The 57,671-nt window shown below is 45.0% G+C and carries 49 protein-coding genes (2 of these 49 running past the window's edge); 32 read left to right on the top strand and 17 right to left on the bottom strand.

The genetic code is table 11. From position 1 onward, the window contains the following. The 10 genes from ASL11_RS17190 to ASL11_RS17145 form a co-directional block, all read left to right on the top strand. Window positions 1-641: the 3' portion of a LamG domain-containing protein gene (locus ASL11_RS17190; protein WP_056616868.1), read on the top strand. Its footprint begins 109 nt before the window's first position; only the last 641 of its 750 coding nucleotides appear in the window; the start codon falls outside the window, past its left edge; its stop codon occupies window positions 639-641. A 219-nt stretch (window positions 642-860) separates the two neighbouring features. Further along, on the top strand, window positions 861-1,193 hold the full coding sequence (locus ASL11_RS17185) for a helix-turn-helix domain-containing protein (RefSeq protein ID WP_056616864.1): 333 nt from the start codon (window positions 861-863) through the stop codon (window positions 1,191-1,193). A gap of 160 nt (window positions 1,194-1,353) precedes the next feature. Beyond that, window positions 1,354-2,709: a 4-aminobutyrate--2-oxoglutarate transaminase gene (gene gabT, locus ASL11_RS17180; protein ID WP_056616860.1), complete on the top strand. Its 1,356-nt coding sequence runs from the start codon at window positions 1,354-1,356 to the stop codon at window positions 2,707-2,709. Between the two features lie 9 nt (window positions 2,710-2,718). Beyond that, window positions 2,719-4,143, top strand: a complete 1,425-nt coding sequence (locus ASL11_RS17175) for an aldehyde dehydrogenase family protein (protein WP_056616856.1) — start codon at window positions 2,719-2,721, stop codon at window positions 4,141-4,143. Between the two features lie 250 nt (window positions 4,144-4,393). Continuing rightward, on the top strand, window positions 4,394-6,826 hold the full coding sequence (gene helD, locus ASL11_RS17170) for an RNA polymerase recycling motor HelD (RefSeq protein ID WP_056616854.1): 2,433 nt from the start codon (window positions 4,394-4,396) through the stop codon (window positions 6,824-6,826). A gap of 195 nt (window positions 6,827-7,021) precedes the next feature. Beyond that, window positions 7,022-7,660, top strand: a complete 639-nt coding sequence (locus tag ASL11_RS17165; protein ID WP_235550484.1) for an FHA domain-containing protein — start codon at window positions 7,022-7,024, stop codon at window positions 7,658-7,660. 19 nt (window positions 7,661-7,679) lie between these two features. Continuing rightward, window positions 7,680-8,972, top strand: a complete 1,293-nt coding sequence (gene murA / locus ASL11_RS17160; RefSeq protein ID WP_056616845.1) for a UDP-N-acetylglucosamine 1-carboxyvinyltransferase — start codon at window positions 7,680-7,682, stop codon at window positions 8,970-8,972. Between the two features lie 56 nt (window positions 8,973-9,028). Continuing rightward, a complete protein-coding gene (locus tag ASL11_RS17155; protein ID WP_056616843.1) occupies window positions 9,029-9,799 on the top strand; it encodes an arylamine N-acetyltransferase family protein in 771 nt (256 codons plus the stop codon). A 156-nt stretch (window positions 9,800-9,955) separates the two neighbouring features. Beyond that, window positions 9,956-10,258, top strand: a complete 303-nt coding sequence (locus ASL11_RS17150) for a hypothetical protein (protein WP_056616840.1) — start codon at window positions 9,956-9,958, stop codon at window positions 10,256-10,258. A gap of 13 nt (window positions 10,259-10,271) precedes the next feature. Beyond that, on the top strand, window positions 10,272-10,742 hold the full coding sequence (locus ASL11_RS17145; protein WP_056616837.1) for a hypothetical protein: 471 nt from the start codon (window positions 10,272-10,274) through the stop codon (window positions 10,740-10,742). Here ASL11_RS17145 and ASL11_RS17140 read toward each other — a convergent pair. Together ASL11_RS17140 and arfA are read right to left on the bottom strand one after the other, a co-directional pair. Further along, window positions 10,739-12,355, bottom strand: coding sequence for a glycoside hydrolase family 26 protein (locus ASL11_RS17140; RefSeq protein WP_056616834.1), 1,617 nt, complete (start codon window positions 12,353-12,355; stop codon window positions 10,739-10,741). The genes ASL11_RS17145 and ASL11_RS17140 overlap by 4 nt on opposite strands. A 147-nt stretch (window positions 12,356-12,502) precedes the next feature. Further along, a complete protein-coding gene (gene arfA, locus ASL11_RS17135; protein WP_082595517.1) occupies window positions 12,503-14,014 on the bottom strand; it encodes an arabinosylfuranosidase ArfA in 1,512 nt (503 codons plus the stop codon). Window positions 14,015-14,160: 146 nt separating this feature from the next. Here arfA and ASL11_RS17130 point away from each other — a divergent pair, with 146 nt between their 5' ends. The 6 genes from ASL11_RS17130 to ASL11_RS17105 all read left to right on the top strand — a co-directional run bounded on the left by ASL11_RS17130 (window position 14,161) and on the right by ASL11_RS17105 (window position 20,531). Then, the gene (locus tag ASL11_RS17130) at window positions 14,161-15,063 is read left to right on the top strand and encodes an ArsR/SmtB family transcription factor (protein ID WP_056616829.1); all 903 of its coding nucleotides are present in this window, start codon (window positions 14,161-14,163) and stop codon (window positions 15,061-15,063) included. A 143-nt stretch (window positions 15,064-15,206) separates the two neighbouring features. Next, window positions 15,207-15,968, top strand: coding sequence for a DUF975 family protein (locus ASL11_RS17125; protein WP_056616826.1), 762 nt, complete (start codon window positions 15,207-15,209; stop codon window positions 15,966-15,968). 13 nt (window positions 15,969-15,981) lie between these two features. Further along, entirely contained in the window at window positions 15,982-17,001 is a 1,020-nt protein-coding gene (locus ASL11_RS17120; RefSeq protein WP_056616823.1) for a hypothetical protein, read from the top strand. 11 nt (window positions 17,002-17,012) lie between these two features. Beyond that, a complete protein-coding gene (locus ASL11_RS17115) occupies window positions 17,013-17,840 on the top strand; it encodes a hypothetical protein (protein ID WP_056616820.1) in 828 nt (275 codons plus the stop codon). 167 nt (window positions 17,841-18,007) lie between these two features. After that, entirely contained in the window at window positions 18,008-18,286 is a 279-nt protein-coding gene (locus ASL11_RS17110) for a hypothetical protein (RefSeq protein ID WP_056616817.1), read from the top strand. 481 nt (window positions 18,287-18,767) lie between these two features. Then, window positions 18,768-20,531: a glycoside hydrolase family 2 protein gene (locus tag ASL11_RS17105; protein ID WP_056616810.1), complete on the top strand. Its 1,764-nt coding sequence runs from the start codon at window positions 18,768-18,770 to the stop codon at window positions 20,529-20,531. A gap of 51 nt (window positions 20,532-20,582) precedes the next feature. On the opposite strand, the gene ASL11_RS17100 is transcribed toward ASL11_RS17105, so the two are convergent. The 5 genes from ASL11_RS17100 to ASL11_RS17080 form a co-directional block, all read right to left on the bottom strand. After that, window positions 20,583-21,458 carry a carbohydrate ABC transporter permease gene (locus ASL11_RS17100; protein WP_056616807.1) on the bottom strand — a complete coding sequence of 292 codons (876 nt, stop codon included), beginning with the start codon at window positions 21,456-21,458 and terminating at the stop codon, window positions 20,583-20,585. A gap of 16 nt (window positions 21,459-21,474) precedes the next feature. Further along, window positions 21,475-22,407, bottom strand: coding sequence for an ABC transporter permease (locus tag ASL11_RS17095; protein ID WP_235550483.1), 933 nt, complete (start codon window positions 22,405-22,407; stop codon window positions 21,475-21,477). Window positions 22,408-22,479: 72 nt separating this feature from the next. Beyond that, a complete protein-coding gene (locus ASL11_RS17090) occupies window positions 22,480-24,144 on the bottom strand; it encodes an extracellular solute-binding protein (RefSeq protein ID WP_056616799.1) in 1,665 nt (554 codons plus the stop codon). A gap of 364 nt (window positions 24,145-24,508) precedes the next feature. Beyond that, window positions 24,509-26,878 carry a helix-turn-helix domain-containing protein gene (locus ASL11_RS17085; RefSeq protein ID WP_056616797.1) on the bottom strand — a complete coding sequence of 790 codons (2,370 nt, stop codon included), beginning with the start codon at window positions 26,876-26,878 and terminating at the stop codon, window positions 24,509-24,511. Between the two features lie 129 nt (window positions 26,879-27,007). Continuing rightward, window positions 27,008-28,273: an MFS transporter gene (locus ASL11_RS17080; protein ID WP_056616794.1), complete on the bottom strand. Its 1,266-nt coding sequence runs from the start codon at window positions 28,271-28,273 to the stop codon at window positions 27,008-27,010. A gap of 157 nt (window positions 28,274-28,430) precedes the next feature. On the opposite strand from ASL11_RS17080, the gene ASL11_RS17075 reads away from it, so the two are divergent. The 3 genes from ASL11_RS17075 to ASL11_RS17065 all read left to right on the top strand — a co-directional run bounded on the left by ASL11_RS17075 (window position 28,431) and on the right by ASL11_RS17065 (window position 29,889). Beyond that, the gene (locus ASL11_RS17075; protein WP_056616791.1) at window positions 28,431-28,664 is read left to right on the top strand and encodes a cold-inducible protein YdjO-related protein; all 234 of its coding nucleotides are present in this window, start codon (window positions 28,431-28,433) and stop codon (window positions 28,662-28,664) included. 148 nt (window positions 28,665-28,812) lie between these two features. Beyond that, window positions 28,813-29,256, top strand: a complete 444-nt coding sequence (locus ASL11_RS17070; protein WP_056616787.1) for a DUF2663 family protein — start codon at window positions 28,813-28,815, stop codon at window positions 29,254-29,256. A 30-nt stretch (window positions 29,257-29,286) separates the two neighbouring features. Then, complete coding sequence (locus tag ASL11_RS17065; protein ID WP_056616783.1) at window positions 29,287-29,889, top strand: carbohydrate-binding family 9-like protein; 603 nt, start codon at window positions 29,287-29,289, stop codon at window positions 29,887-29,889. A 379-nt stretch (window positions 29,890-30,268) separates the two neighbouring features. Here the strand turns inward: ASL11_RS17065 and ASL11_RS17060 are convergent, their stop codons facing one another. Next, on the bottom strand, window positions 30,269-31,468 hold the full coding sequence (locus tag ASL11_RS17060; RefSeq protein WP_056616780.1) for an ornithine--oxo-acid transaminase: 1,200 nt from the start codon (window positions 31,466-31,468) through the stop codon (window positions 30,269-30,271). 235 nt (window positions 31,469-31,703) lie between these two features. On the opposite strand from ASL11_RS17060, the gene ASL11_RS17055 reads away from it, so the two are divergent. Further along, window positions 31,704-33,122 (top strand): aspartate ammonia-lyase, encoded by a 1,419-nt coding sequence (locus ASL11_RS17055; protein ID WP_082595515.1) that lies wholly within the window; start codon window positions 31,704-31,706, stop codon window positions 33,120-33,122. 64 nt (window positions 33,123-33,186) lie between these two features. On the opposite strand, the gene ASL11_RS17050 is transcribed toward ASL11_RS17055, so the two are convergent. From ASL11_RS17050 to ASL11_RS17035, 4 genes are all read right to left on the bottom strand, one after another. Beyond that, a complete protein-coding gene (locus ASL11_RS17050; RefSeq protein WP_056616775.1) occupies window positions 33,187-33,582 on the bottom strand; it encodes a glyoxalase superfamily protein in 396 nt (131 codons plus the stop codon). After that, window positions 33,579-34,490: an arginase gene (gene rocF, locus ASL11_RS17045; RefSeq protein WP_442953070.1), complete on the bottom strand. Its 912-nt coding sequence runs from the start codon at window positions 34,488-34,490 to the stop codon at window positions 33,579-33,581. The genes ASL11_RS17050 and rocF overlap by 4 nt, the downstream gene beginning before the upstream one ends. A gap of 228 nt (window positions 34,491-34,718) precedes the next feature. Beyond that, window positions 34,719-36,464 carry a SulP family inorganic anion transporter gene (locus ASL11_RS17040; protein WP_056616769.1) on the bottom strand — a complete coding sequence of 582 codons (1,746 nt, stop codon included), beginning with the start codon at window positions 36,462-36,464 and terminating at the stop codon, window positions 34,719-34,721. A 168-nt stretch (window positions 36,465-36,632) separates the two neighbouring features. After that, entirely contained in the window at window positions 36,633-36,959 is a 327-nt protein-coding gene (locus ASL11_RS17035; RefSeq protein ID WP_056616766.1) for an ArsR/SmtB family transcription factor, read from the bottom strand. A gap of 182 nt (window positions 36,960-37,141) precedes the next feature. On the opposite strand from ASL11_RS17035, the gene ASL11_RS17030 reads away from it, so the two are divergent. Both ASL11_RS17030 and ASL11_RS17025 read left to right on the top strand, forming a co-directional pair. Continuing rightward, complete coding sequence (locus ASL11_RS17030; protein ID WP_056616762.1) at window positions 37,142-37,714, top strand: hypothetical protein; 573 nt, start codon at window positions 37,142-37,144, stop codon at window positions 37,712-37,714. A 260-nt stretch (window positions 37,715-37,974) separates the two neighbouring features. Further along, entirely contained in the window at window positions 37,975-39,270 is a 1,296-nt protein-coding gene (locus ASL11_RS17025) for a hemolysin family protein (RefSeq protein WP_056616759.1), read from the top strand. 54 nt (window positions 39,271-39,324) lie between these two features. Here ASL11_RS17025 and ASL11_RS17020 read toward each other — a convergent pair whose 3' ends face one another. Next, window positions 39,325-40,557 carry an aminopeptidase gene (locus ASL11_RS17020; protein WP_056616755.1) on the bottom strand — a complete coding sequence of 411 codons (1,233 nt, stop codon included), beginning with the start codon at window positions 40,555-40,557 and terminating at the stop codon, window positions 39,325-39,327. 169 nt (window positions 40,558-40,726) lie between these two features. On the opposite strand from ASL11_RS17020, the gene ASL11_RS17015 reads away from it, so the two are divergent. Next, window positions 40,727-41,659 carry a VanW family protein gene (locus ASL11_RS17015; RefSeq protein WP_056616752.1) on the top strand — a complete coding sequence of 311 codons (933 nt, stop codon included), beginning with the start codon at window positions 40,727-40,729 and terminating at the stop codon, window positions 41,657-41,659. 135 nt (window positions 41,660-41,794) lie between these two features. Beyond that, window positions 41,795-43,195 carry a glucuronate isomerase gene (gene uxaC, locus ASL11_RS17010; protein ID WP_056616749.1) on the top strand — a complete coding sequence of 467 codons (1,401 nt, stop codon included), beginning with the start codon at window positions 41,795-41,797 and terminating at the stop codon, window positions 43,193-43,195. A 279-nt stretch (window positions 43,196-43,474) separates the two neighbouring features. Here the strand turns inward: uxaC and yicI are convergent, their stop codons facing one another. Continuing rightward, on the bottom strand, window positions 43,475-45,796 hold the full coding sequence (gene yicI / locus ASL11_RS17005; RefSeq protein WP_056616746.1) for an alpha-xylosidase: 2,322 nt from the start codon (window positions 45,794-45,796) through the stop codon (window positions 43,475-43,477). Window positions 45,797-45,941: 145 nt separating this feature from the next. On the opposite strand from yicI, the gene ASL11_RS17000 reads away from it, so the two are divergent. Next, complete coding sequence (locus ASL11_RS17000; RefSeq protein WP_056616743.1) at window positions 45,942-46,862, top strand: helix-turn-helix domain-containing protein; 921 nt, start codon at window positions 45,942-45,944, stop codon at window positions 46,860-46,862. Here ASL11_RS17000 and ASL11_RS16995 read toward each other — a convergent pair. Further along, window positions 46,810-47,634, bottom strand: a complete 825-nt coding sequence (locus ASL11_RS16995) for a helix-turn-helix transcriptional regulator (RefSeq protein WP_056616740.1) — start codon at window positions 47,632-47,634, stop codon at window positions 46,810-46,812. The two genes, ASL11_RS17000 and ASL11_RS16995, sit on opposite strands and share 53 nt — an antisense overlap. 157 nt (window positions 47,635-47,791) lie before the next feature. Between ASL11_RS16995 and ASL11_RS16990 the strand changes: the two genes are divergently transcribed. Together ASL11_RS16990 and ASL11_RS16985 are read left to right on the top strand one after the other, a co-directional pair. Next, window positions 47,792-49,075 carry a Gfo/Idh/MocA family oxidoreductase gene (locus tag ASL11_RS16990; RefSeq protein WP_056616737.1) on the top strand — a complete coding sequence of 428 codons (1,284 nt, stop codon included), beginning with the start codon at window positions 47,792-47,794 and terminating at the stop codon, window positions 49,073-49,075. Between the two features lie 22 nt (window positions 49,076-49,097). Further along, on the top strand, window positions 49,098-50,114 hold the full coding sequence (locus ASL11_RS16985; RefSeq protein ID WP_056616734.1) for a dienelactone hydrolase family protein: 1,017 nt from the start codon (window positions 49,098-49,100) through the stop codon (window positions 50,112-50,114). A 51-nt stretch (window positions 50,115-50,165) separates the two neighbouring features. Here ASL11_RS16985 and ASL11_RS16980 read toward each other — a convergent pair whose 3' ends face one another. Together ASL11_RS16980 and ASL11_RS16975 are read right to left on the bottom strand one after the other, a co-directional pair. Next, window positions 50,166-50,543, bottom strand: a complete 378-nt coding sequence (locus ASL11_RS16980; RefSeq protein ID WP_056616732.1) for a YmaF family protein — start codon at window positions 50,541-50,543, stop codon at window positions 50,166-50,168. A gap of 102 nt (window positions 50,544-50,645) precedes the next feature. After that, window positions 50,646-51,080: a methylglyoxal synthase gene (locus ASL11_RS16975; protein ID WP_056616729.1), complete on the bottom strand. Its 435-nt coding sequence runs from the start codon at window positions 51,078-51,080 to the stop codon at window positions 50,646-50,648. Window positions 51,081-51,328: 248 nt separating this feature from the next. Here ASL11_RS16975 and ASL11_RS16970 point away from each other — a divergent pair, with 248 nt between their 5' ends. From ASL11_RS16970 to ASL11_RS16950, 5 genes are all read left to right on the top strand, one after another. Next, a complete protein-coding gene (locus ASL11_RS16970) occupies window positions 51,329-51,955 on the top strand; it encodes a DUF1273 domain-containing protein (RefSeq protein WP_063795587.1) in 627 nt (208 codons plus the stop codon). A 635-nt stretch (window positions 51,956-52,590) separates the two neighbouring features. Then, the gene (locus ASL11_RS16965; RefSeq protein ID WP_056616726.1) at window positions 52,591-54,660 is read left to right on the top strand and encodes a bifunctional rhamnulose-1-phosphate aldolase/short-chain dehydrogenase; all 2,070 of its coding nucleotides are present in this window, start codon (window positions 52,591-52,593) and stop codon (window positions 54,658-54,660) included. 27 nt (window positions 54,661-54,687) lie between these two features. Next, the gene (gene rhaI / locus ASL11_RS16960; protein ID WP_056616722.1) at window positions 54,688-55,908 is read left to right on the top strand and encodes an L-rhamnose isomerase; all 1,221 of its coding nucleotides are present in this window, start codon (window positions 54,688-54,690) and stop codon (window positions 55,906-55,908) included. Beyond that, window positions 55,902-57,404, top strand: a complete 1,503-nt coding sequence (rhaB, locus tag ASL11_RS16955) for a rhamnulokinase (protein WP_056616719.1) — start codon at window positions 55,902-55,904, stop codon at window positions 57,402-57,404. Before rhaI ends, rhaB begins: the two co-directional genes overlap by 7 nt. A gap of 9 nt (window positions 57,405-57,413) precedes the next feature. Further along, on the top strand, window positions 57,414-57,671 hold the start of the coding sequence (locus ASL11_RS16950) for a DeoR/GlpR family DNA-binding transcription regulator (RefSeq protein ID WP_056616717.1). Its footprint extends 504 nt past the window's final position; 258 of the gene's 762 nt are visible here — the first part of the coding sequence; its start codon is at window positions 57,414-57,416; the stop codon falls past the right edge of the window.

Below are 57,671 nucleotides of genomic sequence, written 5' to 3'. Positions count from 1 at the left end.
CCCTGAAGGAAGGTGGAGGGCCGGTAGAACGAGACGATGAAGGCGTATTCGGTCCATACAGCGCACTGCTGGAGGAAGGGAAATGGTTTCGAATCCCCCGTGAACACCTCCAAGATCTGAACATGCATGGTGAGAACGCTAAGGTGACGGTAGCAGCTTGGGTTAAACGCAGAAAGAAATCCAATAATGAATGCGAATTTGTTGCAGGCATTTGGAACGAAACGAATAAGAGACGCCAATATGGACTTTTCCTGAATTTATCGATTTGGGAGAGCAGCCAACAGGTGTGCGGCCATGTATCTTCCGTAGGCGGCCCGACACCTGGCTATCGCTGGTGCATGGATTCATCTATCGGTAAAACGGAGATTCCTCTTGAGGAGTGGCATTTTGTTGCTTTTACTTACGACAGCCAGTATGTGCGGTCCTATGTAAACGGGATACTGGATGAACGCCCGATCCGTAATCCTTATCATTACCCGGGCGGCCTTTTCGATGGCGGGCAGGATGGTGCTGATTTTACCGTTGGCGCAGTGGATCGTTCTCAGGAGATCGGTAATTTCTTTGTCGGCAGCATCGGTGGATTAGCAATTTATAACAAAGCGTTAACCAATGAAGAGATGTACCAACTGGCTTGTTTGTAAAAGAGGAAGGGTCCCACTAGCCATGGTTGTGGCGGGGGACCCTTTTTTGCGTTCATGCAGGGAATATGGTTGTGTAGCATGTGCGAATTGATGCGAAAGTGCAACCATTTCTGCCTTCAATGATAGTTTTGGCACTTTGTGGGTCCTGAAAGATGCTCATTCGCATTTATTTATAGAGGAATGGCCGTTTCCCTCTGAAATGGATGCCTTATTGCATCTTTGACTATTTACGCTCGCACTTTTGGTGGTTCCCTACAAGTCGCTGTCATTGCCTTCCATCTATTCGAAGAAATTAAGTTGCAACAGCTTTCGGTTGTGTCGGGGCTTAACACGAGCTATTTGTCCCAATTGTTCAAAAAGGAAACTGGATTAACGCTGACAAATTACATCCAATGGGAACGTGTTGAGGAGGCAAAGAAGCTGCTCGACCATTCCAATGACACGATTTCCATGATCGCTGCGAGACTCACCTTCTATGATCAAGCCCATTTCGTTAAGGTTTTCAAGAAACACGCGGAGGTAACGCCAAAGCAATATAGAAATCGTCGTTAGAGGACGAGTGAATCGCATTCGTAAGGAGGTTGTGGCCCTCTATAGGGCTTTTTTGCGTTATAATCTGAATTTGTAATCTGTTGCCGTCATAAAATGAAGGAGAAAGTAGTGGTAATTATTCTACAAAAATGAAAAATAAAAATTAAAGGGGAAGATGAACATGCAAATCGCACGTAAATTTGCTTCAGTACCCTCCAAGTTACAGGGCGGCCGCACCCAAGAACTCATGGATAAAAGACAAGCATTCGTACCCAGAGGTGTTGGCAACAATACACCCATTTTTGTTGAAAAGGCAGAAGGGGCATTGATTTATGATGTGGATGGTAATGTGTTCATTGACTTTGCCGGTGCCATCGGAACGCTGAATGTGGGCCATTGCCCGCCTGAAGTTGTCAAAGCTGTGCAAGAACAGCTTGAAAAATATATTCATCCTTGCTTTCATGTCGCTATGTATGAACCCTATCTACAGCTAGCTGAGAAATTGGCACAAATTACGCCTGGCAGCTTTCCAAAGAAAACGATCTTTCTGAATAGCGGTGCAGAAGCGGTTGAAAATGCAGTGAAAATTGCTAGGAAATTTACAGGGAAATCAGGTATCGTCTCCTTTTCTCGAGGATTTCATGGTCGGACACTCTTGGGCATGTCGCTTACAAGCAAGGTCAGACCCTATAAGTTCCAGATGGGTCCGTTTGCTCCGGCCACCTACAAAGCACAATTCCCGTATCCGTTGAATCGTCCGCCAAGCATGTCGGAGACAGATTATGCGCTTTATTGTGTTCAGCAATTTCAGGATTTCCTCCTTACCGAGGTTGCACCGGAGGAGTTAGCAGCGGTCATCATGGAGCCGATCCAAGGTGAAGGTGGCTTCATCGTTCCTCCAAAGGAATTTGTTCAAGGTATATATGAGATTTGCAAAAGTAAACAAATTCTGTTTATTGCCGATGAAATTCAAACAGGTTTCGGACGTACGGGAGAAATGTTCGCTTCGACACATTTTGGGATTGAGCCCGATTTGATGACGATGTCCAAATCTATTGCGGCAGGCTTGCCGATATCGGCGGTTACGGGACGCTCGGAGATTATGGATGCACCTGCACCTGGCGAAATTGGTGGGACCTATGGTGGAAGTCCACTGGGATGTGTGGCGGCATTGGCGGTTATCGAGAAGTTGGAACGCGAGAATCTCGTAGAACGATCACGTGTTATCGGTGAGACGATCCGTGGATTCTTTACGGACTTACAGAAGACAATCCCGCATATTGCCGAGGTACGTGGATTAGGTGCGATGTGTGCAATCGAATTCGTACATCCCGATACGAAAGAACCTGATAAAGCGAATACAGCTGCGATTCAAAAAGGCTGCTATGAAGCAGGGGTCATCCTATTAAGCGCTGGGGTGCACAGTAATGTGATTCGTTTTCTGACCCCGCTTGTCATCACAGATGATGAGCTTGCTGAAGGCCTTGATATTATCCAGCATGTTATAATTGAGCAATATGCCGAAGAGGGAAAGTAGGGAGTACAGATGAAAAGGCATTTGTTTATTAACGGACAATGGAAAGAAGCAGCTCGGTACGAAGCACTTTACTCACCTTTTTCAGGTGAATGGATTGCAGACGTGGGGTATGCGAATGAAGTAGAAACGGATGAAGCGATCCAAGCTGCGCAAGCAGCTGCACCGGTCATGGCCCAGATGCCTGCGCACGAACGTACGACTATTTTGAATAAAGTCGCTGAAATAATAGAAAAGCGGAAAGAGGAGCTCTCTCATCTCGTGGCTATGGAAGCAGCTAAGCCGCTCAAGACCGCACGAGGCGAACTCGCTCGGACAATTCAAACGTATAAATTCGCTGCGATGGAAGCAAGTCGAATCCATGGAGAAACAGTACCTCTGGATGCAGCTCCTGGCGGAGAGGGACGCATAGCCTTTACGCTGCGCAAACCGCTGGGTGTGATCGCGGCGATAACGCCATTTAACTTCCCCTTTAATTTGGTAGCGCATAAAGTCGGCCCTGCAATCGCAGCGGGGAACACGATAGTACTCAAACCCGCGGGGCAAACACCACTCTCCTCCTTGATACTTGCTGAGATTTTCCAAGAAGCGGGACTTCCGAAAGGGGCACTGAATGTTATACCTGGACCCGGTGCGGTTGTGGGAGAGAAGCTCGTGAGCGATCCTCGGGTGAAGGCTGTTACCTTCACAGGTAGTCCTGCCGTCGGGATTGCTATGAAAAACAAAGCTGGTTTAAAGCGAGTTACCTTAGAGTTAGGTTCGAATTCAGCTTTACTGATAGACAAAGCCTACGAGATTACAGATGAGTTAATCAGCCGTTGTGTGCTCGGTGCATTTTCATATAGTGGTCAAGTATGTATTTCCATTCAGCGGATATTCGTCCATGAGTCACATCATGATGATTTTATGAATAGATTCAAAGCGCAAGTGGAGAAATTGGTTATCGGTGACCCGCTGGAAGAGACAACGGATGTATCGGCGCTGATTAGTGAGAAAGAAGTCCGTCGGATGCAGAATTGGGTAGACAGTGCGGTCTCCAAAGGAGCCGTTGTGATCACCGGCGGCAAAGAGTTGAATTCTCGGCTATATCCACCGACCATTTTGACGCATGTAGCTGCTGATGAACCTATTTCCTGTGAAGAGGTGTTCGGACCAATTGTTACGGTTTCTTCTTTCACCTCGCTGGATCAAGCGATAAAGGATGTGAATCAATCTCGCTATGGACTACAAGCAGGCATCTATACGAACGATATCCGTACCGCGATGCGTGCTGCAGAGCAGTTGGAAGTAGGCGGCGTCATGATTAATGATTTCCCTACATTCCGTGTGGATAACATGCCTTATGGCGGTGTGAAGGAAAGTGGATTCGGACGGGAAGGTGTTCGATATGCGGTTGAGGAGTTGACGGAGCTGAAGTTCATTTCAATCAAGTTATAGGCGTGGATGAACAAAGGAGTTAGGTGGAAAAAAAGAAGAACCGGCAGAAATGCCGGTTCTTCTTACTAAATATGTATTTACACACAAGGAAGCTTTATGTTAGAGTACAAAGACTATTGTCTGTTAAGTTAAACATAAGACATAGATATTATATTTTATCTTTAATTAAATTTTAGCATGAAGAACGACTGGTTGTCAAACATTATTTTGTTTTTTTCACACAAGACCCAAAAGGAGCGTGTTCGTGAAGATGATCAAGGTGAACGAATGGCAGCAAGAACAAGAGCGTTTAGATATGGTTACGGAAAAATTACGATCTGCAATTGTCGAAATTGAACCAGAGGTAGTCGGGTTGCGGGATCAGGTAACGGACTTCCGCAAGCGGTTTTGGGAAGAAGTGTCGATCAACACGAGCACGCATGAAGATTTCGAAGAGGCATTCTATAGTATTAGACAGCAAGAAGCGTTGTTATCGGAACGGGAGCGCAGTCACCAGCAGCGGATGCAACGGTTGAAGAGTATGAAGCGGTTGCTGCCGTCGCCTTATTTTGGGCGGATTGATTTTCAAGAAGATGGTATTAGCTTCAGCGAGCACATTTATATTGGCGTTTCGTCTTTCGTTGATGTGGACGGTTTAAGCTTCCTAGTGTATGACTGGCGAACACCGATTGCAAGTATGTACTACGACTATTCCCCAGGAGCTTCGGCCTATGAAACGCCAGGGGGACGCGTTGAGGGAGAAATGACAATGAAACGGCAATATCACATCGGCGATGGTCAATTAAAGCGTGTGTTCGACACAAGTGTTACCATTGGCGATGAATTGCTCCAGGAAGTGCTTGCCCAAGGTGCAAATTCACAAATGAAGAGCATTGTAGCGACCATTCAAAAGGAGCAAAATGCCATCATTCGCAACGATAAGACTCGAATGCTCATTGTGCAAGGAGCGGCAGGGAGTGGCAAGACGTCAGCCGCTTTGCAACGTGCAGCCTACTTATTATATAAGCACCGCGATAAACTTAAAGCGGACCAAATTGTACTTTTTTCCCCGAATCCAATGTTCAACAGTTATGTATCAACGGTTCTTCCCGAGCTCGGTGAGGAGAATATGCAGCAGACGACTATTCAAGAATATCTCGTGTATTGGCTTGGATCCACGTTACAGCTGGAGAGCCCATTCGATCAGATTGAATATATACTGACATCATCATCTTCTCCCGAGTGTGAAGCACGACGAATTGGGATTCACTATAAAGCATCTGAGGTTTTTCTCCATGCCCTGCAGCAATACGCGGTATGGCTGGGGAAAGAAGGCATGCTATTCCGCGGCATCCATTTCCAGGATCGTGAATTAATTACCGCGGAGGAAATCCAGTTGCAATTTTATAGCTATGACCATACAATCCGTCTGGCTAATCGAGTCGCTCTTTTACAGGAATGGATCCTGAAAAGGCTGACAACGCTCGAGCGTAAAGAACAAAAAGCGCATTGGGTTCAAGATGAACTTGATTACCTCGACAACGAGCAATATGCCGAAGCTTACAGAGAGTTGCTCAAGAAGTATCAGCAGGAAGCAGAGGTAGTCCTTCATATGAATGAGCAGCTTCTGGATGATTATGGACAGTTTCTTGGCAAGGAGCAAGACGACGAGCATAATGTTGATTTTGCCATGCAGGAAATAGAAGATCTGCTTCGGAAGATGATTGTGAGTGGACATTATAAGCAATTGAGAAATGACGTAAAACGATTTAAGTTTATAGATATCATCGGTTTGTACGATCAGTTGTTCAGCGATGAGGCAGCTTATCGGAACATGACGAACGAGACTGTGGTGCCCGAACAGTGGACGGAAATTTGTAAGCAAACGAAGGAAAAGCTGAGTAGGCTCGAACTGTTTTATGAGGACGCGGCGCCGTTCTTGTGCTTGAAAGAATGCGTAGAGGGAACTCGGAGGAACACGAATGTGCGGCATCTCTTTGTCGATGAAGGACAGGATTATTCACCCTTCCAATTCTATTTCCTTAAGCAGCTATTTCCCCGCGCCAGCATGACCGTGCTCGGAGATTTCAGTCAAGCGATCTTCCCGCAAGCAACCAATCTGTCCGAGGTGAATTCGCCACTGATTAAGCTATATGGCCAAGATGAAACGAATCTGATTCGACTTGTTCGAAGCTACCGCTCCACCCGTGAGATTGTGGAGTTTACGAAGGCGTTGTTGCCTAGCGAAGAAATCGTACCTTTTGAGCGGAGTGACCAGAAGCCCGACCTCATTAAGGTTAGTGGCAGTGCAGAGAGAGCTGAACGAATGATAGAGCATCTCGCTGAACTGAGGGCAGAGGGGTTTGAATCAATTGCCATTATTACGAAGACTGCAGAGGAGAGCCGAGAGGCTTATGAAGTGTTGATGTCTCAGGGCTCTGAGACGCTGAGACTCATTACGAAGGATACGTTGACTTTTGAGAAAGGGACGATGGTCATTCCTGCCTATCTAGCCAAAGGGGTCGAGTTCGACGCGGTATTGATTTATGATGCCTCATCACAAGTGTATAATCGAGAGAGCGAACGTAAGCTATTTTATACCGGATGCACGCGCGCGATGCACCGGCTCCTGCTCTATACAACAGGGGAATGGACACCATTTATCCAGTCACTGGATCCGAATTTATATGAGGTAGAGGGTTAACGGAAATGTTACTAAAAAATGAGCGATCCGTCAGTGAGTAGGGGTTTTATTCACCTACAGTTTGAGGTACGATAAGTGATGGGGTTATTTCCCAAGATGTGAGGTAAGCCGCATGAGCAAACGGAGGGGACACAACTGGAAAACTTTGCATGCTTATATGTCGTGCGCGGTGAGCCCTATCGAGCGGGCACTTGCGTGAATTTGAGTGAGGATGAAACAATGGTTGGCCGGGTATCCAATGAAATAACGCCGGATTTGGCTTTCACGAACGCTTTTATTTCCCGAAAGCATATCATCATTCGCAAGGAGCAAAGCAAGGCGGTGCTCTATGATTTGGGAAGTCTTCATGGTACTGAAATTAATGGCGAACGACTAACGCCGCACACACCTTATCCACTTAACAATTTTGATATTATTAGGCTTGCCAAAGGGATGACCGTCATCCATTTCTCATATATGTTTGCCGATCAAACCCTTGAAATCGAACCGCTCAGCATCACAAGACAGCTAGAAATCCCCAAACTCCCTTTAGAAATAAGTTGGGAGAAAAGGGAGTGCGTGGTGGAGGGCAGGCGAATCCCTATGTCGGAGAAAGAATATCTATTGATCCGTGTGCTGTATGAGCATACAAACCGACTCGTTCTTTTTGAGGAAATTAAATCCAAGGTATGGCCAGAGAGGTCACCGGGAGCAGAAGGTTTCTCGGATGTGACGCTCGATGAACTGAACGCTCTGGTCTATCGGGTGCGCAAAAAATACGGAAAAGATACCTTTCTCATTAGTGCCGTGCGCGGCGGCGGTTATATGCTCGAATCCGAATTGAAATCGTCATAACGAAAGTTGGGATACCTTCATGAAGTATATACAAGCGGAGTACTCAGGACCACTGAACGGAACCGTACACATACCAGGAGCAAAAAATAGCTCTCTTGCCATACTCGCAGCTGCATGTCTGGCGGATAATATCGTAACGTTAGAGGGTATTCCACACATCGATGATGTCCGTCTTATTACGGAAATTGGCCGAGAAATCGGCCTTAAACTCACACAGAATGCCGGACAAGTCATCATTGATCCACGCTGGATTCACAGCTCCGTCATTGATCCGGGCAAAGCATCGAGCTACCGAGCTTCTTATTATTTTGTAGGTGCTTTACTGTCCAAATTCGGCAAAGTCACAATCGGATTGCCTGGCGGTGACGATTTTGTTTCAAGACCGATGGATCAGCATATCAAGGTGTTCCAGGCGCTTGGAGCTCAGGTGCGGCTCTACAAGGATTATTATGAGGTCGAAGCGGCAGAGTTGAAGGGCACAGACATTTATTTCGATACCATTACCTCGGGGGCGACGATGAATGCGATGATGATGGCTGTGTTGGCAAAAGGGCGGACTCAGTTGCACAACGCGGCCGTGGATCCAGAGGTGTGCGATACCGCAAGATTCCTGAATCAACTAGGGGCACGAATTTATGGAGCCGGCACGGATCGCATTCGGATTGAAGGTGTTCCATACTTGAATGGGGGATTCCACACAGTAATCCCAGACAGGCTGATTGCTGGAGCTTTCCTGATGGCGGCTGGGCTCAATGGGGGACAAGTTACCGTTAAGGATGTCATTCCAGAGCATCTTGGCTCCTGTCTAGCTAAGCTAGAGGAAATCGGTATGCATGTGGAATGCGGAGAAAACAGTATTACTGCTTATGGGACTGGTGCTCTCAAAGCAACGCGAATTCGCGCAGGCATGTATCCAAGCTTTGCCACCGATTTACAGCAACCTATGACTGCACTCCTTTTGCAGGCCGAGGGCAAGAGTATCGTAACTGACCGTGTCTATCCGAAAAGGTTCGCTCATGTTCCACAGTTAAGACGACTAGGTGCGGAAATAGAGCTTCGCCAAGAATCTGCGTTTATTCGCGGCGGACTCCCCTTGCGAGGTGGTTGGGTGCATGCGACAGATGTTCGTGCAGGCATTTGTCTGCTGATGGCCGGTTTCACGGCTGAGGGCAGCACGTGTATAACAGGCGTCGAGCACATTGAGCGCGGCTATGAGGACGTGATCGGCAGCTTCCGATCCATCGGAGCTAAGCTCGCGATGCGTGAATTGGACGCGCAAGAGATTTCCAGCCGAATTCACATGCAAGGGTAATAGTAATCCTTTACATAGTAACGATTAACTCACCTATAAGGAAGGTGTCTTCCCTGATGAATACAAACAGTCAAATTGAGAAGTATCTGGATCGCATCGGTTTTAGTGGTTCGCTCGATGGCAGTGCAAAGACATTAGCTGACCTGCAGGAACGACATTTGCACACGGTTCCCTATGAGAATTTGGATATTCTCGAAGGGAGAGCGTTATCTCTTGATCCGCAGGAACTGTTTCAGAAGATTGTTATACGCCAGCGTGGGGGGTATTGTTTTGAAACGAATGCACTATTCGGTTGGCTCCTTCGTGAACTTGGCTATACGGTGACGGATTTGGTCGCCAGATTCTGGCGAGATGAGCCGAATTTGCCGCCCAAAAGGCGCCATCACGTCTTGAAGGTAGAAGCCGAAGGTGTTAACTACCTGTGCGATGTTGGTGTAGGCGGGATCGTCCCCCGCAGACCCCTTTCTTTCATCGAAGGTTTTGCTCAGGAGCAAGGTGAGGAGACTTACCGCCTAGAGAAAGATCCCTATGATGGTTGGGTGCTTTGTGAACAGAAGAATAAGGCATGGCAACGTATCTACTCTTTCACAGAGGAGCCTCAGCTGCCGAAAGACTACCTATTCGCCAGTTTCTGGTGTGAAAAAGCCCCAGATTCGATTTTCAACAAGTATCCGATCGTTGCGATACGCACGTCAGAGGGAAGACATACGCTTGCTGACAAGGAGTTCCGTATTTTCAGTGCTACTGACGTAAAAACCTATACCCCACAGACCGATGAAGCGTATAAAGAGGCTTTATTTACATATTTTGGCATTCGTCTTAACTAAATAGAAGCATGTGTGAAGGCAGCGGACCTTGTGGTTTAGTTGCCTTTTTCAACTATCAGGGAGAAGTGTGGCTCATTATTGACTACTTAATCACCCCCTGAAATCGACGAAATTCGACGAATTGTATACAAGTTATTGCATAAGGAGTGAATCACGATGGCGAACAATTACAAACGCTTCATTCATAATCAATTCGAAAAAGCGAAGTCTACCGCATCCGAGTTCATTTCTTCAAGAAGTGTGGAACAAGATGAAGACATGATAGATCTCGACCCACGACATGTTGATGAGCTGAAAGAAATCGCCGATCTGCAGCATACGACCGTACAAGCAATCGTCAATGGACTTATTGCTCAATATCTGGCAAGCGCCTCATACGAATTAACTCCCATCTCTGTGGATCAAAAGGAAGCAAATCCGCTGCTGTATTTAGATGGCATTTGCAAACAAGAGGATTAAGGAGGTCTGATCTATGGATAATCAATTGCAAATTCAGGATGCCATTTTTCTAGATGAAACAGCTCTAGCCGCTTTAATGAATCCTGAAGACCCAAGATATACCAAAGCACGTTCCATGTTTCTAGATTTGCATGATCTTGAACGTAATTACATGACGACGAACTCCATCGTATTCGATCTCCACGAATGGCTTCGTAATGAATACAGCTATGAGCAGGCAGAATATTTTCTGAAGGCGATTGAAAAAGCAGTAAGTAAAGGCAAATTGGCGGTTATCTCAAGCGGCCCTGAATTTGAGGGGGAATCGCGCAGATTGTTAATGGACAGGCCAGAGCTCCGCTTCTCGCTTAGCGAAGCCCTTACGGCTGTGACCATGTCGTACTACCAGGTGAAACGCATTTTTACATTCAATCGTAATTTCATGATGCTTGCTAATTTGGATAAAGATATTCGCATTATTCCATCCTATCACTTTGGCAACTAAGGTGTAACGGAATTTGCACCCGTGACAGGCCCAACGATTGTTTGGACAGCAGTCACTTCCATTTGGTCATTGTAAGCTACCACATACCAAGGTTCTGATGCCGATTCTGATTGAACTTGAATGTCAATTTCCCATGGAGCTTCATAACTGACGCCAAGGAATTGAGTACCTTGGTAAATAGCGATTGCAAAAGGTGGTTTACCCTCTTCATTCGTAAGCTTGGGATAGACAAGGACGGTCTGTTGACCGGTAGGAAGAGAACGGTCTAAGACTGGTGTATAGCGGTATTGAATGGGATCTACCCCTGGCTCTACCTTACTTAGAAACCAATCGGATGCGATCAGCCGTTGATAATAGCCGTCCATAAATGGATTTTCCCCGATGTCGTAGACATAATTCCCGTTCGTTCGAATCGCCTGAGCTTTGCTGAAGTTAAAGTAGGTGATGGCTTTAACTTGAGGAAATAATCGCGGAAGTAGACCATACATGTAACCCAACTGGCTTTCTGCCCAACTCCAATAAGCTTGGTTAGTCGGCAAATACGTATGAGCAACAGCACCTTCAGAAATCATTATAGGTTTATGGCTATATCGTTTATAGAGAGGAGCGAAGGTATCGATCATGGTACCCTTTAGCTGCTCTTTTTCTGCTGAATAAGGGGTGCTATATAACGAGAAGCCAACCCAATCCACGTAGGTGTCACCTGGATAATAGCTATCGATCGTATCAGGCGGCCAGAAGTTAGGCGACCACACCATGGCGACATTAGGCGCTTCTTCGGCCATAATGTCGTGAATAAGACGGAACTTCTCAATATATAGTTGGGGCTCTCCATGCCATGGCACCCAAGCTCCGTTCATCTCTGAAGCATAACGCAGGAAAATGGGGATGCCGGAGGCTTTGGCTTCGCGTGCGAAACGACGAACATATTCATCATCATGCACATCGTTTAGGCCGAAACGCGGCTCCCATCCAATCTGGAGTGCGCCGTCAAGTTCCTTCACTCTTTCGGCAGTACGCGCAGGGAAATAAGTGTTGGTATCGGTTTGCACCTTGCGCCACCCAACATAAGACAAATACAGCGCGTGCTTGCGGCCGTAGACGTCTTCAATCTTTGTAACATCGTAGCCGACTCTGCGATCTGCCCCGAGCATGCCGATATAAACCCCCGATGCAGGTTCATGTTTGGCTAGCGCGGAAGTTGCGGGGATCGCAGATTCAGTTGGTTTAAGGGGTTGAACTGATATAGGAACGCGGAGATAGAGTTCCATATTGGTTGAGGGTGTCTGGTTAATAAACTTATTAGGCGTAAATAAAGGTAGCGTTGGAAGTCCAGCCGCGTATAGATCGATCCTGTTGCGATAGGCTGCTGCGGTCTCTGTAAGTCCTGCTTGCTCGGATTTCTTCTCTTGGTTAACCCAATAGGTTAAGATATCTGGCTGCTTAGGTCGTGAAGAAGAGACAGCGGCAGGCGGATTATCCAGCTTGGCAATTGCATCAAGCGAACTTTGCTCGTGCGAATTGCCATCAGCCTTCATTATAAGTAAGGGAAGCGCGATACAACTCGCCAAGCCGAGAATGGCTGTAAGCACCCAGACAACTTTATTTCGCATGATAGAAGTTCCTCTCAAAGGGGATTCCTCTTAATTGTATGCCCTAACCTGAGAGGCGGTCAATGGCGCACATAAGATGAAAACGAGGGATCCCCCACCACATACATGGTAAATGGGAATCCCTCGTTTATGGTGTCTAGCAATAGCTTATCTTTGTTTGGTTTGAAGGCGAATAACATTCCAAGATGCTTTGGCAAGGTTGCTTTTGACGTGTCCATTATCTAAAACGGATAGACCGCCATGATGTGGCTTAACATGTTGTGGGTTAGCTTTTGTATTTACCGCTTTCAGATCTTCGTGTTCCAGCACGATGTGCTCGATCAAGCTAACTTCGCCGAAGCTGCGGATGTCGAGATCGAGTTCCATAGCTTCTGAGAGATGGCGATTGACCGCAAAGACCGTAATATGACCTTGCTCCTCGTCGTACACGCAAATCGATTCCAGATAAGGGACATCTGTATAATCTTTGGAATCATATTTAGGTGAAGAATTGACGGTATGAAGAACAGTTCCTCGGCCATAAATGGAAGCATGAAGGAATGGATAGTAAGTCGTTTGCAGCCACAGAGGACCACCAGTTTCTGTCGTAATCGGTGCGATAACGTTAATCAATTGCGCCATGCAAGCCATTTTGACACGATCAGCATGCTTGAGTAAAGTAATAATGAAACAGCCAACGGCTAGTGCATCCTCATGGGTATACACATCTTCAAATTCTGGCGGAGCAATCTGCCAACGCTCTTCCGCGCGACTTGAGCCAATGGTATGCCAGACATTCCATTCATCTAAGGACAGCATAAGCTTTTTCTTACTGCGCTTCTTGGCTTTCACATAATCACAAATGGCTGCCACACTGCTAATGAACTGATCTAAATTCAGTGATGAGGCAAGGAAATTGGATGTATCATTGTTATTATTATTGTAATAGGCATGCAGTGACAGATAGTCAACATTGTCATAACTCAAATCCAGCACGGTAGCTTCCCAATCTGCAAAAGTACTCATACCGCTTGATGAGCTGCCACAAGCCACTAACTCGATGGTAGGATCTACCCAACGCATCACTTTTGCCGTTTCATTCGCGAGGCGACCATACTCAACAGCTGTCTTGGTGCCGATCTGCCAAGGCCCATCCATTTCGTTGCCAAGGCACCAGGTTTTGAAGCGATGAGGTTCCTTATAGCCATGTGAAATACGTAGATCACTATAGTAAGAGCCAGAAGGGTGATTACAGTACTCGATCAGATTTCTGGCATCGTCAATGCCGCGTGTGCCGAGATTAACCGCCATCATAACCTCTGAACCAACTAATTTCGCCCAATCCGCGAACTCATTTGTACCGACTTCATTGGTCTCCGTTGTCCACCACGCTAGTTCTAGCAATCGCTTACGGTCTTTCTTAGGGCCAACGCCATCCTCCCAATTATAACCAGAAACAAAGTTGCCACCTGGATAGCGAATAATCGGAACTTGCAGCGCGCGGATAGCTTCAATTGCATCTTGTCGGAAGCCATTCGCATCTGCAGTAGGGTGATCTGGTTCGTAAATACCACCATAAACAGCCCGTCCCAAGTGTTCGATAAAGGATCCATATAGACGAGGGTCAATTTGAGCTTTAACAAAACTTTTGTCGATGAGCATTTGTGAACGTAAAGACATGATCGATCGCTCCTTATATTAAGAATTAGCTTATTTGTGAATTCTTATTTATTGATTTCATCTTTATTATGTACGATAATGGAGTTAATCTTCAATAGTTATTTTGTAGGATTAATAAAATTGCGTATTCTAAAGGGTGTGTTTTGATGTATCTAAAGACGGATGCTGCGTCGCTTCAGGTGTATGAAGCATTGGCGAGTGAAGTTCGCCTGAAAATCATAGATAAACTATTTATCAAGGAAATGCATATTAAGGAACTTGCTGCCGAGCTCTATCTCAGTAATGCGATTGTCAGCAGCCATGTGAACAAACTCGAACAAGCCGGACTCGTAGGGAGTAAGATGAGGCGAGTTAACGGTGGTACCTACAAGTATTGCTATGTAAACACGTCCTATTTGCAAATCAAGCTCTCGCCAGAAAGAACCTCCTTGCACAAGTGTAAGGAAGTATCCGTCCCTATTGGTCATTACACGGATTATGAAGCATGGCCGACGTGTGGACTGGCAACTTCAGAGAAGGTGATTGGCCACTATGATAATCCGACCTATTTTATGGATCCAGAAAGGGTACATGCAGGCATTCTTTGGTTTGCGAAGGGGTTTGTCGAGTATAAAGTGCCCAATTACCTGTTAAAAGATGACAGTCTGAAGGAGATCGAAATTTCGCTGGAAATAGGATCGGAAGCTCCTCAAGTGAATGAAAACTGGCCCTCAGACATTTGTTTTACGCTAAATGATACGTTGCTTGGCACATGGACTAGTCCAGGCGATTATGGGGAAACGAGGGGGAAGCTAACGCCAGAGTGGTGGCATTCGGACGTGAATCAGTACGGGCTGCTGAAGGTTCTTCGCATCACGGAAAGCGGCACGTATATGGATGGTCAACGTCTTTCAGATATCAGCATCACGGATCTGCGGATTGATCCGAAGTACTGGGTATTTCGAATTAGTGCGGAGGATACGAAACGTGGGCGCGGAGGATTAACACTTTTTGGAAAAGGATTCGGGAATTACGAGCAAGATATCTGGATGAGATGTTTTTATGAGTGAAGTTTGTGACACGGACCTAAGTAGGGTTTCGTATTTTTTTGTATGTAGAAGGACGGGCTGCTATTGGAAGAAAAAGGTACTGTTCTATGACATTCCGAGATAAAATAAGATGGTATATATGGATTTACCTGAGGAGGGATTGCGTGGAATGGTCACGTAAAGAGTTGAAGAGTAGAGCGAAACAAGTACTTCGAACATCGTATTGGAAAGCTTTTCTGGTAAGCTTACTGCTTGCCGTCGTTGGTGGCGGGGTTCCGAGTTGCAATTGGAATTCAAACAGTGGCTCATCATCGTCCTTTAACTTAGGTAACTTAGATCTAGGCATGGGAGATATCTCGAATGGTGTAGGTGCACTGATTCTAGCTTTCATCGTGATCGTTGCGATTGTAGCTGGCTTGGCAGCACTTGCATTCAGTATCTTCGTGTTGAACCCGTTCAAGGTGAATGCGCAGCAATATTTTAAACAAGCCTCTCAAGGGGATGTCGACATGCACTATCTGCTCTACGCATTTGGCAAAGGGAGATATATAGGCACGGTTGTTAGCATGTTTTGGAGTGCTTTACTTAATTTCTTATGGTATTTATTACTCATCATTCCAGGCATAGTGAAGTCCTACGCATACAGTATGGTTCCGTATATCCTTGGTGATAATCCGACAATTGGTCGGAAAAGAGCCGTTCAACTCAGCAATCAGATGACGCGAGGCCATAAATGGCGGATGTTTGTGCTGGATCTCTCTTTTATAGGGTGGTTTCTCCTCGGTACCATTGCGCTTGGCGTAGGTGTGCTGTTCGTATTACCGTATTATAATTCTACGAAAGCAGAGTTATATGTGGTATTGCGTCAACAGGCATTATATGATGGACTGAGTAACCCTGAAGAATTAAATTTACCCATTTCATAAGGAGTTGATTGTTGTGTCTGTCCAAGTAGCGGTGAGTAAGTCGCAAGCAACCACGACGACGTCCAAGCATTCGATCACGATGATCATGGGCATGTGGCTTATCATTGGTTTATTTATTGATGGCTTCGCCCATAATCACGGTGCGGTAGAAACCTTTTTTACACCGTGGCACGCGATTCTTTACTCTGGCTATTTGGCTTGTGCGGTGTGGATCTTTCTAATGATTCGTTCGAACAAAATCAGCTCTCAATCGACCTCATGGTTCGCAGCGATTCCCGTCGGCTATAAACTTGGTGTTGCGGGCGTCATTCTTTTCTTTGTAGGTGGGCTTGGTGATATGTACTGGCATACGGTATTTGGTATTGAAAAAAATATCGAAGCCCTGCTTAGCCCTACGCATCTTTTGCTCCTCTCTGGTGCCTTAATGATTCTGACAAGTCCCTACCGTGCGATCAGCGCTGCTGAAAAGGGGGCTGCACCGACGTTTCGCCAATTGTTACCGGCGTTAACTTCAATAGGGCTAACCTTTACGGTGTTCGCCTTCTTCCTCATGTACGCATGGTCCTTTCGGCAGAATCTATGGATGGCCAGAGGTGAGGATGCTATTGGAAGAGCAGTGGTGGATTTCCTCATTACGACGATGATTCTTGTGATTCCATTGATGTTTGTCCTACGGAGATGGAAACTCCCTTTCGGTACGGTTACCTTCTTCTTTCTATTTGAGTCGATATTCCTCGCGGTGCTGGACGGATTTAGAGACTCTAGCTCGATTATCATTTTGCTTATCAGCGGTGTGATCGGTGATGTATTATTTCGAGAAATCAAGGAGCGGGACACTGCAGATTGGCGGTATAAAGCTGTCTTCTTTGTACTGCCTGTCTTGATCTGGGGGCTTTATTTCGCACATTTGAAATTATTTGAAACGTTGAACTGGTCTCCAGAGCTCTGGGGTGGCTCGATCTTCCTATGTGCACTGTCTTCACTTGGTTTAAGCATTCTTGCAGGGCCGGTTTCATCCGTCAAAAGCCAATGAGATTAAAGCTATTGCCCTTATCTTGCTTCGTTGTACTCCTATCCGCTTGCGGTTCGTCAGCCACCACAACAATTGATATGTCCGATATGTCTGGCATGTCGAGTATGACGATGTCATCGTCATCCGTTACACATGAACATACGAGCGATGCAATTGCTCATTTTTCGGTGGATTCACCGAACTATTTACCGAAAGAATTATCGAACATCACAATTCTGGTTCAAAATAAATGGAATCGCCCCATCGAGAAGTTCGATGTGATGCACGAGAAGCTCATGCACCTTATTGTGGTTAGCAAGGATTTGTCCTACTTCGAACACTTGCATCCCACCTATGCTGACACTGGGCGATTCGATGTCCAAACGTCCTTCCCAACTGGAGGTTACTATCAGCTTATTGCTGATTTCACGCCAACGGGTTTAGGTGAAAGTGTGCAGTCCTATTGGTTGACCATTAACGGGAAGGCGCCGAAGGCTGTGAAGCTGCAGCCGGACAAAAGCTTAACGAAGCAGGTCGGTGACAAGGAAGTCACCCTAGCCTTCGATCATCTCATGGCAGGCATGGAGCTCGACATGGTGTTTACGTTTAAGCAGGGAGCTGCCAAAACACCTGTAACGAATCTGCAACCTTATCTTGGGAGTGTTGGGCATGTTGTTGCCATTAGTGAGGATGGGAACGATTTTGTCCATGTACATCCGACTGATTCAGCAGCGACATCGGGGCCAACCGCGGCGTTCAAGATTGTATTTCCTTCGAAAGGGATCTACAAAATTTGGGGCCAGTTTCAGCAAAATAACGAAGTGTTCATCGTCCCTTACGTAATTCATGTAAATTTGTAATATAAAAGAAATATAGTAGTCATCTGCCATACATGTTAGTTGGTTATAATAAAAGACGACCCCCTTTTAAAATATAAACCTTTAGGCCCGCAGCCCGTTGCTGTGGGTCTCTTTTTGTCCATCTATGGTACAATAGATTGCATACATCGAATAGGAGTGAGAGAAGAATGACTGCAGGCGTGAATGAGCAGGAGCTTTTACAATTCATCATCAGCAAGACGAAGGTGGATCCGAAACAGATTGAGTTAGTTTTAAAACATGAGAAAGCCTACATCGCCAAAGCGGAACAAGGCTCGAAAGGCGCTGTAGATATCGACAGCGATGATTTGATCGATCATATTCTAGGCCGTTCCGACGTGAAGCTAAGCGAGCTTGCGGTGGATACGATTCTAGAAGCCGAGATGGAGTACTTGATGAAAAATGGCATGGCCGGTTACATCGACTAATTTATGATCTAAGAACCCTCACGTAGAGAATATCTATGTGGGGGTCATTTTATTTTTTGGCGGAGTAGATTCCACATCTGTTTACACAGCTAACCATACTAAATAACTGGAAAATATCCAGTTAAATACAAACGAAATTCACACTTTTGAAGGAATAGAAGGATTTTGTGTAGCTAATTTTACTCTTTTCTATTGTAATTTGAGAAATGAAGGAAATTAAATGTACATTTTCCAGTTAATTGTGAATATCGAAGGGGAAACGCTGAAATAAATGTAGTTTTTCCAGTTATTCCTGTCTGGGAGTAGGAAAGAGAGGAAAGAACAACTTGTTGGAGTGGGTGTTTGGATGACATAAGGGTAACCTATAAGTTAATTGAATAACATGTATTGACTTTATATTCGGGCGATTGCATAATGAATTTAGGAATTATTACGTTATTTAATTAACTTATAAATTATCTATTGGAGGTTTTCCTTTACAATGAGCAACCAACCGAGAGCTGAATATCCTAGACCGCAATTTGTACGAGATAGCTGGATCAACTTGAACGGAGAGTGGCAGTTCGAGTTCGACGATGCTTCCATAGGAACGAAAGAAAAATGGCATAAAGGTGAGAAAGCGTTCTCGCAGACGATTCAAGTTCCTTTTGCTTTTCAAAGTCAATTAAGCGGTATTGGTAGTAATGAATTCCACGATATCGTATGGTACCGCCGCGAGCTCGAGATTCCACAATCTTTTGTCGGTAAACGAATTCTGCTGCACTTTGGTGCCGTGGATTACCTAGCATCGGTTTGGGTGAATGGCATTCTTGTAGCAACTCACGAAGGTGGTCATACGCCATTCCATGCGGATATTACGGAAGCGCTTCAAGCGGGGACGAATATGCTCGTAGTGAAGGCAGTGGATTTTAGCAAAGACGTAACACTACCTAGAGGAAAGCAGTACTGGAAAGCGGATTCCGCAAGTATTTTTTATACGAGAACTACAGGGATATGGCAAACGGTTTGGATGGAAGCTGTTTCTGAGAACGCCTACTTAGATAAGGTGAAGATGACGCCGGATATCGATGCGAAACAAATCGAAATCAAATATGAAATCGAAGGAATCGACGCTCAGTCGACGTCCAAATACCAGTTGAAGGTTGCAATATCTTTTAAAGGCGAGCTAGTTTCAGAAGATGTATATGGGATTAGGAGCGGGACAGGAGCACGGAAGATACGTTTGAATGATTTTAATGATCATGGGCTTGGCGGATGGTGGACACCAGAGAAACCGAACTTATATGATGTTACGTTCACGTTGCTGGTCGATAATGAGGTTGAGGATGTTGTAGGAAGTTACTTCGGTATGCGCAAAGTTTCGATCGAGGATGGCAAGTTGTGTCTGAATAATCGTCCTTATTTTCTGAAAATGGTACTGGATCAAGGTTACTTTCCTGATGGGAATTTGACGCCTCCGAGCGACGATGCCATTAAACAAGATGTTGAGCTTACGAAGGCGATGGGCTTCAATGGAGCTCGGAAGCATCAGAAGCTTGAGGATCCAAGATTCCTGTACTGGTGCGACGTGCTTGGACTTGTAGTCTGGAGTGAAGCAGCGAATGCCTATGAGTATTCGGATAAATATGTAGGTCAATTTACCAAAGAATGGATTGCCTCGATGGAGCGTGATTATAATCACCCGTCCATTATTGCTTGGGTACCGCTCAATGAAAGCTGGGGTGTCCCGAACATCCAAATTGATAAACTGCAGCAGCAGCATGCTTTGACGATGTATCATTTGAGCAAATCGCTGGATCCAATGCGACCTGTTATCTCAAATGATGGATGGGAGCTGGTGACGACCGACTTATTCGCCATTCATGATTATGAGTGGAGGGAAGAGGTCTTGAGCGAGCGTTACAGCTCCAAGGAAAAGGCCGTGCATGCGATGCCGGCGAATCGACGTTTGTTTGTAGAAGGGTTCCCTTATCAAAATCAGCCGATCCTTGTCACCGAATTTGGTGGAATTGCCTACAAGAAGAGTGAATGGGAAGGCTGGGGCTACTCAGGTGCAGATAACGACGAAGACTATGAGCAAAAGCTGCGCGCAGTCATTCGTCCACTCCTGAACTCAGGCGTTGTGCAGGGCTACTGTTATACGCAATTGACGGATGTCGAGCAGGAAATCAATGGGTTGCTTACCTACGATCGCAAGCCGAAGATACCTGTGGACATCATCAAAGCGATTAATGATCGTAATTAATGGAACAACATAGTAACGCCGTCTGCTCCCAATGGAGTCGACGGCGTTTGTTTACCCTTTGACAGCGCCAATCATGACGCCTTTCACGAAATACTTTTGAACGAACGGATAGAGGATCAGAATGGGTACAGAGGCAACCATGATGGTGGCATACTTGATCGTTTCCCCAATCTGGTGTTGATCGGCAGCATTGGCGCCAGAAGACATCATATCTGTGTTATTGGCTATTAATATTTCCCGAAGGGTGAGTTGAAGCGGGTACAGCTCGCGATCTTTTAGGAAGATCGAAGCCCAGAACCATCCATTCCATTTCTCAACGGCATAATACAAGATCATAACCGCGATAACGGGCATGGAAAGCGGGATAATGATTTTAAATAGGATAACGAAATGGTTAGCACCGTCCATTTTGGCTGACTCTTCCAAACTCTCGGGAACGGCCATAAAAGCAGTACGCATAATAATTAAGTTAAACGTGTTGACTGCGAATGGTAAAATGGTAGCCCATAAGGAGTCGATTAGTCCGACGCCTTTCACGACAAGGTACATCGGAACAAGTCCACCACTGAAAAACATCGTGAGAATTACGATGAAAATAAACACTTTGTTCCACATGACATTTTTACGAGAGAGCACATAGGCCCCTAAAGCCGTGACTATGAGGTTGGTCGTAACACCAAAGACAAGAATAAATAAGGTGTTGCGGTAGCCTTGTAATATCGATGGATTTTTAAATACATTGTGGTAAGCTTCCAGACTGAAGCCCAGTGGACGATAGAGCAAGCCTTTATGGGTGATAAGCTGCGCACCGTCGCTGATGGAAGCGAAAGTAACATAGATGAGCGGATAGAGTGTAACAATCACTAATAAAATTAATAGAACATGGTTCACGGTGTAAAACACGCGGTCTGAATAGCTGGTTTTCATCTAAGTCCCTCCTTCACTACCATAAGCTATTTTCACTAACTCGTTTACTAATTTTGTTGGCTGTAATGAGTAAAGCTAAATTGATTACGGAATTGAATAAACCAACCGCCGCACTATAGCTCCAACCAAATTCGAGCAAACCTTTGCGATAAACGAAGGAAGAGATAACATCAGCCGTATCGTAAGTACTAGGGTTGTAAAGTAAGATAATTTTCTCGAAGCCTACGTTGAGCAAGTTCCCCATTCGAAGAATGAACATAATTGAAATCGTAGGTAGAATACCCGGCAGGGTAATGTGCCAAATGGATTTGATTCGCGTAGCTCCATCCATTTTGGCGGCTTCATATTGCTCCTGATCGATGCCCATGAGTGCTGCTAAATATATGATGGATTCCCAGCCAATTTTTTGCCAAATTTCAGATAACACATATATGGTTCGAAACAGCTCAGGCTTCTGCAGCATTGCTGTATCATTCGCGCCAAAATAAGTCAGTAACGTATTCACTACACCGCCGTTATTCGTAAAATCTTTAATCATCCCGGCAATGACGACTAGCGAGATAAAGTAAGGCATGTAAGTAACCGTTTGCACAAAACGTTGGAATCTTTTATTCGCCAGCTCATTAATGAGAATAGCTAAAATAATCGGGGCAGGAAATTCAAAACATAACGTATAGAGTGAAATCAGAACTGTATTTTTGAGAATGCGCCAGAAATAATAACTGGTAAAGAAGTCATGGAAGTTTTGGAATCCGATCCAGGGGCTACCGAGTATCCCTTTAATCGGGGTATACTCTTTGAACGCAATGATGGCTCCATACATCGGCGCATAGTGGAAGATAAAGTAGTAAGCCAGGACGGGAACCATCATCAGATATAAGTATTTATTCAATAGAAAATCGCGTTTAAAGCGTACAGAAAAGCTAGCCTCCGCTGTTTTACGCATCATATCTCTCCTTTCGCCGAGGAAAATGAATCCATGGAGAGGAGGAGCTTGTGCTCCCCATCCCCATGTTAGATTCTAACGTTTGTTATAACGATCTAAAGATGCTTTCTTGATTTCGATTGCACGGTTCAATTTCACGGAATTGAATTTCTCCATATACTTGTCAAAGCTTTCAACCGGCTCTGTTCCTAAGATGATTTTCAGAGTCATTTCATCAACGATGGTGTTCAGATCTGTCATGATTTTAGCAAGCTCTGTACTTTCTTCTGGAGTTGCTGTAATTGGCGGCAATTTGTGCTTATCTACATCGGTTTTGGACCACGTGGTTAAAGCGTCTCGTTGTGTTTGCAAGGCCAGATATTGTTCGATATAGCGTTTATCCTGAATGAAAGGACCATTGTAGTTACCGCGGATATACATGGACATTGCTTGTGCTGGAGCTAATTTATCCGGATTTTTCATGAGCAAATCTGTGTATTTCGGATAGTTATTTTCCATATTATAGGAAACGCCAGGAGTTCCGAAGTTGAAGAATAGAGCGCCTTCGGTCGAATAACCATAATCAAGCAGCTTAGCGGTAGTTTCAATGTTCTTGGAAGTAGCTGTAATCGCTACAGATCCGCCTGGTGCATTCGCAGGGTCCTTTTGACTGTACATCGCAATGTCACCTTTTTTGAGCACTGGATATGGAGCTGCGATCAGCACACCTTTAGGATCTTTAGCTGAAATAAGCGGCTGCCATTTACCAATACCGCCACCTGCATTCCCTACAGTTACACCAGTAGCTCCTGACGCGATGTTCGCATCTAGGGATTTGCTGTCTGCCGTTGCAAAGTTCTTATCAATCAAACCTTCCGCATACCATTTGTGGAAAGTTGCAAGGAAGTCTTTGTAACCTTTCTCGGCAGGACCGAACTTGATCGCGCCTTTATCATCCATGTAGAAATCACGTGTGACACCGAAAGCACTTGCGAATGCACCGTTAGCCAATTCGTTGAAGGGTCTTGGAACACTTACGACGGAGAAGGAAGCTGTAGCACCTTTTTTCTCTTTGAAGGCTTTGAGAGTGGTATACCACTCGTCAATCGTTTGAGGAACAGGAAGTCCTAACTCATCCAACCAGTCCTTACGTACGATAGGTCCTTGGAAAACGCGCAGCAAATCGTCGCCGCGGATGAATGGGAATACATAATAACTGCCGTTGTCTGTTTTAACTTGCTTATCAATTTCTGGATGTTCTTTGAGATATTTCTTCAGGTTCGGTGCAAATTTATCAATGGTATCATTCAATTTGAGAATATATCCGTCTTTGATCGCTTTTTCAGGTCCGCCTGGGAATTTACCTTGAAAATCATATTCAATCATATCCGGTAAATCACCAGTTGCTAACATGACGTTGATGGCTTGATCCGCTTGGTTGGTCGGCGGTGCTGTAAACTTCATAGTAACGCCGGTAACTTTTTGCCAATTTTGAAAAAATGGTGTATCTGCATGTGTCCCTTTGACACCTGTTAAGTTTCCAGTAACTTCTCCCCAGTAGGTTAAAGTTTTGTCCGTTTTGAGCGGATACGTAACGGCTGCGCCGGCGGCAGGTGCTGTTGATGCTTTTGTCGCATCTGCTGATGCTGCTGGACTAGGCGAACTTGTCGTGGAAGAGTTGGATGAACAGGCAACAACTAAACTTCCCATTAAAGATGTGGTTACCAACATGGTGAACATTTTTTTACTGTTTCTTTTCATGTGTTGACCTCCTCAAAGTTTTTCGCCACATGTACTGGCAACGAAAGCGTGACTGGTGTTTCGCCAAATTGGCTGGCAGATGAGCTAATCTAAGCTAAGCTGTACTGAGAAATTGACCAGAAAAACAGGCTTCGGAAGTCTTGGAATGTTGTTGCCTGTGCTATACCTCAACTATATGATAACGCTTACATGATTGAAATCTCGAATATATCCAATATCGTCTTGATAAATACCGAAAGAATCTACAAAATATCCAATTCCTTCACGAAAAAAGCCAATTTCGGGGGTGAAAAGCGCTTATTTCAAGAAAATAAGAGCGGTTTCCCGCTCCTATCTCAAACTATCACCTAGTTATTTCCTTTCGTCACTTCTCAAGCATTTCCTTATATTTACCTGGCGTAATGCCTTCGACCTTCTTAAATACACGAATAAAAGCGTTAATATCATTAAACCCGACCCCATATGCAGCATCGCCAACGGATTGTTCTTTCCCTTTGAGCAGCTGCTTAGATTTCTCAATCCGCACTTTATTGATCCGATCGAGTAAACCTTCTCCCACATAATCCTTGAAGAGTTTGGATAAATACGTGGCTTTACGATCAAAATGACTGCCAATCATCGTTACATTCAAGTTTACATCCGTGTAATTGTGTTCAATATAGGTATTCACTTGCTCCACGAGCTGTTGAAGCGCTTTCTGCTTCGTTATTGAATTCGCATGCTGCCGCTTAGCAGCCGTATACGCACAGACTTGTGTAAGCATGTCATCTAGCTGGAGCTCCATATCTTGGACGGTTTTTGCGTTCAATAGGCGATCCAGCTGCTTCGGATTGCGAATGAAGAAGCTTTCCTGCATCCCGCCAGTGTCGTTAAGACTTTTCATTATCGTAGTCACTAAGCCCATCATTAAACATTTGGTTAAAGAGACGGAAATACCTGAGCCTTCATAATTTTTCTCCATGACCTCACGAAGAATTTGGCGAGCATCTGACAGTTCTCCGAACTTCAATGCATTGAGGAATTGTTGCTCCACGCCCATTGGATAATAATAACCTGAAGGATTATCACAGTGTGTATGAGGTTTGAGATCATTGTAGGCGAGAATTTCGTGTCCACCCATGACAAGCTTGTAAGTCATCGCATCCAAGGCTTCCAAGAAAGCTTGCGGAACACTTGAAATGTGCTCATTCACGTTACTTATTGCAATAGTTAGATGGATATCATAGGTGGAAGCAAGGAACGTTTGTGCTTCATCTGCTATTCGCAGTAACTCTTCTTTGGCGCTGTGGCCATCCTCCATCGACAGGTTGACTAAGCACGCAAGTGTATCATCAATTTCTGCGACATAGCCGCGGTGTCGCTGTGAGACTAGTTCTTCAACCACATTACTTACGATAAATTGAAGCAGCTTCCACTTCTCCTCGTCAGGCGTGTTTGTAATGCGTTCGAAGAACGCTTCACTTTTATCAGTGACGAAGAGCATGACCGCAAATTCTTTCCGATCTAGCTTCATATCAAAAGTTGTTAAGGCTTCGGCAATAGGTATTTTACCGTCGAGTTTACCTTTCAACAGCTTTTCTACGAAATGAGACCGCACGATATGGCGGTGTTGTTCGACTTTGCTTTTGAAATCAGCCATCTCAATTAACGTACTATCCACGGCTTCCTGAATGAAATGAAATTCATTGTAGGTTTTGCTGGATTCTATGGACTGCTTCTTCGAGAAAGCGTGTACCAAACGCCGAACAGGGTTGTAATTTCTTCGAAGGAAGAAGAAGGTCAATATACCTCCACCTAGCAAGCTAATCAACATGCTTAGATAGGTCAGATTACGGATATGTGAGGCCTTCTGCCAATAGGTCGTGCTAGGCATGATTGAGACGTATTTGAGCTTGGAACGCGGCGATTGAATATTAAACACTTCATATTTCTCGCCATCGTTACTTTTAAAATAGAAATTCGTTGCCTGATCCAGGTTCGCATAGGGGAAATCCACGGGCATCGTGCCTTCCGAGCTGGACGCTAGAACTTGATTTTGTTCATTCAGAATAAGGACATGGCCTTTATTGAAGATTTCCATGTTCTGAATAGCTCCAAGAATGCGGGATTGATCGATCATGATGACATTCGTTGCGAGCGGTTGGTCATGTTCAAAGGGATACGTGCTAATATACGCAACTGTTTTCCGAAGACTATTATCGTCGCCAATCCGGTACATCGGGATGAATCCTTTGAAATTGCTGCGAGTCATAATCGATTGCCAGGAAGTGAAGGGGAAATCATTGCTTTTATGCAGCGTCTCGTAAGCAAAATCTTTCGAACGAACGGTCGTTGGGAGTATGACAGACTGATTCTTGTTCAAGTACACATAAAAAGAGTCGATTAAGGGATAAGAGGTTTTGTACATAGAGAAGCTCTTTGCAATCTGATAGGTATCATAAGGGAGATCTTTCGGATAGGTTTCATATTTATTCGAATAGAGCAACTCTTGTACGTTCACATTCCATGTGATCTCAAAATTGAGCTGTTCCATCGCTTTGAACTGGTTGTCCATGACTTCACGGACTTGCTTGAGCAAGGAGTCATTCGCTTGTTGAATTTCTTCCTTTAACGTACGGTTGGACTCTACATATAGTAAAAGACCTATCACGACAGGAAGCAGAAGGATGACAATATAGGAAATTAACCAGGTTAAGACGATACTTTGTCCATTAAAAATGAGCTTTTTCCGCATAGGTAAGGCCCCCTTGGCATTCTACTTGTCATATGAGCACTGAGAAGTAGGTATGAATGCGCTCTCATTCTATTGTATTTCCTTTCCTTCGTCTACGTCAACGAGGGAAAGGAGCTTTTTTCGGTGGGTTTATTCCAGGGTTTTAAAACGCTCCTTGCCAAAGAAAAAATAAAATAAAAATGAAATAACGGAGTATACAACGGCTGTGATGCAAAAGGCGTAGGCATATCCGAAATAACTGCCGTATCGGAAGACGAGGCCTGTACTAATCGGTGAGGCGATAAACCAACCGAGGTTGAATACAGCCTCTCCGGAACTTGAGGCAAGCCCCCGAAGCGAGCGATGGACATAACTCATTTTGATCGAATTATAAAAAGGATTGGCCGCGTTCATTAGTGCTTGGCGGAATAGATAGCCACCGGACGATAAATATAGGTTAGCTGAAAAAGCAGTGATGAGCAGAAAAGGAATCGAACTCAACTGCAGATAGACGACTGATTTCACTTCACCATAACGCTTGGCTATCATAGGTCCAATTAAGAAGGCAACGCCAGTAGCAGCTTGTCCTAAAGCAACGATGATACCGATCGCGGATTTCGATGCCTCAAAGCGATCTTCAAAATACACATTGAGATAGGGAACAATCATTCCGCCGCCAAGTGAGGACAGTAAACCGAGCAAACAAAATATCGCGATGACTTGGATAGACGTTTTATGTTCACGCCAAGTAGCTTTCCAGCTCAAAGATTCGCGGTGCGGCGCATCTTCTTCCTTCTCGAGATCACTTTTTTCAAAAAGAGACATCGGAATGACACCCAGTGCTGCGATGGCGACGCCAATGAGCAAGGTATACCGTAAGCTATGTATTTCATCTACACCAATTATGAATTGGAAGAAATCACAAAGCACGCCACCGATTGCTATTCCAATCACATTTGCCAGCATAACCAAAGCCATATTAAGGGAAAAGAGATGAACACGCTGCTGAGGCGTTGAGTTATTAGCCATGAAAGGTAGAATTGTCGCGGAGACGACGGCTAAAGCCATGCCTCCTAAGAAAGCGGAAATCAGCATGCCTTCATGGAGTTGAATGAGTGATCGTGCGGTCAGTGCGGCAATTGTAAAAATGAGACCGAAAGAAATGACGCGCTTAGGGCCGAAGCGATCGTTCATGATGCCCGCCGGGATGAGGATGATGGCCGCGGCCAAAGCTGTCATCCCTACGATGCTGCCTACCATCGTTTGCTCATAGCCCAAGCTTCGTACATAGAGGTTGTACACAAGCCCAAACATGCTAATGCCCAAGTTCCAAACAAAATTGAACCAGAAAAATAGCTTAATATTTCGGCTATAGCCTTCGAGTTGAAGCTTCCATTCACGTAGTAGATTGGTCATGCGATATTCCTGCCTTTGTATTTTGTGTCTAAATTGCAATCGCTTTGTCTATTCTACCACTGGTAAATACTTTTGAACACGGGAAAGACTTGATATTCGATGCGATCTGTATAATAATAAGTAGTCTAATCTACGAAGCAGGGAGCACATAATTGAAATGTCTACAACAACGAGTATTGTAACGGAAGAACAGAAACCAGAAGTTGAACAGATTGAGATTTGGAAATGTAAAGCAACAGAATGTAAAGCTTGGGTTCGCAAAGAATTCGTAACGGAAGCTTTACCAACTTGCCCGCTTTGTAAAACACAGATGGTACGCAGCTACAAGCATGTACCGGTAGCAGCTAAAAAAGGAAATAAAAAGTTTCTTGTAGGAAAGAAACGGTTCTAATCGGCAATTATTAAAAATTTTCTACTAAAATAATAGGTCAAGATCAAGAGCATCTTCAGCGAGGCGTGAGGAGTGATGCTCTTGGTCTTTTTTTTTATGGAAAGAATAGCAATAGACAAGCATAGCATGGTAACGAGGGGGAGATGCTGTGATTGGGCCTAAGATAAATGTGAGTGATGATACAGAAGTCTTGCTGAAAGAGTTGCAAGAAAGAAAGATGAAATGGGACAATATGAAAAAAATGCAACCCATTCTATCGATCGCGACAGGAGCTATTTTACTCATCGTCATTTATATGTTATATCGACAAGTCATCGTTCGTTCGAGCGGTAACGCCATCCTGATATTGGATTTACTCATTTCAAATAAACTGTTATGCGGCTTGTTGCTCGCATGTATTACGCTGTTTCTGTATGCCTCTAATCGGTCGCGCGAAACAGAGAAGGCGAAGAGTAAATATGAAGATTTACGTATAGAAGCGATTGAACGTTTGGAGGCTTCCTGGTTGAAAGATGTGAAATCAGAAGCAAGAGACCAAATTTCGAGCTTCCTTTCCAAGGAACATGATATTAATATAGTCTATAAGAATTGATTTGAAAGAGTGGGGGAGCAAGGAATACAGATGAGATATATTTGTCGCTACATAGATGAAGTTAGTCGTGTGAAATGGGAAGATGTACAAGTTGGTTACTTGCGTGATGTGGTGTCGGCGGATGTACCGAGACTGGAAACCCGCTTTCGTGCATGCTGGACTGCGGAGAGTCTGTACATTCGATACGAATGTGAGGATGACCATGTGGTGACGACGATGACACGGCGTGACGATCCTCTCTATGAGGAGGACGTGGTAGAAGTGTTCCTCGACCCATTCGGCGGCGGCACGACCTACTACGAGTTTGAAGTAAGCCCGCGGGGCGTCTTATTCGATGCGTTGATACATAATAAGCTGGATGGGAACAAGGATGTGGATACCTCGTGGATTGCGAAGGGATTCCAAGCCGAAGTCACACCAAGTAACGATGACGGATGGCTCGTCTATGATGTGCGGATCCCATTCGCGGATTTAGATGGGGCAGGGGTGCCTCATTCCGGAGTTGTTTGGCATTGGAATGTATTCCGTATCGATGATGATCGCGATGGCGTTCGGCATTATTCAGCCTGGTCGCCTACAGGGATCGTTAATTTTCATGTTCCTCAGCAATTTGGGGAACTTGTGTTTGAATGAAGAAAGACTCCTGCACATAGAAAGATACCCTTCGGGACGAATGTCTTCCCTCTGTTCAAATGCTCATTACCTACCAATCCTCTACCAGCTACTCCAAAAAGCTACTCTTTACCTCACCTCCATCTACCACGTGTAAGTCGAAAAAATCGACTTAGAGACGTCCCAAAGCTAAGCTGTGCCTCTGTAAGTCGGAAAAATCGACTTAGAGGCGTCACAAAGCCAAGTCGCGCCTCTGTAAGTCGAAAAAATCGATTTAGAGGCGTCACAAAGCCAAGTCGCGCCTCTGTAAGTCGAAAAAATCGACTTACAGACGTTGCAAAGCCAAGCTACGCCTGTGTAAGTCGAAAAAATCGACTTAGAGACGTCCTACCGCTGCAACTCACTCCACTCGTAATACTTCGTGTAGCTGCTGCCAAGCCCAATCCAGCTCATCCTTCGTGATGACAAGGGGAGGCGCTAAGCGAATGATATGCTCATGTGTTTCCTTGCACAACAGGCCTTTATCCTTCAATGCTTCGCAGAATGGCCGGGCCGGGACCGTCAAATCGATCCCGATGAATAAGCCGCGGCCGCGAATCTCTTGAATGAGCGGATTCTCGATTTCTTGAAGCCGCTTCAGGAAATAAGCCCCTAGCGAATCGGAACGCTCCGCGAGCTGTTCCTGCTCCAACACCTCAAGTGCAGCAATCCCGACGGCGCAGCCGAGAGGGTTGCCTCCGAACGTCGAGCCGTGTGACCCCGGCTCGAACACCTCAAGGACCTCACGATCTCCGGCTACGGCCGAGATCGGAAAAACACCGCCGCCAAGTGCTTTGCCCAGCACATACAGGTTCGGCGTGACGCCTTCCCAGTCGCAGGCAAAGCGGCGGCCCGTGCGGCCGAATCCCGTCTGGATTTCGTCCGCGACGAACAAGACCTGATTCGCCTTGCAGAGCTCATAGCTTTCCCGCAGAAATCCTTCACGCGGGATCACAATACCTGCTTCGCCCTGAATGGGCTCCACCATAAACCCGGCCGTGTTCGGCCCAATTGCCTCACGTAACGCTTCAACATCGCCGTATGGAATCATCCGGAAGCCCGGTGTGAAAGGCCCGAAACCCCGTTTGTATTCCGGAGAAGAGGAGAATGAGGTAACCGTCACGGTGCGACCGTGGAAATTCCCTTCACAGACAATAATCTCCGCCTGATTCTCCGGAATCCCTTTCACATCGTAGCCCCAACGTCGGACAGCTTTGATAGCTGTTTCAACCGCTTCTGCCCCGGTATTCATAGGTAAGATCATGGGTTTACTCGTATATAGCGCCAATTTCTCATAGAACTGCCCAAGGATCTCGCTATGAAAAGCTCTAGAAGTCAAAGTAACTTTGCCTGCTTGTTCAACTAATGCTTTTAATATATGTGGATGACGATGTCCTTGATTCAGAGCTGAATACGCACTCAGCATGTCCATGTATCGATGGCCTTCGGGATTTTCAACCCAAACGCCTTCGGCTTTGGAAATTACCAGCGGCAGGGGGTTGTAATTACGTGCACCATATTTCTCAGTTTGCTCAATAATCTTCGAACTTTGTGTAGGCATAAGTTTTCCTCCCCATAACATATATCAAGGTTGTACTTCATTGTATTCTATTATTAGCGTACGATGACTTCCTGAGTATATAATTGAAAAATAGGCGAGGAATTGCAATCTTAGCTATCCGGTGCATATCCCTCACTTTTTAGCTAAAAATAACCATGTTAGTGGACTTATTGTCGTTCTAGGTTCAATTGAAGCTTTGGGAATGAAATATGAAGTGAAAAAGGATGGTAGTCGAATGAGTTATCGCATCGAGAAAGACTTTTTAGGAGAGAAGCAAGTCCCATCTCATGCCTACTACGGCATTCAAACAATGAGAGCCATTGAAAATTTCCCGATTACAGGTGTTACGATTCATGGTGAGCTTATTACTGCGTTGGCGGAAGTGAAGCGTGCAGCGGCACAAGCGAATATGGATACACATATGCTGCCTAAGAAAATTGGAGAAGCCCTCGTACAAGCCGCTGAAGAAGTGAGTAGCGGTAAGCTCTTAGAGGAATTTATCGTCGATTCCATTCAGGGCGGAGCAGGTACCTCCATCAATATGAATATGAACGAAGTGCTGGCCAATCGGTCCCTTGAGATTCTAGGTGAGGAAAAAGGAAGTTATTTCCATTGTAACCCGAATAATCATGTGAACATGTCACAATCGACGAATGACGTGATTCCAACAGCAATCAAAATAGCTGCCTACCGCTTGTCGGAGCAATTAATAGAAGCGTTAACTTCCTTGCAAAGCGCTTTCGCACGGAAAGAAATTGAGTTTGATGATGTGATCAAAATGGGGAGAACCCATCTCCAAGATGCCGTGCCGATCCGTATGGGCCAAGAATTTGGCGCTTATGCGCGTGTATTGATGCGTGATATCCATCGAATCAAACAAGCGATGCGAGGGCTTCTGATCGTCAATATGGGAGCAACTGCCGTAGGTACAGGGCTTAATGCCAAGCCAGAATATGTGGAGCGAGTTATGTTTCATTTGAAAGCGGCGGCTGGTATTCCAGTTGAAATCTCGGAGCATTTAGTCGACGGCACACAGAACATGGATGCATACACCGAGCTATCTGCGTCACTTAAAGTATGTGCTGTGAATCTCTCGAAAATATGCAATGATATCCGCATGATGGCTTCTGGGCCTCGCGCAGGTTTAGGCGAGCTTAAGTTGCCGCCAAGACAGCCTGGTTCGTCCATTATGCCCGGTAAAGTAAATCCCGTGATGCCGGAGGTAGTGAACCAAGTGGCTTTCCAGGTCATAGGAAACGATCATACGATTTGTTTGGCCTGTGAAGCAGGGCAGTTTGAACTTAACGTGATGGGGCCAGTTCTTGCTTTTAATCTCTTGCAGTCCCTTAAAATATTACGAAATGCAGCAAGTGTGTTCGAGCGCTTCGCAATAGAAGGCTTGGAAGCGGATCGCGAAAGGTGTAAGAATTACGTGGAGCAAAGCTTCGGTATCGTAACCGCGTTAAATCCGCATCTAGGTTACGAGGTTGCCGCGCAGCTTGTGAAAGAGGCCGTTCGTACGGGCCTCACATTGAAGGAACTCATCTTAGAACGAGGTCTTCTCACACAAGAGGAGATCGAAGAAATTCTGAATCCGATTCAAATGACCACTCCTGGTATCGCAGGTGACAGATTGCTTCGTCCAGCAGACTAAGCAGTAGTCGGCCATGACAATACCCCCGTCTCTATCAACAAGAGCGGGGGTTATTTGTGCATCATTATTCCATTCTCTCATAAAACATGATTCGGTTTCCGAACGGATCAGTCACAGTCACTTCGCGGGTATGCCATGGTGTTTTTTCAATGCCTGGTCGGGAGAATTTGAATTTTTGTTCGAGTAAGCGAGTATGGAAAGCAATAATTTCTTGCATTTCTACGCGAATCGCCGCCCCTGGACTGCAGTCGCCGTAATGCTCCGTTAAATGAATAACGAGTGATCCTAAGGTAACTTCCATGTAGAGAGGTAAATCGGGCTCGAAACGGTGCTCAAAGCCTAGAGAGAAGCCTAAATAATCAATATAAAATTCCTTGGCTTTCGTTTCATCAAAAATTCGAAATAGGGGAGTTACTCTTTTAATCGTTGGTATGAGATTCACCTCCTGGATCGCGCTCATAAGATTTGCTCACCGAACAAGGAGCTGATGAGGCTTACGGCCAACTGGGAGGTTTTGTTGCTGTCATCGAGCAGCGGGTTCACTTCAACAAACTCGGCAGAAGTCACGATGCCAGCTTCATGCAGCATTTCCACAGCGAGATGAGCTTCGCGGAAATGAAGTCCTCCTTTGACTGCAGTCCCCGTTCCTGGTGCCTCGATGGGGTCTACGGAATCAACATCATAACTAAGATGAACGCCATCTGTTTTTATTTTAATATAATCAATGGCTTCTTGCATCACATGAGCCATGCCTTTGCGATCAATATCGTACATGGTAAAACATTTGATACCTAGTGATCGAATCAGCTTTTTCTCACCTTCATCCAGAGACCGAGCCCCGATGAGTACGATATTCTCCGGCTTCACCTTGGGGTTAGTCCCATATATATCCGTTAATAATGGATGCCCGATACCCAAGCTGACGGCAAGGGACATGCCGTGGATATTACCAGATGGGCTTGTGTCCGGTGAATTTAGGTCGGAATGAGCATCAATCCAAATGACCCCTAGGTTCGAATAATGAGCGGATAATCCTGCAATTGTGCCAATTGCTATGCTATGATCGCCGCCGATAATGAGTGGGAAATGACCTTGGCCGACAACCTGAGATACTTGCTCGGCAAGCTGGGTATTAATTTCTATAACCTCAGCGAAGTAATTGAGATTGGTTGAATCTACTTGCGTATCTAAGTGAGTTGCTGTGTCATTCACAAGACGAAGATCAGCAACATGATCTACTGTATAGGCTAATTGCTGTAGTTCTTGAAGTAGTCCTGCTTCAAAAATCGCCTTAGGTCCATGGCTTGCCCCTCGGCGACCTGCTCCAAGATCAAAGTTGACACTGATTGCCGCGATGTTCGGTTTGATACTCATCGGATCAACTCCTTTTGATTGGATGACTAGACGATAAATCCTCGGGCCCATGCTCCTTTGACTAACATTCCCAATCTACATGTAACCATCCTTCTTTACTATATGAAGCTATATTTTCTTTGTTCGCTCGTGATTTCCTTTTTGTGTGAGGTAATAAAAAACAAAACAAGCCGGGACACATTAAATAGCGCCCAGCTTGTTTGTAATTGTGAAGCCACTTCGTCAATCGAATGGCGTTCGAACGTAAATCACTCGCGGGTCAGACAGATGTTTGCATTCGCGGAAGGCAAAATGCTTGCACCCAAGACATTGCGCGTGGTTCAGTTTCGTTATGGCGAAGTTAAGAGCATCCCCTGTCTTATCGTAAAAGTTCTCCTGCCCAATCCAGACGTCCAATCTTGTTTTTCGCAACATGCGGCGTGGTTGGTTTTGAACTTCAGAAATGATTACGGTGCAACCGTGATGGTCAAAGTGTCTGATAATACGTGATAAATGGGCTGTTCCTGTTGTATCCATATAGGGGACATTCCCCATTTTCAGTAGTAATACTTTGGGGTTGGTATGGATTTCTGCCATAATGGATTGCTCAAACGCACTGGCAACCCCAAAGAATAAAGCGCCTTCCACGGTATAGATACTAATTTGAGGACAATTATGCTGCTCAGTAACGATATGTGCGGTTACGTGTTCATGCTTATCAGAAGGGTTAGGCAAAACCTTGGCAGTACGGAGTAAGTCGCTCATATGTTTCACAAAAATGATGCCAGACAAAAGCAATCCAACTTCGACTGCGGTTGTCAGATCGGTAAACACAGTAAGAAGAAAGGTAATAAGCAAAACGACGGACTCCGCAGTTTTGGTTTTTAAGACGTGAGCGAACTCTTTGCGTTCACTCATATTCCAAGCAACGACCATTAAGATCGGTGCCATACTTGCAAGCGGAATGCTTGAAGCATAGGGAGCGAATATGAGCAAAACCAGCAGCACCACAATGCCGTGGAAGATGCCGGAGAAAGGAGATTCCGCACCGCTCTTTATATTGGTTGCCGTTCGGGCAATAGCCCCGGTTGCAGGGATGCCGCCAAACAACGGCGTTATCATATTGGCGATACCTTGACCAATCAATTCCCGGTTGCTGTTATGCCTTGTTCTTGACATCCCGTCAGCAACGACAGCAGAGAGCAAGGATTCGATGCCGCCTAACATCGCGATGACAAGCGCAGGCTTTATTAGAAATTGCATACGTTCCATGCTGAGTTCAGGGAAGTGAAGACTTGGCAAGCTATTCGGAATTGCGCCGTAGGTTGACCCGATGGTTGCAATCTTGTCAGGATAGAAGAGGGATGCGACAACCGCTGAAATCAACAATCCCACTAAGGATCCAGGAATTTTAGAGGACACGCGTGGTGTGAGAAGAATAAGCACCAGACAAACCACAGCAGTTAGGACGCTGTACAAATTGATTGTTGAAATGTGAATGATTAATTCCTTCATATTGAAAAGAAATTCTTGATGTTTTTGAAGATCATGCAGCCCAAGAAAATTGGCGATTTGTCCTGTGAAAATGGTAACAGCAATTCCTGTGGTAAAACCGATTGTGACAGGACGTGGAATGAATTTAATGACCCCGCCTAATTTGAAAATCCCCATGAATAGCAAAATAACGCCTGCCATAAAACCTGCGATAAGCAAGTTTTCGTACCCATATTGCATGACGATCGCGAAGAGGACGGGGATAAATGCGCCTGTCGGACCGCCAATTTGAAACTTGGAACCACCGAATAATGAAATGAGGATGCCCGCTATAAAAGTCGTGTATAACCCGTACTCAGGCTTTACGCCTGAAGCAATTGCAAACGCCATTCCTAATGGGATGGCGACAATTCCGACAATCAGACCTGAAACCAAGTCTTTTTGAAATTTTTTTCTATTGTAGCCTTGGAATCTGCCTCTAAAAGAAAGTTTCATATCGAATTTCACCAACTTTAATATTTGATTATTTGAATATATATAAAATCATATATATAAAACAAAGGGGTGTCAATTTGATATTTCTGCTAGGAAATCACAATAAAAAAAGGATATAAATCGAGAACAATGGACCCGATTCACTCCTTTTTGTGAAAATAGAAGTATTTATTGATTCTTTATGTTTTCTAACATGGAAATCGCATTCACAAGGTGGTTATCAAATATTTGCTTGGCAACAATAAGCAGGTCTTTAATTAAAGGATCTGTAAGGGAGTAGATCACAGAGGTTCCGTCTTTGATCCCACGGACAACGTTTTTATTTCTTAACACGGCTAACTGTTGTGAAACGGCAGAACCTTCACTGCCTAATATCGTTTGTATCTCATTCACGTTTTTATCGCCATCTACTAAAACTTCAAGGATTCTTATACGCAATGGGTGTGCTAATGCCTTGAAAAAATCGGCTTTAAAATGCTGTATTTCTTGATACATACCGTTCTCCTCTACTATCAATATTCGAACATTTGAATATATAGAATATCATAACATAAACCGGAATGTATGGAAGCAAGTTTTAAAATCCTTTGCGTTATTGAATACTTTTCAGTTATAGTATAAGTGTAATATTCAAAAAATCAAATATATAGTTATTTGAAAGTAAGGAACTGGTATGTGTGTTAATTGACGATGAATTCTATATTGCTTCAAGAAAGTATCTGATCGATTATGGCATGAGACAGTTAAACGGTTTAGGGGCAGATCATATTTGTAAGGTGTGTATTCAAAATGGTGGTTCTTGTTGCCGCGCTTGTTCTTACTTAGTAGACGGTGTGGGCTGTCTGAATAGAAATACTAGTTGCACATCTTGGTTATGCGGCTATCTTAAATTATTATTTTACAAAGCGGGACTAATACAAGAGTGGAATACCTTTTGGAAGGAAGTTCCTGGCATCGATTTTCGAAAGGATTATACCCCTCCATTGGTGAAAATGACAAAACATCTTGAAGTGAAACACATGAGAGAGCTTGGCGAAGCATTAGCGAATGACATCAAAATGAAGATAAGTAAAGAAAAGGATAATATTGATTTCATCGTATTGGCGGGTGAATTAGATGAGTTAATTGATGAGATTGGTTTTGCTTGTACTTCGGATATCGCTAATCAATTAATAAAGAGGCTTAATTACTTAATTAAGGACTTTCATGCGTTTAAACAAATTCTCAAAAGCATCGATAATGGGAGGTGATCCTTGTGTCTGTGAAATCGCCATTTGGTGTCATACGTATATGTGGAGAACTTGACAGGGCTTCACGTTCTGGAAATAAATGTAAGGGTAGAGAACCTGGCAGTTTAGAAAGTAGAAATGAATAGGCTCGGATCGTAGTTGAATAACTACAATCCGAGCCTTATTACATTTCCTTGATTGATGGAGGTGGCAAAAATTGATAAGTTCAACCAAGAAAGTTAAACTAACATAGACAAACTATACGCAGAAGGTAGGTTACCATGTTAATCAATTTGGTTTTAATCGCAGTACTGATCGTACTTACCGCTTTTTTTGTCGCGACAGAATTTGCTGTTATTCGTATTCGTCCAAGCCGCGTAGATCAAATGGTTGCAGAAGGCAAGAAAAATGCACTAGCAGTGCAAACCGTTACCTCCAATCTGGATGGCTACTTATCCGCATGTCAACTCGGTATCACGATTACCGCGCTAGGCCTCGGTTGGTTAGGTGAGCCAACGGTCGAGAAGATCCTCGGTCCTTTGTTCCATGGGCTTGGTGTAGGTGAAACACTGTCGCACATCCTATCTTTTGGTATCGCCTTTTTATCCATTACCTATATTCATGTTGTTCTTGGTGAACTAGCTCCCAAAACGTTAGCGATTCAGAAAGCTGAAGCGATTTCAATTCTAACAGCTCCGTTTATTATTTTCTTTTATAAAATGATGTACCCATTTATATGGATTTTAAATGGTTCAGCTACTCAGCTTGTCAAGCTATTTGGCGTTAAGCCAGCCAGCGAACACGAAGAAGCTCATTCCGAAGAGGAAATACGCATTATTTTATCAGACAGCCTTGAGAGTGGAAAAATAAATAAGACCGAATACGGATATGTGAATCGCATCTTCTCATTCGATGAATTGTTGGCGCGTGAAATCATGGTCCCACGTACGGATATGATCTGTCTCTATGCGGATAAATCACTTGAAGAGAACATGAATATTATAATCAAAGAACAATACACACGTTTTCCCGTAGCCAAAGAGAGCAAAGATCATATTATTGGATTCATCAATACGAAGCAATTTTTCTTAAGTTACATCTCGAATCCGGATTTTAATTTCAAAGGTTTACTTCAACCGATTATGACGATTCCCGAAGGAATGCCTGTAAAGTCTCTGCTCAAAAAGATGCAGCGTGAAAACGTACATATCGCTTTGCTGATGGATGAGTACGGCGGAACGTCAGGATTGATAACGATTGAAGATATTCTGGAGGAAATCGTAGGGGAAATTCGTGATGAATTTGATAAAGATGAACTGCAAGAAATTGATAAGTTAGCCGAAGGACACTATGTCGTCGACGGTAACGCCTTGATCATTGAGTTAAATGCTAGATTGGGGCTTGACATCGTCGACGAGAACGTGGACTCCATCGGTGGCTGGCTATACAGTAAGCAGTCGGAATTGAAAATCGGTGAACTCTGGCAGCATCAGGATTGGACTTTCATTGTGCGTACTAGAGATGCGAATCGAATTCGTCAAATTGAGCTTATTAAAAATCAAATCATACATAAGTAGAAAAAGAGGGATCCCTCGCCACTTACATGGCTTTCAGGGATACCCTCTTTCTAATTAAAACGCCCAATTCCCCTTACGGAAGATCGGTTCTAACGTGCCATCTGCGAGTTCACCGTCAATATCCATCTCGGCGGAGCCGATCATAAAGTCGACGTGAATGAGACTGTCATTCAGTCCTGCTTGCAGTTGTTCTTCTTTGGTCATCTTCGTACCGCCTTCAATACAAGTCGGAAAGGCACGACCGAGGGCCAAGTGATTTGAAGCATTTTCATCATAGAGCGTATTGAAAAAGATAAGATTCGTATTCGAAATCGGCGACACATGCGGTACAAGGGCGATTTCGCCTAGGAAGTGTGCGCCTTCATCCATCTCAATCATCGCTTGCAGCGATTCAAAGCCTTGCTCCGCTGTGTAGTGGGTGACGCGGCCTTGCTCGAAGGTGATCGAGAAGTTATCGATCAAGCTGCCTTGGTAGCTAAGCGGCTTGGAGCTGCAGACGGTCCCATTCGTTCCTAGGCGATTCGGGGAAATGAACACTTCCTCAGTTGGAATGTTCGGGTTGAAATCGAAGCCGCCTGTTTCGTTCGTCGCGGAACCGCCACGCCAAATGTGCTGAGGTGGAAGTTCCACCGTAAGCTCCGTTCCAGGAGCGCGGTAATGGATTTTATGAAATTGTTTCTCATTCAATTGTTCCCGTTTGCTACGGAGAGTCGCATTGTGATCCTGCCACGTTTGTACAGGATTTTCTTGATCTACACGGGTGGCTTCAAATATCGCATCCCAAAGGGCTGTGACTGCAGCCTGATCTTCGAGATCAGGGAATACCTTTTGTGCCCAGGCTAGGGAAGGGGCAGCGATGATGGACCATGTCATTTTGTAAGAGGACATGTATTCACGCCATTTGACCAGCAGGGGACCTGCCGCTTTCGCATTCGCTGAGATTCGAGCAGGATCCACATCCTTCAGCAGCTCTGGGTTGTCCGCGTCAATCCATAAGTAGGCGCCATTGTTTTCAGCTAACTCGGTTAGTGCTTGCGCACGCCAAGCTGGGTATTCATTGAATGATTCATCGGGTGCGTGTGTATAGCGGATTTGGGTACAGATTTCATCTTGCCATTCAATATGTACATGCTTAGCGCCTGCTTCGTACGCTTTACGAGTGATGAGTCTTACGAATTCGGGGTGCCCAATTGGCGCATTAATCCAAAGCGATTGACCAGCTTGAATGTTGAGTGCAACTCGAACAGTCAGCTCCGCATATTTCTCAAGATTGTGTTCAAACGTCATTAGAAAAATCCTCCTTTTACTTCATCTTGTTTGAAGTTTATCGCTCTGCTCGCCGACTGTCAAATAAATTTTACCGTTTGTGGAATTCCATTTTCAAAATGTATCTGAGTTGTCATTGCATGGAATTTTGACATTTGTTTACACTAGGGGCAGGAGGTGAATTGCGTTCATGCGCTACGAATGGCTATTGGGCCTGTTACTGCTTGCCCAGCCCAAAGAATTGCCTTTTCAACTAACGGAGAATTCGAATGGTGAAAAGATGGCTCAGATTAGGCGAGAGCCGATTACGACCAATCTCTTGGATATTCCACTGGTAGATACGCAGAAATTAGACCGGCTTGCTGAACAAATTGACAAAACGATTTACCGCAAGCCAATTAACGCTACAATTAGTGACAATGGGGGCATTGTTAAAGAGATTGCAGGCGTTCGGTTGAATCGACGTGCTTTTATCAACCAATTCTATGGGCATTTTTATTCAGAAGGCCCGATGAATGTGGCGTTACCGCTGCAATCCTTGTATCCCAAAGTAGATAGTGAACTGCTTGCCAGCATTCGAGTCCGTCCAATAGGCTATTATGTTACCTATTTTAATTCCCGCAATAATCACCGTGTAACGAATCTCAAATTAGCCACACAAGCGATCAACAATTATGTTGTGCAGCCGAATGAGACGTTTTCTTTCAATCGCGTTGTAGGCGTTCGAACACCGAGCAGGGGGTATATGTCCGCAAAGGTGATTGTAAGGGGTGAATTCTCCGAGGGAATCGGTGGCGGTATTTGTCAAATATCCTCAACGTTATTTAATGCAGTTGACCGTGCAGGGCTCACGATTATTGAAAGGTACTCCCACAGTCGATCGGTGCCTTATGTGCCCCATGGAAGAGATGCTACCGTGAATTGGGGAGGGCCTGATTTTAGTTTTCGAAACGATTATAATCAGCCGATCTTAATACGTGCACATGTATTGTCTGGTTCTGTCCATATCAGCATTTCTTCTTCTGACCAGATTAATGTGAAATCCCGTCATGTTCCTGGTGCTACAGAAGCGATACCAGAAGAAATTGAAACAAATTTAAATGTAAGAAGTACGCTCCCTTAGCCGCTATGAACCCTTCTAGAGGTCAAGATATGCATATTTTATGAAATAAAAGCACGAAATCGCAAGATTTCTGAGCTGATTTTTTGCTAATATAGATGGCAGATCATTCAGCTTGAGAAGGGTGGAAATCGCTTTATGAAAACGTTTTTAGACGAAAATTTCTTACTTAACAATGAAACTGCCGTACATCTTTTTCATGAATATGCCAAAGAACTGCCGATTATTGACTATCACTGCCACTTAAGTCCGAAGGAAATTTATGAAAATAAACAATTTAACAACATAACTGAAGCTTGGTTATATGGTGACCACTACAAATGGCGGATGATGCGTGCCAACGGTATCGACGAGTCCAAGATTACAGGTGAAGCTAGTGATTATGATCGCTTTGTAGCATGGGCTTCCACGCTTCCTATGGCGATCGGCAATCCATTGTACCACTGGTCCCACATGGAGCTTCAAACGTATTTCGGTGTGTACGATATCATTAATGAGCAGAATGCACCAGCAATTTGGGAAAAAGTGAATGCGAAGCTGGCTGAGGGTGGATCCCGCGCTAGAGACCTGATCACAAATTCCAAAGTAACGGTCATTTGTACAACTGATGATCCTGTGGATTCCTTGGAATACCACATCAAAATCAAAGACATTGAAGGATTCGATACGCAAGTATTGCCATCCTACCGTCCGGATAAGGCGCTGGAAATCAACCGTGCTACATTCCTTCCATGGATTGCTCAACTTGAAAAAGCAGTAGGCACGCCGATCCGCACGTATGATGATTTATTGGCTGGTTTAGAAAGCCGTGCTGTCTTCTTTGACTCTGTCGGCTGTAAAGTGTCTGACCATGCGTTGGATTATGTGCCTTTTGCGGTAGCGACCAAAGAAGAAGTTGATGCGATCTTCGCGGCAGGTCTTGCTGGTCAAGCAGTGAGTCTGGAAGATGAGAAGAAGTACAAAGCATTCACACTCATCTTTCTTGGCGGCATCTACAAGAAATTGGATTGGGCAATGCAGTATCATATCAATGCTTCCCGTAACAACAATGGACAGGCGTTCGCTAAGCTAGGTCCAGATACAGGATTTGACTCCATTGGTGATAGCCCGGTTGCGGGTGCATTAACGGGATTACTGTCCGCACTTGCTGTGGCAGATTCATTGCCGCGTACCATTCTATATTCTTTGAACGCACGTGACAATGAGATTCTTGCTTCCTTAATGGGCAGCTTCCAAGGCGATGGCATCGCTGGCAAAATCCAATTGGGCGCCGCATGGTGGTTCAATGATACACGCGACGGCATGATCTCCCAAATGAAATCCCTTGGCAACTTCGGATTGCTCGGACGTTTCGTTGGGATGCTTACGGACTCCCGCAGCTTCTTGTCCTACACGCGCCACGATTACTTCCGTCGCATTCTATGCAACATGATCGGTGAGTGGGTTGAAGCAGGTGAGTTCCCGAACGACGAGCAGCTGTTGAAACAGTTGGTTCAAGGTATCTCCTACAACAATGCCAAGCAATATTTCAGTTTCTAACTGACAAACCTTTGTGTGAGCGTGAGCTTGCACGAAGGTTTTTTAATTTGTGGAGGTTCCGCGGCGGGCTGTTGGTGGGAGTGGAGTGAGTGAGGTGAGGCTTCATGCCCGGATCTTCGCTCTACAGCGTGAATAAATGGTAAATTGTAAAATCGAGTGAATTTCTCCGAAATAGATGTATATTTTCCAGTTAAATTCAAATTTCGGGTAACGGAGCGAAAAGCAAAACTTCCCCCTCACATTCATATTGAAGTGAAAGGGAAGTTTATTTGCGTTCTATTAGAGCGTTAGGAAGATAGCTGAGTTAGCGTTGATAGCCGTGACTTTCAGGCCATACTCATGCGGTGAAAGGGTGCCATTTTCAACTTTAGATACCGATGTTGTGTTTCTAAGTACAAGGCTCCAAGGAGCTGAATTGCCCGTAGGTAGGATCTGGATGACATGGCCATCGCGCTTTGCGGTGAGTGTAAACTCAGCTTTCGTTGTCGGATGATATACGCGGGAAACGGCTTCATGTCCGTCCTCTAACTCAAATAGGTGGAATTCACTATTCGCCAAGTAATCGTAGTCTGGCTTCGTATCAACTGTCCCGATCGCTAACAGCGTGTTCGATCGTACGAGGAGTGGGATGCTCATATAATCATGGCGCTCCTTGTACCATCGATTGCCTTCGGCCTTTTCCCCTGTTAATACATGTGTCCAAGTTCCAGCAGGCAGGTAGTAGGACACTACGCCCGACTCATCAAAAATTGGCGCGACTAGAAGCGAATCCCCTATCATATATTGACGATCTAAATGATCACATGTCGGATCATCGCCGAATTCCAGCACCATCGCGCGCATTAGCGGTAATCCGAACCTGGAAGCGTCAACAGCCGTTTGGAACATGTAAGGCATTAATCTGCTTTTGAGCTTCGTGAAAAAGCGCAATACATCAACCGCTTCGTCATCATACATCCACGGTACACGATACGAACGGCTGCCATGTAGACGACTATGGCTGGAGAGCAGTCCGAAAGCGGCCCAACGTTTATATAGATCAGCACTGGATGTACTTTCAAATCCTCCGATATCGTGACTCCAGAATCCGAATCCGGAAAGTCCAAGTGATAGGCCGCCTCGTAGGCTTTCAGCCATCGATTCGTAAGTCGCGGTGCAATCGCCTCCCCAATGGACGGGGAATTGTTGTCCGCCTGCTGTTGCGGAACGAGCGAACAAGGCAGCTTCGCCTTTCCCAAGCTTCTCTTCTAACACATCGAATACCACTTTGTTATACAGTTGGGTATAATAATTGTGCATTTTGACTGGATCGGAACCGTCATGATAGACGACATCCGTTGGAATGCGCTCGCCGAAATCAGTCTTGAAGGAATCTACACCCATATCGACTAGCTTTCTTAGCTTTGCTGCGTACCACTCACACGCGGCGGGATTCGTAAAGTCGACGATGCCCATGCCGGGCTGCCACATATCCCATTGCCATACATCCCCGTTTGGTCTTTGCAGTAAATAACCGCTTTGCATGCCTTCTTCAAACATCGGGGAACGCTGCGCGATATAGGGGTTGATCCACAGGCAGATTTTCAAACCTTTACTTTTGAGGCGCTGCAGCATTTGTTCGGGCTCTGGGAAAATACGCTTATCCCATTCGAAATCGCACCAGTGGAACTCACGCATCCAAAAGCAATCGAAATGGAAGACGTGAAGTGGTAATTCTCGCTCAGCCATCCCATCAATGAAGCTAGTTACGGTGGATTCGTCATAATTAGTTGTGAACGAAGTGGTCAGCCAGAGTCCGAATGTCCAAGCTGGCGGCAGCGCAGGTTTTCCTGTTAACGTCGTATAATTTCCAAGTACTTCCTTTAAATTAGCACCGCCAATCAGGAAATAGTCGAGATATTCACCTTCTACACTGAATTGCACCTTAGATACTTTCTCAGACGCAACCTCAAACGAAACATTCTCGGGGTGATTAACGAATACGCCATATCCTTTATTGGTCAGGTAGAAAGGAATGTTTTTATACGATTGTTCGGAGTTCGTTCCACCATCACGGTTCCAGATATCAACGCTTTGTCCGTTTTTGACAAAAGAAGTAAACCGCTCACCGAGGCCATAGACGCTCTCACCAACCCCTAAGTCTAACTGATCTCTTACATAAGTAGCCCCGTTATCAGAGATTACGTATCCGATGCCCTTGAAACTGCTGGAAGTAAGCTTGCGCCCCTGATAATCAAATGCCAGATGCCATGGTTGATCTCTTCGAATGCTGGCCTTTAGGTTGCCGCTGGTTAAGCTTGCCTCTAGCTTATTTACCTCAATCTGCAGGGTGTGGCCCTCATCTGTGTTGAGTGAAAAGTAGGGACCCACTTGCTTCTTCCCTTTATAATGATAAATTTGAACACGAATAACATCCTTCAAGGGAGAGGATAGTTTGACTTCAATTAAAGGCGTATCTAATTCACCAGAACGGTCAATGATCGGTTTAGGCGGACCGAAAAGGGTAAGAGAACGATCAGTTGTATACGCATCATGTACTTCAACAGGACTAATAATTTGGTATTCCTTACGGGTCATCCATTGACCATCACTGAATTTCAACGCAGTCAGCTCCTTGTGTATTAATTCTATAACTATACTGATACTCTTAAGAGTCTTTGATTAAAAGTGTAACCGCTTTATGTTATGATTGTCTTGCAAAATGCTGATGCAGATATATAACAATTTTGATAAAAGGTGTGACGTTATGAATATGGATGCTTTGCATGAAGGTCGAATGCACGGCGATCTCATGTTCCCGCTAAGTGTGTACCGAGTTGAGAAGGTCAATGATGTTTTCTTTAACTACCACTGGCATAAGGAAATTGAATTTATTTATATGACAGAAGGAAGCGCATGCTTCTATATTGGTTCGTCTTTGACTGAGCTACGTCAAGGTGAAGGGCTGCTCATTCCGAGTGGTCAGTTACATGCTTGTTATCCAGCGAGCGAACTTCCGGCCTATTTTCATGCTATCGTCTTCGATTCACACTTACTCAGCAGCAGTGCTTATGATGTCATCCAAAGTAAATACATACAGCCGTGGATTGAACGGCGATTAATTTTACCAGGCATCTTCCGTTCAACGGATTCGTGGGAACAGCATGTACGCCTGATGCTCATGAACATTATTAAGCAATTCGAGATAAAGCCGCTGGGTTATGAGCTCCAAATAAAAGCGGATCTGCTCGCGATATTTGCTGAGTTGCTGCCACATAGTGAGTTATCCTCTGATCTGCCTCGAAACGCAACACAAGCAAGCAAAATTGAGAGAATTAAGCCTGCGCTTCAATATATGCATGAGCATTATAATCAGCGGATTCTGATTTCAGAGCTCGCAGCGATGATCGGGATGAGTGAAGGTCATTTCTGCCGTTTCTTCAAGGCAATCGTCAAAAAGACACCCATCGAATACCTCAACTTCTATAGAGTCGAGAGAGCGATGAAGTGTCTGGAAGATCCGAAAATCAAAATCATAGATGTTGCGAGTGAGGTTGGCTTCGAGAGTCCGAGTTACTTTATTAAGACGTTCAAAGGTCTTAAACAGATGACGCCGACCGATTATCGGAAATTGATCACAGACCCAGATGCATCATCTTCCGACATTCCAATGGGGTCTGCGACGTAACTTGCTTGAATACACGTCCAAAGTGAGCGACGCTGTCAAAGCCTGCTTGCTCGGCAATGTGGATTACTTTGAGTTTCGTTTCCCTTAATAAGCGTTGAGCCTCACGGATGCGCAGGTTGTTCAAATACTCGACAAACGAGAAGCCAATCGTATCCTTGAATGAGCGGCAGAAGTAACTCGGACTAATATGGAACTTTTCGGAGATTAGCGTGAGTGTTAGTCGTTCATTGAAGTGTTCATTGATATAGCTGACGATCTCGAAAATCTTCGGATTATAAGCCTGGGGATGCTCATCTAGCGTTCCGGGCTGCTCCATGAGTCGCGAGCAGAATATGAGCAGCTGTGTCAGTAAGGCTTTGCTATTCAGCTCCCAACCGAGCTGCTCTTGCTGATTTTCTCGCAATAAGCTGAAGAGCAAATTCTCAACGAGCGTGCGATTAGCGCCGGAAAGGGAGACGATATAATGCTTTGGACGAAACGGAGATAGCGCAATTGAATAAGTCTCATCATCTTTCATAGCGAGCCAGCGTTCTTCGAAATTGATTAAGATGCGCTCGTGCGGACGATCATTGGCATCTAGCGTTTTATGGAGTGTATGTTTATTAATAAATACAAGATCACCCTCTTGCATCGCATAGACGCGGTCTTGAATGAAATAATTGCGTTTACCGCTGAGTAAATAATAAATTTCATAATGGTCATGGAAATGATTCACTAGCATTGTGTAGGGCTGATCTCTGCGAATTCTTTCAATCTCGTAATGAAACAACATAGACACCTCTCTAGGTTAGGTTCAGTCTCTCTATTTTACAGCAATATATGCAAGGAAATAAAGGCATGGGGTAATATTTGATTAGAAACACAACAAATATTGTATTAATCTTGCTATAAGAGATGACATTCTTTTAAATCGAGAGGGGCATTAACCGATGAAAACACGTTATGCAATTGTAGGTACTGGTGGACGAGCTGAATTCTTCTATGGCTCCATGGTGAAGGATTTTAGAGATACATCTGAGCTTGTTGCCATTTGTGATATTAACCAAACGCGCATGAACTTTACGAATGACTTGCTTGCTAACAAGTATGAGTATCATGCCGTTCCTACGTATAAAGCCGATCAATTTGAAGAAATGATCCGTAATGAGAAGCCGGATGCGATCATCGTAACAACCGTGGATCGTACCCATCACACGTATATTATCAAAGCAATGGAACTAGGCTGTGATGTCATTTCAGAAAAACCGATGACGGTTGATGAAGAGAAATGCCAAGAAATTTTGGATGCGATTAAACGTACGGGCCGCCAGCTTCGTGTTACGTTTAACTACCGTTATGCACCGCACAATACGAAAATTCGTGAGTTAATTATGGATGGAACGATTGGTGATGTCCATTCCGTTCATTTCGAATGGTTGCTCAATACAGAGCATGGAGCTGACTACTTCCGCAGATGGCACCGCGATAAACGCAATGGCGGCGGGTTGCTTGTGCATAAGTCAACGCATCACTTTGACTTGGTTAACTTCTGGTTGGGGACGCAGCCTGAGACGGTTTTTGCCATGGGAGATCTGATGTTCTATGGAAAAGCCAACGCAGAGAAACGCGGAGAAACAAAGTTCTATCAACGTGCAACAGGGAATGCCTATGCGAAAGAAGATCCTTTTGCACTTCAATTGGATAAGAATGAACATCTCAAAGGGCTCTATTTGGATGCGGAGCATGAGGATGGTTATCAGCGTGATCAGAGCGTTTTTGGCGACGGGATCTCCATTGAAGATACGATGGGTGTGATGGTTCGCTACAAAAACAAAGCGATTCTAACGTACTCCTTGAATGCGTACTTGCCGTGGGAAGGCTTTAATGTGAACATTAACGGCAGCAAAGGCCGTATTGAAATGAAAGTTGTTGAGAAATCGTACGTGAATTCCGGTGGCGACAAAGCAGATGAGGGTGCGTTGAAAGCGAAAACGATTACTGTATTCCCGATGTTTGCAGCACCTTATGAAGTTGAAATCGAAGAAGGCGTTGGCGGCCACGGTGGTGGTGATCCAGTTCTATTGAAGGATATTTTTGACAAGCCATCTGACGATCGATTCAACCGCGCGGCATCCCATGTGGATGGAGCGATGTCCATTCTAACAGGTATTGCTGGCAATATTTCATTGCGTACGGGGCAACCAGTTGCTGTAGATAAACTTGTGAAATTTTAACCAGTGATGGAGGTTGAGCTAGATGTGGAGTCCTGATGTAAGTATGGAACAGCTCTACCGCGCTTTCGAGTTGAAACGCGAGCAGAGTCGTACGGAATGGGCTGAACATGCAAAAGCACATATGAAAAAGCGCTTGGCTGACTCCTTAGCTGTGACCATAGAAGAACAGGACGATCTTCGTCCTGTTCTTCTTGATCGTGTCCAGCTTGAGGATCATATCCGAGAACGAATTGAAATCGGAACGTTTTGGGGTTTTCGCGTTCCCATGTATGTCCTGTTGCCCAAAGGCGATACTCATAAACGTGCTGCCGTGCTTGCTCTGCATGGTCATGGCTATGGGAGTAGGCAGATCGTTGGTTTGAATGCTGATGGGACTGAGAATACGGGGGAATGGGATCTTCATGGCAACTATGCGCTAGAGTTGGTTAGGCGCGGTTTCGTCGTTGTTGTGCCTGAAATCCTCGGATTCGGTGATCGACGATTGGAATTGGACAAGAAGGATGGACAAGTGGGGAACTCTTCCTGTCAGACGCTTGCTTCTCATTTTATGCTATATGGGATGTCTATTGCTGGTGTTCGTGTGCAAGAGGCGATCCGTGTGTTAGATTACCTCGTGTCACGCGAGGAGGTAGACGCGAGTCGAATCGGTTGTTTTGGATTTTCGGGTGGTGGCTTGCTTGCCGCTTACACGGCTGTACTAGATGAACGCATTCAGGCTTCGGTCCTGTGTGCGTTCACCAATACATTTAAGCGCAGCATCATGGGTGTGCGGCATTGTATCGATAACTATCTGCCTGGCGCTCTCGACTTCGCGGAACTTCCTGAATTAATCGGTTTGCTTGCTCCGCGTCCGTTATTCATTGCATCAGGAAGACAGGATCCGATTTTTCCTGTTGATGGCGTGGAAGCAGCCGTTTCCTACCTGCAGCGAGAGTATGCGTTGGCGGGAGTGCCTGAGCGACTGGGCGTACATCTATATGATGGTGTCCACGAAGTGAATGGGAGTCAGGCGTATCCATGGTTGGTTAAAAATCTGTGAATATAAATAGAAAGACTACTGAACAGGGGTTCAGTAGTCTTTTTTTGTCATTTATTTTACGCTTTGACGGACGATGCTTTCAATAATCAATTTGTGTCCAACGACGACGCCTAGACGAATGACACCTGTTGTTCTTCCAGAAATGATGTGGCGATGTCCATCTGCAATATTTGTTGAGATTTGAAAACGATGGAAATGATTCACCCCTATACCGATATTGAGGCCAGTACGGCCAGAATAGGAATGACGATGCCCGTCAGCAGTTGTCGTAATGCCTTGGAAAGTGTGACGGTGTCTGCCATCCTCCGGAATCACGATGTCACTTAAATTACCGAAGGAATGCCGATGATTTTGTGTGAGAGATGTCAAACCCTCCATGCGATGTCTGAATTGAACGGGGCCGCCTGATCCTTGTTTAATCTTTGCCATATTTCTATCATCCTTTCAAGAAGAGATGATATAAGATATGCAAATCATAGTGGACTAGCTTGGTCAAATGGCATGCATAATTGAATAATTGTGATCCAGGCATTATTTGTTTTCCGTACCATTCAATCGTGGAGAATCATATTTGCGTATTTCTTCACGCCAGGAGAGGAAGCCGTTTTCCATGGCTCTTATCAACATTTCTGCGGTGCCTAGATTAGTAGCAAGGGGGATTTGTTGAACATCACAAAGGCGAAGGAGTGCTGTAATATCAGGTTCATGTCCTAATGCAGAGATGGGATCGCGGAAAAAGATAAGCAAATCAATATCATCCATCGCAATCATCGCACCGATCTGTTGATCCCCGCCAAATGGGCCTGAGCGCAAGCGAATGACATCGAGTTTGGCTGCTTCACTAATTCTTCTTCCTGTAGTACCTGTAGCATAGAGTTGGTGCTTTTGGAAAATATGCTTATAAGCTATGACAAAGTCCACGAGCAAGTTTTTGTAAACATCATGCGCAACAAGTGCAATATTCATTATCTCTCCGCCCCTCTTTAATGTTAGGTTAGTTAACGTACATTTGTGTGTTGAGAACAGAATAACTTAATTTATTTGAAATTTCAATCATTATTTTGATAAAAACAGTCAATAAATTGTCTTTAATGTGCGAAAATTAACATTTGTGTCATATAATATGACATAGTAATGATTGAAATCTGCACTTCTTCCTAATTCGATCTAACTATGCTAACCTGTTAGGATGATCAACAAGGAGGTGAGTTCATATGAAACGAGTACTGATTACTGGGTACAAAGCGAATGAACTTGGCATTTTCTCATTGAAGCATCCAGGCATTCCGATCATCAAAAAAGCAATTCAAAAACGGCTCATCGCCTTGTTAGATGATGGGCTTGAATGGGTTGTCGTCAGTGGTCAATGGGGCGTGGAACTATGGGCGGCGGAGGCTGCACTTGAACTGAGAGAGAGCACGCATCCAGAAATTAAGCTTGCAGTAATTACTCCTTTTCTAGAGCAGGAAGAGAAGTGGAGTGATGATAAGAAAGGTTGCTACGCTAGCGTTATACAGCGCGCCAATTACGTGAACAGTGTAACAAAGACTAAATATGATGGGCCTTGGCAGTTCAAAGAGAGGGACAAGTTCCTCCTACGAAACTCTGACGGCATATTGCTTGTTTATGATGAAGAGACAGAAGGCTCGCCGAAGTTTATGAAATTGCAGGCAGCTCAAATCGCCGCGCATCATACTTATCCGATCATAACGATCAACGCGTTTGATTTGCAAAATGTGGCCGAGGACGAATACGGGGATTTCGGCGGCGATATGCAGGATGACATGTCTGGAGGTTCAGTCAGTGGCGGAGATAAGTGGCAGTTTGATGATGACATTTAGGCTGACTGACTGGGCCGATCTCCACCAACCTGAATAAATGGAAAACATGCAGTTAAATGTAGTTTATAAGTCAGAAAAATTGAATTAAATGGAAAACATGTAGTTAATAATGAGGTTTTTGCCTGAATCAGCGATTTCAGCTGAAAATAGTTGTAGGTTATCCAGTTAATGCCCTAGAAGAAATGATTTCCGCAGAATTAGCTGTAGTTTTTCCAGTTATTGCTCCGCTGTAGCCTCGTTGCCGAATGAAAAGACAGATTCAAAGCCAAATACAGAAAAAAACCAAACGGTCATCAAATTTGCCCCTAACACCATAGCTACTCAACAAACACCGAACTTTTCCCCTTACATCATGGCTAGCTCAACTTGAGCAATGTTATTGAATTCAGAAGAAAACCAACATATTCGAAGATTAACACAGTAATTTTTGTCTACGACCCTCAATTTCATCCGAATCTCCCCTCAACAACTAGTTAACCCTTCATTTTAAACACAATACACGGATGAATCTGTGTTTACTTCCTTTAAAAACAAAAATAAAAATAATTATTCAAAAACAAACAAAGATGTGATAAGATGAAACCATCAAATACAAACACATACACATGGGATGTAAAACTTAGGAGGGTACTTAAATGGTTGCGAATTTATGGGAAGCTTCAAAAGCGAATGCAGTATCGAAAGGTGTAGAGGAAATTGTTTATCGTTCTAATCTATTAGGCACGGATCGCGCTGTATGTAACTGGGGCGGCGGCAATACTTCTTACAAAACGATCGAGAAAGATTTCCGTGGTCGCGATGTTGAAGTGATGTGGGTGAAAGGCAGCGGTTCTGATCTTGGAACAATGAAAGCAAAGAATTTCACAGGTCTTCGTATGGAAGATATTCGTCCTTTGATTGAGCGTGACGAAATGTCTGACGAAGAAATGGTTGCTTATCTTGCGAACTGTATGATCGACAGCAAGCACCCGCGTGCTTCCATTGAGACGCTTTTACATGCGTTCTTACCATTCAAAAACGTTGACCACACGCATCCAGATGCGATTATCTCGCTTTGCTGCGCACACAACGGACGTGAGCTTGCGAAAGAAATTTATGGCGATCGCTTCGTATGGGTACCTTATGTACGTCCTGGCTTTACACTTTCCAAAATGATCGCAGATGGCGTTCGCAACAATCCAAAAGCTGAGCTTGTTCTTATGGAGAAACATGGTCTAGTAACTTGGGGCGAAACGTCTGAAGAGAGTTACTTGAAAACAATCGCTATCATTAATGAAGCAGCAAGCTTCATCGAAGCTCGCGTGAACGAAGCGAACCTATATGGCGGATCCAAATATGAATCCCTCAGCGTAGAAGCTCGCAACGAACTATTGGCTCAAGTTCTTCCAATCGTTCGCGGTGCAGTAAGTAACGAGAAGAAAATGATCCTTACCATTGACAGTGCAGACGATGTGCTTCAATTTGTAAATAGCCGTGATGCCGCAACGCTATCCCAAGTGGGTGCAGCTTGCCCGGATCACCTTGTCCATACGAAAATGAAACCATTATATATCGACTGGAATCCGACAACAGGTGATGCAGCTTCCTTGACTGAAGCACTTAAAGCCGGAATCGAAGCGTACAAAGAAGAGTACAAAGCTTATTTTGACCGTAACAAAAATGAAGGCGACGTTATTAATGAAGCAGCTCCGCGTGTTATCCTTATTCCAGGAATCGGGATGATCAACACAGGCAAAAGCTGGGCTATGGCACAAATTAGCGGCGCGCTTTACCACCGTGCAATCTCCGTTATGAGAGGCGCTACAGCGCTTGGAACGTTCGTATCCCTTAGCGAAAATGAATCCTACAATGTTGAGTACTGGCCTCTTGAACTTTATAAATTAACACTTGCTCCTGCAGAAGCTGAGTTCTCCCGTCAAATCGCCTTCATCACAGGCGGAGCGGGCGGAATCGGAAGCGTAACAGCTCGTCAATTCCTCAAAGATGGCGCACACGTTGTGCTTGCTGACTTGAACCTGGAAGGTGCACAGAAGCTGGCGGCAGAACTTAACGAACAATATGGCGAAAACAGAGCGATTGCTGTTCGCATGGACGTAACGAAAGAAGAAGAAGTAGTAGCAGCGTTCCGCGAGTCTATTCTTAGCTACGGCGGAATCGATATTATCGTGAACAACGCAGGTCTTGCGACTTCCAGTCCTTTTGACGAAACATCGCTTAAAGAGTGGAACTTGAACATGAACGTACTTAGCACAGGGTATTTCCTTGTAGCTAGAGAAGCGTTTAAGATTATGAAAACACAAAAAGTTGGCGGCAGCATGGTATTCGTCGGCTCCAAGAACTCCGTATTCGCAGGGAAAAATGCATCTGCCTATTCCACTGCCAAAGCGGCAGAGATCCACTTGGCGCGTTGTATCGCAGCAGAAGGCGGCGAATTCGGTATCCGCGTGAACTCCGTATTGCCAGATGCTATTCTTCAAGGTTCTGCCATTTGGAACTCCGGCTGGCGCAATGAGCGTGCGGCTGCATATGGAATTGAACCGGATCAGTTGGAAGAGCACTACCGTAAGAGAACGACGCTGCTTGTCAACATTTTCCCGAAAGATGTTGCAGAAGCTATTGTCTACTTCGCTTCATCCAAAGCAGCTAAAACAACGGGTTGCATGATCACTGTTGATGGTGGCGTACCTGCTGCCTTCACGCGCTAATACACCTACTAGGAGGCCATAAAACCGATGAGCGACAAAGCCTACGCATTATTCGAAGAACAACAAGCCCTGAGAGGCATTGATATTGCAGCTGTCAAAGCGAAGCTGAAAGCATTGAAAGTTGAGACGCCATCATGGGGTTACGGAGACTCAGGAACACGTTTCAAAGTTTACAAACAAACAGGCGTGCCACGTAATCCGTTCGAGAAATTCGAAGATGCGGCGCAAGTGCATAAACTGACGGGTGTTTGCCCGTCGGTTGCGATCCACATCCCATGGGATAAAGTGGACGACTACGCCAAGCTGAAGCAGCATGCTTCTGATCTAGGTGTTTCCATCGGTGCGGTGAACCCGAACCTTTTCCAAGAAGATGACTACATCTTCGGAAGTGTGACGAACTCAAACGCAGCGATTCGCCGTAAAGCAACGGATCACCTCCTTGAGTGTGTAGACATCGCTAAAACAGTAGGTTCTGACGTGTTGAGCTTGTGGTTTGCTGACGGTTCTAACTACCCAGGACAAGTGGATATCCGCGCTCGTAAAGCATGGATGTATGAGTCCCTGAAAGAAATGTACAACGCGATGTCACCTAGCATGCGCATGTTGATCGAATACAAATTCTATGAGCCTGCGTTCTATCACACAGATCTAGCTGATTGGGGTATGGCATTCAATTTGGCTAACAAATTGGGTCCGCAAGCCGAAGTGCTTGTTGATACAGGTCATCACCCGCAGGGAACGAACATCGAGCATATCGTGACATACTTGTTGGATGAAAATAAACTAGGCGGATTCCATTTCAACTCTCGTAAATATGGAGATGATGATCTGATTGTTGGATCCGTGAATCCGTATGAATTGTTCTTAATCTTCTATCAAATTATTGATGCAGCGAATGACAAGAACGCACAAATTCGTCAAGCGGCTGACAACATTGCGTATATGATCGACCAAAGCCATAACATTGAGCGTAAAATCCCAGCGATGCTTCGTTCTGTACTTAACGTACAAACGCAATATGCGAAAGCGCTTCTGATTAACCTTGAAGAAGTTCGTGCTGCACAAGAGAATCAAGATGTTCTTGGCGCTGAGGATGCGGTTCGTAAAGCATTTGAATTTGATGTAACACCTCTTCTTCAAGCGGTTCGTGAAGAAATCGGCGTGCCGGTTGATCCGATGAAAGCTTACTTGGCAAGCGGGTATGACGAGAAAATTAACGCGCGTGGCAAAGGCGGTGCAAGCTGGTGAGTACATCTTCGACAGTTCTAGCCTTTGATTTGGGAGCAAGCAGCGGCAGAGCGATCGTCGGACGTCTTGATTCTGAAGCGGGCCGGATCACGATCGAGGAAATTCACCGCTTCTCCAATGATCCAGTGCAGGTGGGCAACCACCTTCATTGGGACATTTTGCGGCTGCTTCATGAGTTGAAGCAAGGCATTTTACAAACCAAACATCTAGGCTACGCGAATATCGAAAGCTTGGCCATTGATTCATGGGCAGTAGATTTCGGTTTATTAGCTGCAAATGGCGAGCTATTAGGAAATCCGTATCATTATCGGGATCATCACACAGATGGCATCATGAGCGAAGTCATGGATATCGTCGGACGCGAAAAACTGTATGCGCTAACAGGGCTGCAGTTTTTGCAATTCAATTCCATTTTCCAATTGTATGCACTTCAGAAAAATAATCCGGAATTACTTGACCGCGCGGCGACGTTTCTCATGATTCCAGATCTGCTTCGCTACTTCCTGACTGGCGAAAAGCATAGTGAATTCACGAATGCGACGACCACGCAGTTGTTTAATGCAACGAGCTTCACTTGGGACACCGAATTGATTGATCAGCTAGGCCTGCCGGCTCAAATCTTCTTACCGCCTGTCGCGTCGGGGACTCGAGTTGGATCACTAAGTCCAGCTGTTTGTGAGGAACTGGATGTTCCTTCCATCCCTGTCATCGCCGTTGGCGAGCATGATACCGCATCTGCAGTTGTTGCCGTTCCTGCGCTTGATGATGACTTCGCTTTCCTTAGCTGTGGGACATGGTCGTTGCTCGGAACTGAAACGGAGAAGCCGGTGCTCACGGAACAAGCTTTATCGTGGAACTTCACGAATGAAGGCGGCGTGTACGGCACGAATCGCTTACTGAAGAACATCATGGGCTTATGGCTTATTCAGGAATGCAAGCGGACATGGGAAAAAGAAGGCAAAACAACCAGCTTTGCTGAACTTGTAAAGCAAGCAGAAGTCGTGAAGCCATTCCAATTCTTCATCGATCCTGATGATGATATGTTCCTAAATCCTGCTCATATGCCAAAGCAAATTCAACAATATTGTCGTGACACCCAGCAGACTGTGCCTCAGACGGATGGTGAAATCGTGCGCTGCATCATGGAAAGCTTAGCACTGAAATATCGCTTTATCTTGGAGCGTACAGAGCAGCTTTCAGGCAAGACGTACCGCGGTTTACATATCGTTGGTGGCGGCATTCAGAATGAGCTGCTTTGTCAGTTCACAGCGAGCGCTACACAGCGTGAAGTGTGGGCTGGGCCGGTAGAGGGTAGTGCCTTAGGAAACCTTGTAGTACAATGGATAGCACTAGGGTATATCGCGAATTTGCGCGAAGCCAGGAAGCTGATTCGGAATTCGTTCCCAGTCAAGACGTATCATCCTCAGGATGAGGCGGGTTGGCAGGCGGCGTATGCAGTGTTCTGTCAGGTGGCCTCCCGATCGACGGTGAAATGAGGGGTAACGATGCTGGTAGCAGAAAGATGGCAGAGAATCGTTCAATTGGTTAATGAAAGAGGAAGCATCCGTGTGACCGAGTTAAGTGAGCTATGTCAGGTCACGGAAGAAACAATTCGACGTGACTTGGATCGCTTAGAAGCCGAAGGCAAGCTCATGCGCAGCCATGGCGGTGCGGTGAGCGTGAAGGAAGCGCAGACCGAAGTTCCTTTCATGGAGCGGGAGACGGCTCATGCGGATTTCAAGAATAGCATTGCGAAGGAAGCT

The sequence above is a fragment of the Paenibacillus sp. Soil750 genome (assembly GCF_001428045.1).
GTDB lineage: Bacteria > Bacillota > Bacilli > Paenibacillales > NBRC-103111 > Paenibacillus_E > Paenibacillus_E allorhizoplanae.
The sequence above is the reverse complement of the archived record's forward strand: the minus strand, read 5'-3'. Positions and strand labels throughout refer to the sequence as shown.

Coding starts and splice junctions, on each gene's coding strand:
- gabT (WP_056616860.1), top strand. CDS start 1,354: ATGCAAATCGCACGTAAATTTGCTTCAGTACCCTCCAAGTTACAGGGC.
- ASL11_RS17175 (WP_056616856.1), top strand. CDS start 2,719: ATGAAAAGGCATTTGTTTATTAACGGACAATGGAAAGAAGCAGCTCGG.
- helD (WP_056616854.1), top strand. CDS start 4,394: ATGATCAAGGTGAACGAATGGCAGCAAGAACAAGAGCGTTTAGATATG.
- murA (WP_056616845.1), top strand. CDS start 7,680: ATGAAGTATATACAAGCGGAGTACTCAGGACCACTGAACGGAACCGTA.
- ASL11_RS17155 (WP_056616843.1), top strand. CDS start 9,029: ATGAATACAAACAGTCAAATTGAGAAGTATCTGGATCGCATCGGTTTT.
- ASL11_RS17150 (WP_056616840.1), top strand. CDS start 9,956: ATGGCGAACAATTACAAACGCTTCATTCATAATCAATTCGAAAAAGCG.
- ASL11_RS17145 (WP_056616837.1), top strand. CDS start 10,272: ATGGATAATCAATTGCAAATTCAGGATGCCATTTTTCTAGATGAAACA.
- ASL11_RS17140 (WP_056616834.1), bottom strand. CDS start 12,355: ATGCGAAATAAAGTTGTCTGGGTGCTTACAGCCATTCTCGGCTTGGCG.
- arfA (WP_082595517.1), bottom strand. CDS start 14,014: ATGTCTTTACGTTCACAAATGCTCATCGACAAAAGTTTTGTTAAAGCT.
- ASL11_RS17130 (WP_056616829.1), top strand. CDS start 14,161: ATGTATCTAAAGACGGATGCTGCGTCGCTTCAGGTGTATGAAGCATTG.
- ASL11_RS17110 (WP_056616817.1), top strand. CDS start 18,008: ATGACTGCAGGCGTGAATGAGCAGGAGCTTTTACAATTCATCATCAGC.
- ASL11_RS17105 (WP_056616810.1), top strand. CDS start 18,768: ATGAGCAACCAACCGAGAGCTGAATATCCTAGACCGCAATTTGTACGA.
- ASL11_RS17100 (WP_056616807.1), bottom strand. CDS start 21,458: ATGAAAACCAGCTATTCAGACCGCGTGTTTTACACCGTGAACCATGTT.
- ASL11_RS17095 (WP_235550483.1), bottom strand. CDS start 22,407: ATGATGCGTAAAACAGCGGAGGCTAGCTTTTCTGTACGCTTTAAACGC.
- ASL11_RS17090 (WP_056616799.1), bottom strand. CDS start 24,144: ATGAAAAGAAACAGTAAAAAAATGTTCACCATGTTGGTAACCACATCT.
- ASL11_RS17085 (WP_056616797.1), bottom strand. CDS start 26,878: ATGCGGAAAAAGCTCATTTTTAATGGACAAAGTATCGTCTTAACCTGG.
- ASL11_RS17080 (WP_056616794.1), bottom strand. CDS start 28,273: ATGACCAATCTACTACGTGAATGGAAGCTTCAACTCGAAGGCTATAGC.
- ASL11_RS17075 (WP_056616791.1), top strand. CDS start 28,431: ATGTCTACAACAACGAGTATTGTAACGGAAGAACAGAAACCAGAAGTT.
- ASL11_RS17065 (WP_056616783.1), top strand. CDS start 29,287: ATGAGATATATTTGTCGCTACATAGATGAAGTTAGTCGTGTGAAATGG.
- ASL11_RS17060 (WP_056616780.1), bottom strand. CDS start 31,468: ATGCCTACACAAAGTTCGAAGATTATTGAGCAAACTGAGAAATATGGT.
- ASL11_RS17055 (WP_082595515.1), top strand. CDS start 31,704: ATGAGTTATCGCATCGAGAAAGACTTTTTAGGAGAGAAGCAAGTCCCA.
- ASL11_RS17050 (WP_056616775.1), bottom strand. CDS start 33,582: ATGAGCGCGATCCAGGAGGTGAATCTCATACCAACGATTAAAAGAGTA.
- ASL11_RS17040 (WP_056616769.1), bottom strand. CDS start 36,464: ATGAAACTTTCTTTTAGAGGCAGATTCCAAGGCTACAATAGAAAAAAA.
- ASL11_RS17035 (WP_056616766.1), bottom strand. CDS start 36,959: ATGTATCAAGAAATACAGCATTTTAAAGCCGATTTTTTCAAGGCATTA.
- ASL11_RS17025 (WP_056616759.1), top strand. CDS start 37,975: ATGTTAATCAATTTGGTTTTAATCGCAGTACTGATCGTACTTACCGCT.
- ASL11_RS17020 (WP_056616755.1), bottom strand. CDS start 40,557: ATGACGTTTGAACACAATCTTGAGAAATATGCGGAGCTGACTGTTCGA.
- ASL11_RS17015 (WP_056616752.1), top strand. CDS start 40,727: ATGCGCTACGAATGGCTATTGGGCCTGTTACTGCTTGCCCAGCCCAAA.
- uxaC (WP_056616749.1), top strand. CDS start 41,795: ATGAAAACGTTTTTAGACGAAAATTTCTTACTTAACAATGAAACTGCC.
- ASL11_RS17000 (WP_056616743.1), top strand. CDS start 45,942: ATGAATATGGATGCTTTGCATGAAGGTCGAATGCACGGCGATCTCATG.
- ASL11_RS16995 (WP_056616740.1), bottom strand. CDS start 47,634: ATGTTGTTTCATTACGAGATTGAAAGAATTCGCAGAGATCAGCCCTAC.
- ASL11_RS16990 (WP_056616737.1), top strand. CDS start 47,792: ATGAAAACACGTTATGCAATTGTAGGTACTGGTGGACGAGCTGAATTC.
- ASL11_RS16985 (WP_056616734.1), top strand. CDS start 49,098: ATGTGGAGTCCTGATGTAAGTATGGAACAGCTCTACCGCGCTTTCGAG.
- ASL11_RS16980 (WP_056616732.1), bottom strand. CDS start 50,543: ATGGCAAAGATTAAACAAGGATCAGGCGGCCCCGTTCAATTCAGACAT.
- ASL11_RS16975 (WP_056616729.1), bottom strand. CDS start 51,080: ATGAATATTGCACTTGTTGCGCATGATGTTTACAAAAACTTGCTCGTG.
- ASL11_RS16970 (WP_063795587.1), top strand. CDS start 51,329: ATGAAACGAGTACTGATTACTGGGTACAAAGCGAATGAACTTGGCATT.
- ASL11_RS16965 (WP_056616726.1), top strand. CDS start 52,591: ATGGTTGCGAATTTATGGGAAGCTTCAAAAGCGAATGCAGTATCGAAA.
- rhaI (WP_056616722.1), top strand. CDS start 54,688: ATGAGCGACAAAGCCTACGCATTATTCGAAGAACAACAAGCCCTGAGA.